The organism is Streptomyces sp. NPDC002209 (assembly GCF_042890265.1).
GTDB lineage: Bacteria > Actinomycetota > Actinomycetes > Streptomycetales > Streptomycetaceae > Streptomyces.
In genome coordinates, this window is the sequence record NZ_JBIARX010000010.1 from 114681 (window position 1) to 171795 (window position 57115).

Below are 57115 nucleotides of genomic sequence, written 5' to 3' on the forward strand. Positions count from 1 at the left end.
AACAGCTGATCATGATCGATGCGCTGAAGCGCGCGTCGGCTCGCTCCATCACCGTGATCATCCCGTCCTACGGGTACGCCCGCCAGGACAAGAAGCACAAGGGCCGCGAGCCGATCTCGGCCCGCCTGGTCGCCGATCTGCTGAAGACGGCGGGTGCGGACCGCATCCTGACGGTCGACCTGCACACGGACCAGATCCAGGGCTTCTTCGACGGCCCGGTGGACCACCTTTCGGCGCTGCCGGTCCTGGCGGACTACGTGGGCGCGAAGGTGGACCGCACCAAGCTGACGATCGTGTCCCCGGACGCCGGCCGCGTGCGCGTCGCCGACCGCTGGTGCGACCGTCTGGACGCGCCGCTGGCGATCGTGCACAAGCGCCGTGACAAGGACGTCGCGAACCAGGTGACGGTCCACGAGGTCGTCGGTGAGGTCCGGGGCCGTGTCTGCGTCCTGGTCGACGACATGATCGACACGGGTGGCACGATCTGCGCCGCTGCCGATGCGCTGTTCGCGCACGGTGCGGAGGACGTGATCGTGACGGCCACGCACGGCATCCTGTCGGGGCCGGCCGCGGACCGTCTGAAGAACTCGAAGGTCAGCGAGTTCATCTTCACGAACACCCTGCCGGACCCGTCCGACCTGGAGCTCGACAAGATCACGGTGCTGTCGATCGCGCCGATGGTCGCGCGTGCGGTGCGCGAGGTCTTCGAGGACGGTTCGGTCACGAGCCTGTTCGAAGAGCAGCAGTAAAGATCCTTTTGGGTGCGGCCTCCGCGCCGGGTAGACTCTACGAGTTGCTCGGCGAGGGAGGCCGCACCTTTTTGGGTGTCGGCGCTCCGTTATCGACGCGCTCTTCGTAGCAGGCCGTTCAGGCCGGGTGACTGTGTCCATTTCCATCACCCCACGAGGAGTGAGCATGTCCGAGGTCAAGCTTTCCGCTGCCACCCGCACCAACTTCGGCAAGGGCGCTGCCCGTCAGGCCCGTCGCGACGGTCTGGTTCCCGGTGTCATCTACGGTCACGGCACCGACCCGAAGCACGTTGACGTCGAGGGCCACGGCCTGATGATGGCGCTGAAGACCCCGAACGTCCTGCTCTCCCTGGACATCAAGGGCGACGGCACCGAGCTGGTCATCCCGAAGGCCGTTCAGCGTCACCCGGTCAAGCGCACGCTGACCCACGTCGACTTCCTGATCGTCAAGAAGGGCGAGAAGGTCACCGTCGAGGTCGCCGTCGTCACCGAGGGCGACCTGGCCGCCGGCAACAACATGCTGGAGACCCTCCTGACCACCATTTCGGTCGAGGCCGAGGCCACCCACATCCCGACCGAGGTCACCGTCTCGATCGAGGGCCTCGAGGCCGGCGCCACCATTCACGCGTCCGACCTGGTCCTGCCGGCCGGCACCACGCTGGCCGTCGACGGCGAGACCGCCGTTCTGCAGGTCGTGGCCCCGCAGGCCGAGGAGCCGGCCGCCGAGGCCGCCACCGAGGGCGCAGAGGCCTGAGCCTCGCTTTCCCACCTCAGCACTTGCTGAACGACCGCCGTCCGGCTCCACTGGGAGCGGGACGGCGGTCGTCCTCGTTAAGGAGCATGGATGTCGGACGACGCGGCGCCGTGGCTGATCGTCGGCCTCGGTAATCCCGGGGCGGAGTACGCGGGCAACCGCCACAACATCGGGTTCATGGTGGTGGATCTGCTGGCGGAGCGGATGCGCGGGAAGTTCAAGGCGCACAAGGCGCGGGCGCAGGTGGTGGAGGGCCGGATGGGTCCGCCGGGGCCGGCGAACCGGCGGGTGGTGCTGGCCAAGCCCATGTCGTTCATGAACCTGTCGGGCGGGCCGGTGACGGCGCTGCGCGATTTCTACAAGGTGCCGCTGGACCGGATCGTGGCGGTCCATGACGAGCTCGACATCGATTACCCGACGCTGCGGCTGAAGCTGGGCGGCGGGGACAACGGGCACAACGGTCTGAAGTCGATGACGAAGTCGATGGGGGCGGACTACCACCGGGTGCGGTGCGGTATCGGCCGTCCGCCGGGCCGTATGCAGGTGGCGGACTTCGTGCTGAAGGACTTCTCGTCGACGGAGCGCAAGGAGCTGGACTGGTTCGTGGACCGGGCCGCGGACTCCGTGGAGTGCCTGATCGCGGAGGGCCTGGAGCGGGCCCAGTCCGCGTACAACTCCTGACGGCTGCTACATCTCGTCGATCTGCGTCAGGTCGATTGCGATGTCGTACGGCTGCGAGACCTTGAGCTCCCGGTGGTAAATGCCCTGACACACGTACGCCCTGGTGTGCGGGTCGAGGTCGTAGACATAGACGACCGGGTGGTCGTCCTCGCCCTCCATCTTCACCAGCCAGAAGTGCGGGATACCGGCTGCGGCATACTTCTGCGGCTTGCTCTCGGTGTCCCGCGCTTCGGAGTCGGGGGACACGACTTCGACGGCCAGCAGGACATCAGCCACCTGGTAGCGGGTCTGCCTGCGCCCGGTCACGGCTTCGGCGTGCACGACAAGAACGTCCGGCTCGGGAGCGTTGCGCTTGTCGATCACCACGGTCATTTCCCGCTTGACCCGGAGCGTCTTGGGCGCCGTGTCCCTCAGACCGTTCGTCAGCAGATGAAGTACGTCCGTGTGGAAATTGCGCTGCGGGCTCACGAAGACCAGGCTCCCGTCGATCAGCTCCGTGTGTGGCGGGAGGTCCGGCAGCGTGAAGAGGTCGTCCACGGTGTATCCGTCCGCCGGTGGGCGGGGCCAGGTGTGCTCGGCGGTCATGGCTGCTCCCATGGACGGCATTCTGATCCGGGGAACCAACCGTAGCGCCCGGTATCCGTGTCCGTCATCACAAAGGGTGACGGACACGGATACCCGGCGGCGTCAGCCGGTGTTGCGCAGGCCTGCCGCCACGCCGTTGACCGTGAGGAGCAGGGCTCGGGCGAGCAGCGGGTCGGGGTCTTCGCCGCGGGCGGCGGCCGCGCGCTGGCGGGCCAGCAGGGAGACCTGGAGGTAGGAGATCGGGTCCAGGTAGGCGTCGCGGACGGCGAAGGTCTGCTGGAGGACCGGGTTGGAGTCGAGGAGCTTCTGGCCGCCGGTGATGCGCAGGACCTCGCGGACGGTGAGCTCGTGTTCGGCTTCGATGCGGGCGAAGACGTGCTTGAGGTCGTCGGGGACGAGGGTGTCGACGTAGTGGCGGGCGATCCGCAGGTCCGTCTTGGCCAGCGTCATCTCGACGTTGGAGAGGAAGTTGCGGAAGAAGTGCCAGCGCTCGCCCATCTCGGCGAGGGCGGCTTCGCCGCCCGCTTCGCGCAGGGCCTTGAGGCCGGAGCCGACGCCGTACCAGCCGGGGACGATCTGGCGGGACTGGGTCCAGCCGAAGACCCAGGGGATGGCGCGCAGGCCGTCGAGGCCGGCGCCGGAGTCGGGGCGGCGTGAGGGCCGGGAGCCGAGGTGGAGGTCGGCGAGCTGGTCGACGGGGGTGGCGGCGAAGAAGTACGACGGCAGGTCCGGGTCCTCGACGAGCTCGCGGTACGCGGTGTGTGCGGCGTCGGAGACGGTGTCCATGGCCGCGTCCCAGCGGGCGAGGTCGTCCTCGGACTGGCGGGGGGCGGTGTGCAGGGCGGAGGCCTGCAGGGTCGCCGCGACGGTCAGTTCGAGGTTCTCGCGGGCGAGGGACGGTACGAGGTACTTGTCGGAGATGACCTCGCCCTGCTCGGTGACCTTGATCTCGCCTTCGAGGGTGCCCCAGGGCTGCGCGAGGATCGCGTCGTGGGAGGGGCCGCCGCCGCGGCCGACGGTGCCGCCGCGGCCGTGGAAGAGGCGCAGGCGCACTCCGTAGCGGTGGGCGACGTCGCGCAGGCGGCGCTGGGCGCGGTGGATCTCCCACTGGCTGGTGGTGATGCCGCCGAACTTGCTGGAGTCGGAGTAGCCGAGCATGACCTCCTGGACGTCGCCGCGCAGGGAGACGAGGCGCCGGTAGGAGGGGTCGGCGAGCATGGCGTCGAGGATGACGTCGGCGGCCTTGAGCTCGTCGGTGGTCTCCAGGAGCGGGACGATGCCGATCTTGGCCCAGCCGGCGTGGAGGTCGATGAGTCCGGCTTCGCGGGCGAGGACCGCGGCGGCGAAGACGTCGTCGGCGCCCTGGCACATCGAGATGATGTAGGACTCGATGACCTCGGGGCCGAACTTCTCGAAGGCGTCCTTGATGGCGGAGAAGACGCCGAGGGTCTTCTGGCCGGCGGCGTCGAGCGGTGCCGGGGTGGGTGCGAGCGGCCGGCGGGAGCGCAGCTCCTTGGCGAGGAGCTTGCCCCGGTAGTCGCGGGGCATGTCGGCGTAGCGCCACGATTCCTCGCCGAGGCGGTCGAAGAGCTGGCCGAGCGCGTGGTGGTGGGCGTCGGCGTGTTCGCGGACGTCCATGGTGGCGAGCTGGAGGCCGAAGGCGGCCAGTGTGCGGATGGTGCGGTCCATGCGGCCGTCGGCGAAGAGGGCGCCGCGGTGTTCGCGCAGGGAGGTCTGGATGAGGGTGAGGTCGGTGAGGAGCTCGGCGGTGCCGAGGTAGTCGCGGCCTTCCTCGTGGGGGGTGCCCTTGGCGAGGCGCTCGCGGGTGTTGACGAGCTTCTGGCGGATGCAGGTGGCCTTGAGGCGGTACGGCTCCTCGGCGTTCAGCCGCTTGTAGCGCGGGCTGATCTCGGGGAGGCGTTCGAGGTCGGCCTGGAGGGAGGAGAGGAGCTCCTCGGTGGCGCCGGTGTAGCGGATGGAGTTCGACAGCAGTCCGCGCAGGAAGTCGACGAGTTCGAGGGCGTCGGTGATGCCGTGCTCGTGCTGGAGGATCAGTACGTCGCGGGTGACGTCGGGGGTGACGTTGGGGTTGCCGTCGCGGTCGCCGCCGATCCAGGTGCCGAAGGTGAGCGGGCGGGTGCCTGCGGGCAGCTCGACGCCGACGCGCTGGAGCTCTGCGGCGAGGTCCTCGAGCACGTCCCCGACGGCGCCGGCGTGCAGCTCGTCGAGGTAGTAGATGGCGTTGCGGGCCTCGTCGGCGGGTTCGGGGCGCACGACGCGGAGCTCGTCGGTCTGCCAGACGAGGTCGATGAACTCGGCGAGGCGCAGGTCGTGGCGGCGGCGGTCGCCGGTGCCGGAGACGGGCTCTTCGAGGAGGGCGGCGATGCGGCGCAGCTTGTTGAGGACGCTGCGGCGGGCCGCTTCGGTGGGGTGTGCGGTGAAGACGGGTCGGACGTTGAGGTTCCGGACCGTCTCGCGCAGGTGTTCGGGGTCGGCGTCCTTGAGCATGTCGGCGGTGCGGGCGAGCAGCCCGCCTTCGGCGGCTCGGTGGGCGCGCAGTTCCTTGCCGCGGTGTACCTGTTCGGTGACGTTGGCCAGGTGGAAGTAGGTGGAGAAGGCCCGTACGAGCTTGGCGGCGGTCTCCAGGTCGGTGTCGCCGAGCAGTGCGGCGGCGGCTTCGCCGTCGGTGCGCGTCAGGGCGCGCACTCGTTCGACGAGGTCGAGGAGGTCTTGGCCTTCCTGGCGGACGAGGGTCTCGCCGAGGAGGTCGCCGAGGCGGCGGATGTCCGCCCGCAGCTCTGCGTTGGCGGCGACGGCGGTGGCCTGGGCCTTGGCCGGGGTGGAGGAGGCCTGGTCAGCACTGCTCACAGGTGCGGCTCCTTGCAGTGTTCGAGCGCTACTGGGAGGTGGGCTCCGGGGTGCGCGGGGGCGTGCGTCCCGGATTTCCTCCCCCAGCCACGGCTGGGAGGGGCCCCGGGGGTGTCCCCCACCTGATGCGCAGCTCGGCTGCCCGTGCGGACCGCGCTGTCCGACGACACCAGGATAGGTGTCATCGGCTCGCGCCCCGCTAAACGTCTCATCAGGCGGCGCGCGGGCCGTGGCGGGCGCCGTTTCGAGCGCCGCGGGCCGGGCCGTGCTCCCCTTGCCCCCGGCTGTGGCTTTGCCATACTTACGATGCCGTAGGTTACGCGTCCGTAGCCTGGGCGGGCGCCAGGCGCCTGCCGATTCCTCACCCCCAGGGGACCTTCATGACCACCAGTCCCGAGCTGATCGAGGACGCCTCGGCGGCCTCCGATTCCGATTCCCCTTCCCCAGCGCCCTCTGCGACCCTCGGAGGCGAGAGCAAGCGGTCCGTCGAGCAGATCGCCCTCCTGCTGTTCATCGTCGTTCCCTTCCTGGCGCTGCTGGCGGCGATTCCGCTGGTCTGGGGCTGGGGGGTGAGCTGGCTGGACCTGGGCCTGATGGTGTTCATGTACTTCCTGGCCTGCCATGGGATCACCATCGGCTTCCACCGGTATTTCACGCACGGTTCCTTCAAGGCGAAGCGGCCGCTGCGGATCGTGCTGGCGGTGATGGGTTCGATGGCGGTGGAGGGGCCGCTGGTGCGCTGGGTGGCCGACCACCGCAAGCACCACAAGTTCTCCGACCACGAGGGCGACCCGCATTCGCCGTGGCGGTTCGGGGAGACCGTCCCGGCGCTGATGAAGGGGCTGTGGTGGGCGCACATCGGGTGGCTCTTCGACGAGGAGCAGACCAACCAGCAGAAGTACGCGCCCGACCTGGTCAAGGACCCGGCGATCCGGCGGATCTCGCGTGACTTCGTCCTGTGGACGGTCGTCTCGCTGGCGATCCCGCCGCTGGTCGGCGGTCTGGTGACGATGTCGTGGTGGGGTGCGTTCACGGCGTTCTTCTGGGGCTCCCTCGTGCGCGTGGCGCTGCTGCACCACGTGACGTGGTCGATCAATTCGATCTGCCACGCGGTGGGCAAGCGCCCGTTCAAGTCGCGGGACCGCTCCGGCAACGTGTGGTGGCTGGCGGTGCTCTCGTGCGGGGAGTCCTGGCACAACCTGCACCACGCGGACCCGACCTCGGCCCGGCACGGCGTGCTGCGCGGCCAGGTCGACTCCAGTGCCCGGCTGATCCGCTGGTTCGAGCTGGCGGGCTGGGCGACGGACGTGCGCTGGCCGTCCCGGGACCGCATCGACGCCCGGCGCAGGGAAAACGCGTCGAACGCGGCATGATGGGGGACGTGGCGATCGACGGCAGCAGTTCCAGCAGCGACAAGCCCCGGCGCGGCCGCCGGGTCCGGATGACGGGCGCCGAACGGCGTCAGCAACTGCTGGACATCGGCCGCGCCTTGTTCGCCGAGAAGGGCTTCGAGGGCACGTCGGTGGAGGAGATCGCGGCGAAGGCCGGGGTGTCCAAGCCGGTGGTGTACGAGCACTTCGGGGGCAAGGAGGGCCTGTACGCGGTCGTCGTGGACCGGGAGATGCGCCAGCTGCTGGACGGGGTGACGGGCGCGCTGACGGCCGGGCATCCGCGGGAGCTGCTGGAACAGGCCGCGTTCGCGCTGCTGGACTACATCGAGTCGTACACGGACGGCTTCCGGATCCTGGTCCGGGACTCCCCGGTCGCCCAGTCGACGGGTACGTTCGCCTCGCTGATCAGCGATATCGCCACGCAGGTCGAGGACATCCTGGGGCTGGAGTTCAAGGCGCGCGGGTTCGACCCGAAGCTGGCCCCGCTGTACGCGCAGGCGCTGGTCGGGATGGTCGCGCTGACCGGGCAGTGGTGGCTGGACGTGCGCCGGCCGAAGAAGGCGGAGGTCGCGGCCCACCTGGTCAACCTGGCCTGGCACGGGCTGGACGGGCTGGAGTCGAAGCCGCGGCTGGTGGGCCACCGCAAGAGCTGAGCCCGCGGCGGCGGTGCGACGACGCGACGGCGCCCCGTCACCGGAGATCCGGTGACGGGGCGCCGTCGCGTGGCGCAGCACTGCCAGTGAGGCAGTCGGGCAGTCGGGCAGTCAGGCGAGGGGTTCCAGGAACTCGATCCGGTTGCCGACGGGGTCCTCGGAGTAGAAGCGGCGGTGCCCCGGCAGGTTGCCGTCCCAGACGACCTCGGCCCCCCGTTCCTCCAGTCTGCGCGCGTACGCCTCGATCCCGGTCACCCGCAGCCCCGGGTGCGCTTTGCGGGCGGGCCGGAAGTCCTCCTCGACGCCCAGGTGCAGCTGCACCGGCCCGGCGGCGAACCAGCAGCCGCCGCGGGCGGCGAGGACGGGCGGTTTGGGGACCTCGGTCATGCCGAGGACGTGGGTGTAGTACGCGCGGAGCCGGTCCTCCGAGCCGGGCGGCGCGGCGAGTTGGACGTGGTCGACTGCGGTCAGCACGGTCAGAGCTCCTTGCGGGCGACGGTGAAGATGCGGCGGAACGGGAAGACCGTGCCGCGCGGGCCGGGCGGGTAGGCCTCGCGCAGCAGGTCGCGGTACTCGGCGAGGAAGGCGTCCACGGCGTCCCGGTCGCCGCCGAGGGCGGTCAGGACGGGCCGCAGGGCGGTTCCCTTGACCCAGTCGAGCACCGGGTCGGGGCCGGACAGCAGCTGGTGGTACGTCGTCTCCCAGGTGTCGACGGCGCAGCCCAGCTCGGTGAACCGGGCCAGGTACTCGGCGGGTTCGAGGAGGTGGACGTAGCGGGCGCCGTGGCCGGCGAGCCGGCCCCGCCAACGCGGGGTGTCGCACAACTCGGCGAGCAGGGCGTGGCTGGGTGCGCTGAAGTTGCCGGGGATCTGGAAGGCGAAGGTGCCGCCGGGGCGCAGTCCGTTGATCCAGGCGGCGAAGGAGCCGGGGTGGCTCGGGACCCACTGGAGGGCGGCGTTGGAGACGATCAGGTCGTACGGCTCCTCGGGGAGCCAGCTCGCGAGGTCGCCGTGGTGGAAGTCGAGGCTGCCGCCGCCGATGGTCTTGCCCGCGTACTCGTCGGTGGCGCGCCGGAGCATTTCGGGGGAGAGGTCGAAGCCGGTGATGCGGGCCTCGGGCCAGCGTTCGGCGAGCAGCGCGGTGACGTTGCCGGGGCCGCAGCCGAGGTCGGCGATCCGGGCGGGGCGGGTGGGGAGTCCGGGTATCCGGTTCAGGAGGTCGAGGAAGGGGCGGGTTCGGTGTCCGGCGTGCCGGAGGTACTGCTGGGGGTCCCAGGTGGGCGCGGCGTGGGTGGTGGCTGTGGGGATCCTTGCCGACGCGGTATCGGAATGCATGTTCGAGCCTCCCTGCTGGCGGGGCGGGCGGAAGCGGAAGCTGTTCCGGCCCCCTCCATGCCCATCGTCGCCCAAAATATATCTTGACGTCAAGATTCCTGATCTCAAGATATCCATGCCCGAGATCCTCGATTTGAAGAGACTTCACGTCGACAGACCCCTTACACTGATCGGCATGGAGGACGAGGTCGACCGATTGGTCGCGGCATGGCGGCGGGAACGCCCTGACCTCGACGTGGAACCGCTCGAAGTGCTGAGCCGCGTCAGCAGGCTCGCCCGACACCTCGACCGCGCCCGCAGGCTCGCCTTCTCCGAGCACGGCCTGGAGCCTTGGGAGTTCGACGTCCTGACGTCGCTGCGGCGCGCCGGCGCGCCCTACCAGCTCTCCCCCGGCCAGCTGCTGACCCAGACGCTGGTCACCTCCGGCACCATGACCAACCGCATCGACCGGCTCGCCAAGAAGGGCCTCGTCGAGCGGCTGCCCGACCCCAACGACCGGCGGGGGGTGCTGGTCCGCCTCACGCCGGAGGGCCGCGACCGCGCCGACCAGGCCCTGGCCGGCCTGCTGGCCCAGGAGCGGGCGATCCTCGCCCAGCTCTCCCAGGCCCAGCGCGGCGACCTCGCGGCGCTGCTACGCCAGTTGACCGCTCCGTTCGACAACATCCCCGGCTAGGTCCGCCGGCCGCACCCCGGCCCGCCGGGCCAGTGCCACCGCCGCGAGCGTGGAGTGCACCCCGAGCTTGCCCAGCACGTTCTGCATGTGGGTGCGGACGGTGTGCGGGGACAGGAACAGCCGCGCCGCCACGTCCTTGCGGCCCAGCCCCGCCACCATGCAGCGCAGCACCTCGTGCTCCCGCGGCGTGAGGGACTCGACGAGCCGTTCGCTGTCGGTACGGTGCTTGCGCGCAGCGGTCAGCTCGCGGAGTACTCCGGTGAGCAGCGCGGGCGGCAGGTGGGTCTCCTCGCGCAGGACCCCGCGGATGACGGCGAGCAGCCGCGAGAGCGAGCAGTCCTTCGCCACCCAGCCGGAAGCCCCTGCCTGCAGGGCGAGCGCGGCCCGGCGCGGGTCGTCGCGCTCGGCGAGCACGACGGTGCGGACCCCGGGGTGGGACACCCGTACCCCGGCGACCAGCGCGATCCCGTCCGCGCCGGGCGGTGGCCCTGAGCCCTGCTCGCGCTGGGCGGGCACGCCCCCGGCGGCGGCGCCGAGATCGGCGTCGACCAGCAGGACGTCGAAGCGGCGGCCCTCGGCCACCGCCCGTTCGAGGCAGCGCAGCGCGGCGGGACCGCTGCCGGCCGCGGACACGTCCACGTCGGGCTCGGCCGCGAGCGCGGCTGCGAGCGATTCGGCGAAGATGCGGTGATCGTCGACCACGAGAACCCGGATGCGAACCACAAAACCCCCAAGGGTCGGGGAACGGACGACTGCGGGTACGGCGCCCGGACCGGGTGATCCGCAGCTGCCGCGGCCGCCGCCGAGACATCTCTGCACTACCCCGGACCGGACGCCGTACCCGGCGTGTCTCGACCCCTGAATCAACACCGGCCCCCACCGGTGTCACGCATCAGCGTAGAACGGGTCACGGCTCGCGGTTGGCCGAATAGCAGAAGTTTTCCGAGCGATTTTCGGGCTGGGCAGTGAGGAACGCGGTGCGAGGTGGCTTGAATTCGACGGTGTGGAAGGTCCGGAAGGCGGTTTCCGGCGGGCGCGTGCCACGGGCAGTTGCACGGAGGGCATTTCACCCGGCGTGTGCACGCCGGGCGCCCGCGCACCGCGCCCGCCCACGGCGCTGCCCCGCCCGCACGCGCTCCCTGCGCACGCCGCCGCACGCACCGCGCCCCCCGCACCATCGGGTGCGGGGGGGGCGCGGTGAGCGGGTGCGGCAAGGAGTCAGGAACGGTGCTTGCGCGTGAAGTTCCAGGCGTCCGTGATGATGCCGGTGAGGTCCGAGCGGGCCGGGGTCCAGCCGAGCTTCTCGTGGGCGGCGCGCGCGGAGGCGACGAGCACCGCCGGGTCGCCGGCCCTGCGCGGGGCGACCACCTCGGGGATCTCCGCGCCCGTGACCTTGCGGACCGTCTCGACGACCTCGCGGACCGAGAAGCCGTTGCCGTTGCCGAGGTTGCAGATCAGGTGCTCGCCCGCGGTGGCGGCCTCCAGGGCGGCCAGGTGGGCCTCCGCCAGGTCGGCCACGTGGATGTAGTCGCGGACGCAGGTGCCGTCCGGGGTCGGGTAGTCCTCGCCGAACACCGAGATCGACTCCCGCTCGCCCAGGGCCACCTGGAGCACCAGCGGGATCAGGTGGGTCTCGGGGTCGTGCCGCTCGCCGAACTCGCCGTACGCGCCCGCCACGTTGAAGTAGCGCAGCGAGACCGCCGCGACGCCGTGCGCCGCGCACTCCCCCGCGATCATGTGGTCGACGGCCAGCTTCGAGGCGCCGTACGGATTGGTGGGCTTGGTGACCGATTCCTCGGTGAGCAGGCCCTCGGTGGGCTCGCCGTAGGTGGCGGCCGTGGAGGAGAACACCAGCTTGCGCACCCCGGCGCCGCGCATCGCGGCGAGCAGGGCGAGCGTGCCGCCGACGTTGTTCTCCCAGTACTTGCCCGGATTGACGACGGACTCGCCGACCTGCGAGGACGCCGCGAAGTGCAGCACCGCGTCGTAGGAGGCGTCCAGGTAGCGGTCGGCGTCCTGGATCCGGCCCTCGATGAAGGCCGCGCCCGCCGGGACGCCCTCGCGGAAGCCGGTGGAGAGGTCGTCGAGGACCGTGACCTCGTGCCCGGCCTCCAGAAGGTGCGCCGCGACGACACTGCCGACGTATCCGGCGCCGCCGGTGACCATGTACTTAGATGACGCCGTCTTGCTCACTCGCCTACTGCCTCTCGCAGGGGGATGCACGCCGGATGCGTGCACATGCCGGTCACTGGCTTACCGGATTACGGGCCTCCGGGGAAATCGGCGGCCACCGGCACCGGCCCCGCCCGGTCCAGCAGACCGGTCCGGGCGGCCAGCGCCGCCGCCTCCAGCCGGGACCCGACGCCCAGTTTCATCAGCACCCGCTGGACGTGCGTACGGGCGGTGCTCGGCGCGATCTCCATGCCCGCGGCGATGAGCCGGGTGTCCTCGCCCTCGGCGACCCGGACCAGCACCTCCACCTCGCGCGGGGTCAGCAGCCGCAGCAGCCGGCTGCCCTCGTCGTCGGGCTGGGCGGCCGGGTTGAGCAGCTCCGCGAAGGCTCCCTGGAGCAGCTGCGGGGAGATCGCGACCTCCCCGGCCCGCGCCTTGGCCAGCGCCCGCTCCACGCCTTCGATCCGCTCGTCGTGGCGGACGTACCCCGAGGCGCCGGCGGCGAAGGCGGCCGCGATCCCGCGCGGGCTCGGCACCGGGCCGAGCACGACGACGGCGATCTGCGGCCGCTCCCGCTTGATGCGCACCACCGGCTCGAAGACCCCCGGCTCTGCGGGCGTGGCGGTGCCCAGCAGGCACACCTCCGGCGCCCGGCTGATGACCAGTTCGGCGGCGCCCGCGGCCGGGGCGGCCGCGGCCAGCACCCGGTGCCCGCGCAGCTTGAGAGCCGAGGCCAGCGCCTCGGCCAGCAGCCGGTGCTCGTCGAGCACCATGACCCGTACGCCCATCGCGCACCCACCCCCGACCCTTCTGCCCCGGCAAGCTACACGCTTGTTCGACGGTGCGCGGCGGATACCGCGCAGAAGCCCCCGGAAGGCGGACCTTCCGGGGGCTTCTGCACGCTGCGGTGAACGGCCGGGATCGGCCGGGGATCAGCTGGCGCTGAAGGAGACGAACAGGTACTCGGGGTCGCCCTTGTCGGAGTACGGCTTCCTGGCCGTGGTCCGGGAGATGAAGAGCTTGCCGTTGTGGTAGCGGTACTCGGAGAAGTCGGGCGAGAAGCCGGTCTCGGCGGTCCGGCTGGCCTTCTCGGCCGGGTTCTCCATGAGGACGGTCTCCTTCATGGTCGTACCGTCGATGCTGACGATCTGGCCGCCCTTGTCGTACGGGGGCTCCTTGTACGCGATGATGTGCGACCCGTCCATGCGGAGCGGGAACATGGTGTACCGCTCGCCCGCGTCGGCGCGGTCGGTGGTCTGCTTGCCGGTCTCCAGGTCGAAGGAGAGCAGCTCGTTGGTGCGGCCGGACGACGACTGGCCCTGGTGCTCGATCGAGGGCAGGTAGAGCTTGCCGTTGCCGACGACGAAGCCGGAGCACTTCTCGACCTCGGTGCCGCCGCACTTGCCGCCGAAGGTGCCGGAGGCGAGCGAGATGCGGGCCTTCAGCTCGCCCTTGGGGTCGACGACGAAGAGGTCGCTGACGCCGGAGGCGTTCTTGGCGGTCTTGCCGACGTCGGCGGCGACGATGAGGGGCTTCGTGGAGACGATGGACGCCCACTCGATGCCCGGGGAGAGCTTGTACGAGGCGGTCTGCGCGCCGGTGGCCGGATCCAGGGTCTGGGCGTACAGGGTCTGGCTGTCGCCGCGGCCGCACTTGCGGATCACGCCGAGGGCCTCGCCGCCGGCGTAGCCGCTGTCGTAGCAGCCCTCGCCGTCGACCTTGGGCGTCCACAGGGACTTGCCGTCGGCGAGGTTCCAGGCGGCGCCGCCGCTGGTGCCGCCGGCGGCGACGGTCTGGCCGCTGAGGGTGACCTCGTAGTAGGAGGCGGGCTTGTCACCGGTGGTGGCGCCCTTGGCGTTGCCGGACCACAGGAGCTTGCCGGCGTTCAGGTCGATGACGCCGACCTCGGTGCACGCCGGGTACTTGACCTCGGGCGTGGGCTGCGCGGGCCGGAAGAGGATCGCCGTCTTGTTGTCGCTGATGTGCTTGGTCGCGCCGCAGAGCTCGCCCGGGAGGGGGATCTCCCACTTCTTGGCGCCGTCGACGGTGTTGTAGCCGACGACCTTCGATACGTCGGACTTGACGTAGGTGGAGTCGGTGAGCCAGGAGCCCGCGACGGTGACGACGTCTTCCGGGGTCGGGTTCGGCTGGTTGAACAGCGGCTTCGACTTGACGTTGGCGGGCACCTTCTCCGAACCGGGGGTGCCGGCCGCGGGCTTGCCGCTGGGGCTGCCGTCCGCGGTGGGCTGCTTGTCGTCACCGCCGCCGTCGCCGGAGACGTACCAGAAGCCGCCCGCGACGATCAGGACGATGGCCAGCAGGGCCGCGCCGACGATCATCAGCTGGGTGCGCTTCTCGTTGCCGCCGCCCGGGCCCGCGGGCCGGGCGGCCTGCATCGGGGCCGTGGGCGCGCCGAACTGCGGCGGGGCGCCGGCACCGGGGGCCGGCTGCTGCTGCGGGTATCCGTAGCCCTGCTGCGGATAGCCGTACGCCGGCTGCCCCTGCGGGGGCACGGCCGGCGCGGCCGGCACGGTCGGCGGCACGGCCGGCGCTGCGGGCGGCTGCTGCGGGGCCACCGGCGCTGCGGGCGCCGCCGGCGGCGCGCCGAAGCTTCCGGGCTGCGGGGGCTGCGGGGCCTGCGGCGCTCCGAAGCCCTGGGGCGGGGGATCCTGCGGCGCTCCGAAGCCGCCGGCGGGCGGCTGGTTGGGGGGCGGCGGGGTACTCATCGCTTGCTACTGCCTCTCGGTGGGCGGCTCGGTGGACTCGTTCACTTGCCGAAGACCATCAGGAGCTTCTCGTCCGTGCCCTTGGCGAGAAGGCGGGTTTGGGAGATGAAGAGCCGGCCGTCCACGTAGTCGACCTTCGGGGTGTAGAAGGTGCTCTCGATGGGCGCGGAGGATCCCGACGGGTTGCGCAGCAGCGCGGTGGGCGTGCCGCCGGCTGCCGGGATCGAGACGACCTCGCCGCCCTGGTCGGAGGTGGCCTTGCGGTAGGCGAGCAGCTGGCCGTTCGCGGCCCCGACCGGGGTGAGGGTGCGGCCGTCGCCCGCGGGGGTGCGCCACTTGACCTTGCCGGTGCCCAGGTCGAAGGCGACGATCTCGTTGGCCTTGCCGGATCCGGCGACGGTCGGCATGTAGAGGGTGTTCGCGTCCACGGCGGTGGTGGAGCAGACCTCGACGGAGCGGAAGAGGCCGCCGTCGCACTCGGTGGCGAAGCTGCCCTCGCCGCTGACGGTGGCGCTCTGCTTGCCGTCGGGTCCGATGACCACGATGGCACGTTCCTTCTTGTCCTGGTTGCCGATGTCGAGGACGACGGGATCCAGCGAGTAGATGGCGGCGACCTTGTACTTCGCGGGCAGTTTGAAGGTCCAGCTCTTCTTGCCGGTGACCGGGTCGGCGGCCGACACCTCGCTGGAGAGGTCGTCGTCGTAGCAGGTGGAGACGGCGATCATCTTGCCGTTGTTGACGACGTACGAGTCGGGCTTGCAGCCCTCGGCGGTGGCGCTGCCGAAGAGCTTGTCGCCGGTGCTGACCTTGAAGGCGCTGGCGGTGCCGCTGCGGCTGACGGCGACGGTGTCGCCGGTGATGCCCAGGCTGGGGCTGGTCATGATGTCGAAGAGGCCCTCCTTGGGGACCTCCTTCGTCCAGCCTTCCTTGCCCGCCTTGAGGTCGACCTGCTTCATCTGGTTGCAGGTGGCGCTGTCCCCGTCGCCGTCCTTGAACATGACGACGGTCTTGGCCTCGGCGGTGGTCTGCCGGGTGACGGAGCAGATGGGAGTGGGGAACGCGAGCGTCCACTTCTCCTTGCCGTCGGTGACCCCGTAGGCGGTGAGGTTCTTCCAGACGCTCTTGACGACGGTGTCGCCGACGATCCACTGGCCGGCGGACTCCACGCCCATGCCGGGGCCGTCGATCTTGGCGGTCCTGAGCCAGAGCGTCTTGTCCTCGCCCTGCTTGCGCCCGGCGTTGAGGTCCTCGCCCGCCGTGGACCCGTTGCCGCTGCCGTCACCCTTGTCCACGCCGGCGGAGGGCTTGGCGTCGGCCGGGGCGGAGCTCTGCGCGACGGGCTTCTTCGGGTCCTCGTCGCTGCCGCCCGCGAAGGCGAAGTAGCCGCCGGTGCCGAGGACGAGGACGCCGGCGACGGCTGCGGCGATGACCACGGCCGTCTTCTTCTTCGGCGCCGCGCCCCCGGCCTGCTGCATCGGGGCGGTCGGCGCGCCGGGCGGCGGGAGGTAGCCCTGCTGCGGCATCGGCGGCGGCTGCACCGGGTGCATCGGCTGCGTCGGCGGCTGCTGGGCGTACGGGTTCTCGCCCTGCTGCGGGTAGCCGTAACCGGGCTGCGGCGGGCCGGGCAGGTGGCCGTAACCGGAAGGTGTGGGCGGCTGGTTCGGCGGCTGGGGCGGCTCGGTCATCAGCGCGTACCTTCGGCGTCGGGTGGCGTAGGGGGATCACCTTTCTATCACTGACAGCGCTCATACATCGGGCCGGTCCAGCCCCTGTTCCCAAGGGAGGACCGGCCCGTGACAACGCCGTTATCAGGCCAGTTGGCGCCTGCCGACGGCCCGGTCCGGCGAGAGCGCCTAGGCGTCCTCGGCCAGCTCGAGCCAGCGCATCTCCAACTCGTCCCGGTCCGAGATGAGTTCGCGCAGCTCCGCGTCGAGCTTCGCGACCTTGTCGAAATCGGTGGCGTTCTCGGCGATCTGGGCGTGCAGGTTCGTCTCGCGGTCCGACATCTTGTTGAGCTGGCGCTCGATCTTCTGGAGCTCCTTCTTCGCGGCGCGGGAGTCTCCGGAGGCCGTCGACTTGGCGGCGGCCGGGGCGGGCGCCGGGGCGGCCGCCTCGATCATCTTCTGCCGGCGCTCCAGGTATTCGTCGAGGCCGCGCGGCAGCATCCGCAGGCTGGCGTCGCCCAGCAGCGCCATCACCGTGTCGGTGGTGCGCTCGATGAAGAACCGGTCGTGTGAGATCACGATCATCGAGCCCGGCCAGCCGTCGAGGAGGTCCTCGAGCTGGGTGAGGGTCTCGATGTCGAGGTCGTTGGTGGGCTCGTCGAGGAAGAGCACGTTGGGCTCGTCCATCAGCAGCCGCAGGATCTGCAGCCGGCGCCGCTCACCACCGGAGAGGTCGCCGACGGGCGTCCACTGCTTCTCCTTGGTGAAACCGAACTGCTCGCACAGCTGACCGGCCGTCATCTCGCGGCCCTTGCCGAGGTCGACGCGGTCGCGTACGCGCTGCACCGCCTCCAGCACCCGCAGGGACGGGTCGAGTTCGCCGACCTCCTGGGAGAGGTACGCCAGCTTGACCGTCTTGCCGACGGTGACGCTGCCGGCGGCCGGCTGGACGTCGCCCTGGGTGCGGGCCGCCTCCGCGAGGGCGCGCAGCAGGGAGGTCTTGCCGGCGCCGTTGACGCCGACGAGGCCGACGCGGTCGCCGGGGCCGAGGTGCCAGGTGAGGTGCTTGAGCAGGGTCTTCGGCCCGGCCTGGACGGTGACGTTCTCCAGGTCGAAGACGGTCTTGCCGAGGCGGGCGTTGGCGAACTTCATCAGCTCGGACTTGTCGCGCGGCGGCGGCACGTCGGCGATGAGCTCGTTGGCGGCCTCGATGCGGTAGCGCGGCTTGGAGGTGCGGGCGGGGGCGCCGCGGCGCAGCCAGGCCAGCTCCTTGCGCATCAGGTTCTGCCGCTTGGACTCCTCCGTGGCGGCGATGCGGTCGCGCTCGGCGCGGGCGAAGACGTAGTCGCTGTAGCCGCCCTCGTACTCGAACACCGAGCCGCGCTGCACGTCCCACATGCGGGTGCAGACCTGGTCGAGGAACCAGCGGTCGTGGGTGACGCAGACGAGTGCGGAGCGGCGTTCCTGGAGGTGCTTGGCCAGCCAGGAGATGCCCTCGACGTCGAGGTGGTTGGTGGGCTCGTCGAGGACGAGCAGGTCCTGGTCGGCGATGAGCAGCTTGGCGAGCGCGATGCGGCGGCGCTCACCGCCGGAGAGCGGGCCGATGACGGTGTCGAGGCCCTGGCCGAAGCCGGGGAGGTCGAGGCCGCCGAAGAGTCCGGTCAGCACGTCGCGGATCTTGGCGTTGCCGGCCCACTCGTGGTCGGCCATGTCCCGGATGATCTCGTGGCGGATGGTCGCCGCGGGGTCGAGGGAGTCGTGCTGGGTGAGCACGCCCATGCGCAGGCCGCCGCTCTGGGTGACCCGGCCGGTGTCGGGCTCCTCGAGCTTGGCGAGCATGCGGATGAGGGTGGTCTTGCCGTCGCCGTTGCGGCCCACGACACCGATCCGGTCCCCCTCGGACACGCCGAGGGAGATGCCGTCGAGCAGGGTACGGGTGCCGTACACCTTGCTGACTGCCTCGACATTGACCAGATTGACGGCCATCAGGAGCGCTCCAGGTGGGGGTCCCCCCGGACGGGTCCCGGGGGAGGGTGTGGATCAGCCCCCCAGCCTAACGGTCCGGGCCGCCCCGGAACGTTCCACCAGGAGCCAGCCGCCCAGCGCCATGGCGATCGCGGCGGGCGCGGTGACCGGAAGGGCGATCAGGGTGGCGCTGTGGCCTTCGAGGAGGCCGCCGAGCCCGGTCGTGGACAGGCCGAGGATGCCGAGCAGGCACAGGGTGGTGCCGAGGGCGGCCAGCGGCCCGCTGCCGGGCTCGGCGGCGGTGCGCGCCGGGGCTTCGAACCTGCGGAAGAGGGCGACCAGTACGGCGGTCAGCCCGGCGGCGGCGAGCAGCCTCAGCGGGACCTGGGCCCACCAGGCGGCGGAGGCGGGCGCGGGGAGCGGGATGCCGAGCGCGAGCTGGAGCGCGTACACGGCGAGCATGGCGGTGAGGTGCCAGAGGAACGCGGTCATGGCGATGCCGTTGGCGGCGACGACCGTGCGCCAGACGCGGGGGCGGGCGAGCCGGGCGGTGGCGGGGGCCGCGAGCAGCTGCACGGCGCCGACGAGCCACATCCCGTGCGCCAGGAGGGCGAGGGTGGGCGGGGCCATGTTGGAGACCTTCTCGCCGGGCATCCCGACCATGGACAGCGGGTACGGGCCGTACGCGACGAGCAGCACGGCGCCGGTGAGCCCGGCGGCGGCGAGCAGGCCGGGGCGGGTGATCCGGCCGTCGGCGCGCAGGAAGCCGAGCTGGTGGACGGCGAGCCAGACGAAGGCGAAGTTCAGGAACTCGACGTACGGGACGGCGAGCGCGAAGCGGAGCACGTCGACGGCGGCCGCGGACCCGGCGAGGAGGGCGAACGCCCCCCAGCCCCACCGCCGGTGGAGCGCCAGCAGGGCCGGGGTGAAGGCGACCATGGCGAGGTAGATGCCGATGAACCACAGCGGCTGGGTGACCAGCCGCAGCGCGGCCCCGGTCAGCCGGCCGTCCCCGCCGCCGGCGAGCTGCACGGCCAGCGCCCCGGCGGTCCAGACGAGGACGAAGACGAGGGTGGGGCGCAGCAGCCGCTGGAGCCGGGCGCGCAGGAAGGCGGCGTAGACGGGCCGTCCTTCGGCCTTCCTGGCGAGGGACCGGTAGGACAGGGCGTGCGAGAACCCGCCGACGAAGAAGAACACCGGCATGATCTGCAGCCCCCAGGTGAGCACCTGGAGCGCGGGGACGAGGGCGAGCAGGTTCCCTATGCCGTCGCTGCTGACGGCGGCCATCAGCCAGTGCCCGAGGAGCACGGTCCCGAGCGAGGCGACCCGCAGCAGGTCGACGTACCGGTCGCGGTCGGCGGGGGTCGCATCGGCCATGGCCCGTGCGGTGGTGGCTGTCATGGAGCCACGGTCGCCCGCGCGGGCCGTCTTCCGACAGGGTGCGGGTACTCAACTCCGGTATGAGTACCCGGCGCGGCACGGCTGCGGGCCCTGCGGGTCAGGACGGCAGGACCGTGGCTCCGGGGGCCGGGCTGGACGCCACGCGCGTGGCCCGGCACGTGCCGGACGCGGACAGGGCCGCCGCCACCTTCTCGGCGGACTCCGCGTCACGGCACAGGAAGGCCGTCGTGGGCCCCGAGCCCGAGACGAGCGCGGCGAGCGCACCGCCGTCGGTGCCCGCCGCCAGCGTCCCGGCCAGCTGCGGGCGCAGCGAGAGGGCGGCGGGCTGGAGGTCGTTGGCCAGCGTGGCCGCCAGTGCGTCGGCGTCGCCCGAGGCCAGGGCCGCCAGGAGCGCCGGGGAGGCATGGGGCTCCGGGATGTGCGTCCCCTCCGCGAGGCGGTCGAACTCGCGGAACACGGCCGGGGTGGACAGGCCGCCGTCGGCCACCGCGAACACCCAGTGGAAGGTGCCCGCCTCGAGCGGGGTGAGCAGCTCACCGCGGCCGGTGCCGAGCGCGGCTCCGCCGACCAGGCTGAAGGGGACGTCGCTGCCGAGCTCGGCGCAGATGTCGAGGAGCTGCTCGCGCGGGGTGTTCAGACCCCACAGGGCGTCGCAGGCCAGCAGGGCCGCCGCGCCGTCCGCGCTGCCGCCCGCCATGCCGCCCGCGACCGGGATGTTCTTCGCGATGTGGAGGTGGACGGCGGGTTCGATCCCGGCCCGGGCCGCGAGGATCTCGGCGGCGCGCGCCGCGAGGTTGGTGCGGTCCAGCGGGACCTGGTCGGCGTCGGGTCCGGTGCAGGTGACGGTCAGGGCATCGGCCGGGGCGGCCGTGACCTCGTCGAACAGCGACACCGCGAGGAAGACGTTGGCCAGGTCGTGGAAGCCGTCCGGCCGCGCCGCGCCCACGGCCAGCCGGACGTTGACCTTCGCGGGGACCCGTACGGTCACGGCCCTGCGGCTCTCGAGGTGGTTCACAGCGCGGGCCTTTCCTGCGCGGGCTTGTGCTCGGCGATCGCCGCGAACTCCTCCACCGTCAGCGACTCGCCGCGCGCCTGCGGGGAGACGCCGGCGGCGACCAGCGCCGCCTCGGCGCCCGCCGCCGAGCCGGCCCAGCCGGCCAGTGCGGCGCGCAGCGTCTTGCGGCGCTGTGCGAAGGCCGCGTCCACGACGGCGAAGACCTCCGCCTTCGTGGCGGTCGTCTTGATCGGCTCGGCCCGCCGCACCAGCGAGACCAGGCCCGAGTCCACGTTCGGCGCGGGCCAGAAGACCTTGCGGCCGATGGACCCGGCGCGCTTGACGTGCGCGTACCAGTTCGCCTTGACGGAGGGCACCCCGTACACCTTGTTGCCCGGCTCGGCGGCCAGCCGGTCGGCGACTTCCGCCTGCACCATCACCAGGGTGCGCTCGATGGTCGGGAAGCGGTCCAGCATGGTCAGCAGCACCGGCACGGCCACGTTGTACGGGAGGTTCGCGACGAGCGCGGTCGGCGGCGGGCCCGGCAGCTCCTCGACCAGCATCGCGTCGGAGTGCACCAGCGCGAAACGGTCCTTGCGCGCGGGCATCCGCGCCTCGATGGTGGCGGGCAGCGCCGCGGCCAGGATGTCGTCGATCTCGACGGCGGTGACCCGGTCGGCGGCCTCCAGCAGCGCGAGCGTCAGCGACCCCAGCCCCGGCCCGACCTCGACGACCACGTCGTCGGGGCGCACCTCGGCGGTGCGCACGATCCGGCGCACCGTGTTGGCGTCGATGACGAAGTTCTGCCCCTTCTGCTTCGTCGGCCGTACGCCGAGTACGGCGGCCAGTTCCCGGATGTCTGCCGGTCCGAGAAGGGCGTCGGGGGACGTGCTGGTCGAGGGCTCGGGCTGCTGCTCTGCGGTGCTCACCGGTAAAGCGTCTCAGATGACGGCGGCCCGCCGTACCTCCCCCGCACCCGGGCCGGCCGTGCGCCGCATCAGCCGCGGTAGAGGCGCCGGCCGCAGTGGGGCCAGGGGGCCGCGCCCCGCTGTACGTAGAGCTTCTTCGCCCGGTACGTCTGCTCCGGGCCCGGGGCGTCCTGCGGGCGGCCGGAGCCGCCGAGGCTCTGCCAGGTGCGGACGTCGAACTGGTACAGGCCGCCGTACGTGCCCGAGGCGTCGGTGGCGGCGGGGCGGCCGCCGGACTCGCACCGGGCCAGTGCCCCCCAGTCGAGGCCGTCCGCCCCGGCGACGGAGGCCGGCAGCGGTTTCGTGCCGACCTTGACCAGCTGGGTGACGGGCTCGCGGACGATCTCCTCGGCGATCTTGCGGGGCTTCTGCCGGACCCCGTTGACGGTGCGCAGGGCGTACGTGACCCGGCGCGCTCCGGGGCGGCCCGCCCGCTCGACGACCTCGGTGCCGGCGAACAGGGCGTCGTCCTCGGTCTGCTCGGTCTCGTACGGGATGCGCTCCTCGCGGACCTCGCGGGTGCCGGTGATGCGGAGCACCGTGACGGTCTGGCCGTCGCGCGGGAAGGAGGCGGGCGGGACGGAGGTGGTGTCCTGGCCCTGGAGGGTGATCCCGGCCTGGCCGAGGGCTTCCTGGACGGTGGCGGCGTTGGTGCGGATGGTGCTTTCGCGGCCGTCCGCCATGAAGGTGACGCTGCGTTCGGTGCGGACGGCCAGGGCGAGGCCGGCGCGGGGCACGGGGGCGGTGCGCGCGGCGGAGAGGTAGGCGCCCTCGACGCGGATGCCGAACTGGCGCAGCGCGCCCTCCACGGTGCCGGCGGTGGTCCACGCCTGGCGGGTCTGTCCGTCGAGGGTCAGGCGCAGGGGGCGGCCGTAGCGGACGACGATCTCGTCGCCGTCGTCGAGGGCTTCGGTGCGGGCGGGGGCGACGAGGTCGTGGGGGCCGACGCCGACCCCTTCGGCGGCGAGGAGCCCGTCGACGTCGTCGGCGAAGGTGTGCAGCGTCCTGGGCTCGCCGTCCACGGTGAGTCGTACCGACTTGTCGGCGGCGACGAAGGCCGTGGTGCCGCCGGCGAGGAAGGCGACGACGAGCGCCTGCGGGACGATCCGCCGCCAGCTGTCCCGCCCCGCGGCCGTCCCGGCGGGGGCGGGGCGGCGCCGCCGGCCGGTGCCGGCGGGGACGGTGTGGACACCGGCCTCGGCGCTCCTGCGGCGCCGGGCGGCCCGCCCGTCTCCGGTGCGCGGGGCGGGTACCACGGCCGGCTCCGGGTCCGGGGCGGCTTGGTCCCCGTACACCCCGGTGAAAGGACTCTCGCTCACGACGCTCGCTCCACTGGTCCGGCCCCATCGGTTCGGGCACGGCACCCTAGCGGACGCCGGTCACTCACCAAAGCCGTGCGGCTACCCGGCGTGTCGGATGGCGCTGCGGGCCCGGTGGTCCTCAGTAGTCGAAGGCGCGCGCCGTGTTCGCCGCCAGGGCGGTGGCCATCGCGTCCTCGTCGATCCCCCGCACCGCGGCCATCGCCCGTACGGTCAGCGGAATGAGGTACGGCGCGTTGGGCCGTCCGCGGTACGGCGCCGGGGTGAGGTAGGGGGCGTCCGTCTCGACGAGCACCAGCTCCTGCGGGGCCACGGCGAGGGCCTCGCGCAGCGGCCGGGCGTTCTTGAACGTCACGGTCCCGGCGAACGACATGTAGTACCCGGCGGCGGCGCACGCGCGGGCCATCTCGGCGTCCCCGGAGTAGCAGTGGAAGACGGTGCGCTCGGGCGCACCCTCCTCGCGCAGGATGCGCAGCACGTCCGCGTGGGCCTCGCGGTCGTGGATGACCAGGGCCTTGCCCTGCCGCTTCGCGATCTCGATGTGCGCGCGGAAGGAGCGCTCCTGCGCGGCCATGCCCTCGGGTCCGGTGCGGAAGTGGTCCAGCCCGGTCTCGCCGACGGCCTTCACGTGCGCGAGCTTCGCGAGCTCTTCGATCTCGGCCAGCGCCTCGTCGAGCGCGGCCTCGCCGCCCCCGGCCCGCGCGCCCTGCCGCGACCAACCGTCGGGGTCGCCGTGGACGATGCGGGGCGCTTCGTTCGGGTGAAGGGCGACGGCCGCGTGGACGTTCTCGTACGCGGCGGCGGTCTCGGCCGCCCAGCGGGATCCCTTCACGTCGCAGCCGACCTGGACGACGGTGGTCACGCCGACCGAGGCGGCCTTGGCGAGGCCCTCCTCGACGGTGCCGCCCTGCATGTCCAGATGGGTGTGGGAGTCCGCGACCGCCACCCGCAGGGGTTCGGGCAGCGGCGGCGGGGTGTCCTTCGAGGCGTCCTTGGCGGCAGTGCTCATACGGCCGATCTTATGACCGGCGGAAGATCCTCATCAGGCGGGAGAGCCAGCCCCCGCGCTCCTCGGCCGCGTCCACCGGGACGGGCCCCGGGGCGTCGTGCAGCGGGGTCCTGCGCTGCTTCGGGGTCCGCGGGACGTTGGCGCCGGCCGGCACCGGGCCGGCGATCCCGGGCGAGATGCGGTGGTGGTAGATCTTGTCGATCGTGCCGAGCACCGACGACACCTGGCCTTCCCGCATGATCCGCACCACGTGCCCGCCGCAGTTGTGGCAGGTCGGGTTCGACAGCGGGGAGGGGACCCGCTCGCCCTGGACGGTGTAGATGATGAAGGGCTGGCCGTTGCCGTCGACGTGGTGCTCGATCTCGTAGCCCTGCTCCCAGGCGTACCCGCACTTCATGCACGCGAACGAGTAGGCCTCGTGCACGGTGTGCACTGCGGCCCTCGGCACGGAGACGGGTGCTGCGGGGGCGGGGACGGGTACCGAGGTGTCTGCGATCTCACTCATGCCAGCTCCTCTTGTTCCACTGGTGCCATTGCCAGTGGACGCCTCTTCGGGCGGGAGCGCATCAGGCCCTGTCTACTGTTGGACGGCCTTTGGCCGACTCATGTCCCAAAGCGCCCGGTGCGCGGTCTGAGCTTTGCTTTTCAGGTTAGCTCTTTACCGTCTTACAGCACCTTTTGAGCCGCATTCTTTGCCGCGACCACGGCGTCGAAGACCTCCCGCTTGGGTACTCCGGCCTCGGCCGCGACCGCCGCGATGGCCTCCTTGCGCCGCTCCCCGGCCTCCTCGCGCACCCGTACCCTGCGCACCAGTTCCTCGGCGTCCACGTCTCCGGGCCCGGCCGCCGGGGCGCCCTCCACGACGACCGTGATCTCCCCGCGCACGCCCTCCGCGGCCCAGGCCGCCAGCTCGCCGAGCCCGCCGCGCTTGACCTCCTCGTACGTCTTGGTCAGCTCGCGGCACACGGCGGCCCGCCGGCCGGCGCCGAAGACCTCGGCCATCGCGGCGAGGGTGTCGTCGAGCCGGTGCGGGGCCTCGAAGTAGACGAGCGTGCGGCGCTCGCCCTCGACCTCGCGGAGCCGGCCGAGGCGCTCGCCCGCCTTGCGCGGCAGGAACCCCTCGAAGCAGAAGCGGTCCACCGGCAGTCCCGAAAGGGCGAGCGCGGTGAGCACCGCGGACGGCCCGGGCACGGCGGTGACCTTGATGTCCTTCTCCACGGCGGCGGCGACCAGCCGGTAGCCGGGGTCGGAGACGGACGGCATGCCGGCGTCGGTCACCAGCAGCACCCGCTTGCCGTCCTCCAGCGCCTCGACCAGCTCCGGGGTACGCGCCGACTCGTTGCCCTCGAAGTACGACACGACCCGCCCGGTGGTGTGCACGCCGAGCCCCTGGGTCAGCCGGCGCAGCCGCCGGGTGTCCTCGGCGGCGACCACGTCGGCCCGCTCGAGCTCGGCCGCGAGCCGGGGCGGGGCGTCGGCGAGATCACCGATCGGGGTGCCGGCGAGCACGAGCACGCCTGCGGTGGAGGAGGTCGAAGAGGCGGTTCCGGAGCCGGGGAGCTGGTCAGTCGTCACCGGTCCATCCTCTCAGCCGTCCCGCCCGGCACATGCCGGCCGTCCCACCCGGCACACGCTCCGAGGGTCCCCGGCGCTGGGGTTCGCACAGGTGCGTTCCCTACGATGACCCGGTGACCAGTACCGCGACGCCGCCGCCCAGCCCCGCGGGGGCTCCGCCCGCCCTTCCGGCGGGGCGCGAAGAACAGCCGTCCACCTGGCTGCGCCGCCTGCGCAGCTTCGGCTACGCGCCGCCCGCCGGCGCGCGGCGCCCGGACGTCCGGGCCCGCCTGGTGCCCCCGTACGCCCGGCCCTCCGAGCAGTTGTGGACGGCGCTCGGGATCCCGCTCTGCGCGGTGGACGCCTGGCAGCGCGTGCTGGCGTGGGCGGGGCCGGTGCTGGTGGCGCTGGTGGCCGGGGTGCTGCGCTTCGCGCACCTGGGCAGCCCGAAGGCGGTGATATTCGACGAGACGTACTACGCCAAGGACGCCTGGGCCACGATCCGGCAGGGCTACGAGGCGAGCTGGCCGAAGGACATCGACAAGTCGATCCTCGCCAATCCCGACGGGGTCGCCCTCCCGCTGGACCCCGGCTACGTCGTGCACCCGCCGGTCGGCAAGTGGGTCATCGGGCTCGGCGAGTGGATGTTCGGCTTCACGCCGTTCGGCTGGCGGTTCATGACGGCCGTGCTCGGCACCCTGTCGGTGCTGATGCTGTGCCGGATCGGGCGCCGCCTGTTCCGCTCGACCTTCCTGGGCTGCCTGGCGGGCGCGCTGCTCGCGGTGGACGGCCTGCACCTGGTGATGAGCCGGACCGCACTGCTCGACCTGGTGCTGATGTTCTTCGTGCTGGCCGCGTTCGGGGCGCTGCTCGTCGACCGGGACCGGACCCGGGCCAGACTCGCGGACGCGCTCCCGGTGGACGAGGAGGGGCGCACCCTCCCGGACGTCGCCGTCGCCGAGACGCTGCGCCTGGGCTGGCGCCCGTACCGGATCCTGGCGGGCGTGTGTCTGGGGCTGGCCTTCGGCACGAAGTGGAACGGCCTGATCGTGCTGGCCTTCTTCGGTGTGCTGACCGTGCTGTGGGACGCGGCCGCGCGCCGCACCGCGGGCGCGGGCGCCCCGTACGCGGCGATGCTGCGCCGCGATGCGCTGCCGGGCTTCCTGTCGACGGTGCCGGTGGCCATCGCGGTGTACCTGGCGTCGTGGACGGGCTGGATCCTCTCCCCCGACAACGGCAAGGGCGGTTACTTCCGCGACTGGGCGGCCAAGAACGACCAGGGCAGCTCACTGTCGTTCCTGCCGGAGTGGCTGCGCAGCCTGTGGCATTACGAGACCGAGGTCTACAAGTTCCACGTCGGCCTGACCTCGGGTCACACGTACGAGTCGAACCCGTGGAGCTGGCTGGTCCTGGGCCGTCCCGTCTCCTATTTCTACGAGTCCCCCGACCCGGGTGCGGACGGCTGCCCGGCGACGGAGGCGGGCAAGTGCGCGCGCGAGGTGCTGGCCCTGGGCACCCCGATGCTGTGGTGGGCGGGCTGCTTCGCGCTGCTGTACGTGCTGTGGCGGTGGTTCTTCCGGCGCGACTGGCGGGCGGGCGCGATCGCGTGCGCGCTGGCCGCGGGCCTGCTGCCCTGGTTCAACTACCAGGAGCGGACCATCTTCTTCTTCTACGCGGTGGTCTTCGTCCCGTACCTGTGCCTGGCGGTGGCGATGATGATCGGCGCCCTGCTGGGCCCGTCGGGCTCGACGGAGCGCAGACGCGCGCTGGGCGCGATCGCGGCGGGCGTGCTGGTCCTCCTCATCGTCTGGAACTTCATCTATTTCTGGCCCATCTACACGGGCCAGCCCCTCCCGATGGACTCCTGGCGCGGCCGCATGTGGCTGGACAGCTGGGTCTAGCAGGAGCGACGACGGGCCCGGCGGGCGCCGCCCGCCGCCGCTCGCGGGCGTGGCGGGCGGCGGCCATGCTGGAAGGAGGACGCCCTCGGCTTCAGCAACCGGTCGTCCTCGGAGCGGGCCGGGCCCAGGGCACCGGAGAGGTGGCGCGTCATGCGCATGCGACGACTTCTCGGCCTCGCCCTCGCCACGGCGGCGCTGGCCGGCGCGAGTGCCCTCGGCGCCGCGACGGCCCAGGCCGCGGCAGCCCCGACCATCACGTCCGCGGAGTGCACGGACCAGGGCGGAACGGTCAAGAACATCCCCTACGGCGGCGGAGAGGTGTGCGTCCTCCCCGACTCGACCCAGGTGAGGATCGGCTGATCCGGCCGGGCCGGCCTCCGGCCGCGTTGTTCCGTTCTGGTAACAAGCCGTACGCGTTCTGTTTGCACAGCGTAAGGTCCGCACCAGAGGTTCTTTGAACACGTTCAGGGAATACACGGGGATCTGGGGAGGACGTACGTGAACGGGGCGGCGAAAGGGGCCATCATCGGCGGGGTGTTCCTCGCGATGGTCGGCGGGGCCGGGTACGGGGTGTACGCGCTGGTCGGGGACGGCGGCGGGGACGACAAGGGCAAGGGCGGCGACACCGCCGCGGCGGCGGCGAAGGGCAGTGGGCCCGTCACCGACAAGGAGGCCGCCCAGACCGCGAAGGCCTTCTTCGCCGCCTGGGCGGCCGGGGACGCGCGCGCGGCCGCGGAGCTGACGAACAACGTGCAGGCCGCGCAGACCGCCGTGGCCGACTACCGGGCGAAGGCCTACGTGTCCAAGGCCGTGATCACTCCGGGGACGCAGACGGGTACGACCATCCCGTTCAGCGTCGCCGCGGAGGTCACGTACGAGGGCGCCGCAAAGCCGCTCGCGTACGAGTCCAAGCTGACCGTGGTGCGCGGCGTGACCAGCGGGAAGCCGCTCGTCGACTGGCAGGCCTCGGTGATCCACCCCCAGCTGCAGAAGGACGAGAAGCTGCGCGCGGGCGCCCCGCCGTCCCCGCCGGTCAAGGCCGTGGACCGCAATGGCGAGGAGCTCAGCGCGGAGAAGTACCCCTCGCTGCGGCCGGTCCTCGACCAGCTGCGCCAGACGTACGGCGGCAAGGTGGGCGGCAAGTCCGGGGCCGAGCTGTGGATCGAGCCGGCCGCCCAGGACGCGCCGAAGCGGACCCTGATGACGCTGGTGGAGGGCGAGCCGAGCACGCTGAAGACGTACCTGGACGCCAAGGTGCAGGCGGCCGCCGAGAAGGCCGTCGCCAAGTACCCGGAGTCCTCGGTGGTCGCCGTCCAGACGGGCGACGGACACATCCTGGCCGTGGCCAACAACCGCAAGGACGGGTTCAACGCGGCGATGGAGGGGCGGCGGGCGCCCGGCTCGACGATGAAGATCGTGACGGCGGCGATGCTGATCGACCGGGGCAAGGCGGCCGCCGACCAGCCCGCGGAGTGCACCAAGGACGCCGCCTGGGGCGGCCGCACCTTCCACAACCTGAACAACTTCGAACTGCCGGGCGCGAACTTCGCGACCAGCTTCGCCAAGTCCTGCAACACCGCCTTCATCAAGCAGATCGACGACGTCGACGACGACCCGGCGCTGGCGAAGGAGGCCAGGGAGGTCTTCGGCCTCGGGCTGGACAACTGGAAGACGGGCATCCGCTCGACCGACGGCCAGGTGCCGGAGGCGAAGGGCGCGGAGGCGGCCGCCGAGTACATCGGGCAGGGCCGGATCACGATGAACCCGCTGAACGTCGCCTCCTTCACCGCCACCGCGCGCAGCGGGACCTTCCACCAGCCGCTGCTCGTCTCGCCGGAGCTCGACGGGCGGCCCATCGCGCAGGCCTCGCGGCGGATGAAGCCGTCGGTGCAGCAGCAGCTGGTGCGGATGATGAAGCTGACGGCGACCAGCGGCACGGCCCAGCAGGCGATGAGCTCGGTGGGCGGCTCCGACAAGGGAGCCAAGACCGGCTCCGCGGAGGTCGACGGCGCCGGCAGCCCGGACAGCTGGTTCACGGGCTTCAGCGGGGACGTGGCCGCGGCGGCGATGGTCGAGGCCGGCGGCCACGGCGGCGACGCGGCGGGCCCGATCGTGGCGGCGGTCCTGAACGCCTCCTGACCCCCCACCGCTGCGGGGGCCGCGCCGGAAAGGGCGTCGCGGGGGTGGTGCGCGGGGCGTTAGCGTGCCCGCATGACGACCAGCACCCACCCCCGCTTCGCGGAAGCCCTGGCCGAGCTGGGGCTCGACGTGACCGTACGCACGTTCCCGGACGGCACCCGCACCGCCGCCGACGCGGCAGCCGCGATCGGCTGTGAGCTCGGCCAGATCGCGAAGTCGCTGATCTTCGCCGCGGACGGGGTGCCCGTGGTGGTCCTGATGGACGGGGCCTCGCGGGTGGACGTGGAGGCGGTGCGCCGGGAGCTCGGCGCGCAGAAGGTCACCCGGGCGGACGCGGCGCTGGTCCGGGAGACCACGGGCTACGCGATCGGCGGCGTCCCGCCCTTCGGGCACCGGATCCGCACCCGGGTCCTGGCGGACCGCTCGCTGCTGGCCCACGAGGTGGTCTGGGCGGCGGCGGGAACGCCGCACTCGGTGTTCCCGATGACCCCGCAGGACCTGATCGCCCACGCGGGCGCCACCCTGAGCGACGTCCGCGAACGCTGACCCGCGGCGGCGCCCGGACAGGGCCGCGGCCGACGGGTCAGAGTGCGGACCGGACGGCCCTGACCAGGGCCTGGGCCCGGGGGTCGGCGGTGACCGACTTGGCGTGGGCGTTCGTCACGTAGCCGAAGCCGATCCCCGTCTCCGGGTCCGCGAAGCCCAGTGAGCCGCCCCGCCCCGGGTGACCGAACGACGCCGGGGACAACAGCGGCGAGGCCGGGCTGTGCAGCATGTAGCCGGGGCCGAAGCGGGTGTTGACCACCAGCACCCGGTCCGGCCCGGACGAGAGCTCCGTACCCGCCAGCCGGGCCGTCTGCGGGGTGAACAGCCGCGTGCCGTCCTGCGTGTCGCCCAGCAGGGCCGCGTACAGGCCGGCCAGGCCGCGCGCCGTGCCGATGCCCGCCGACGCCGGGAGTTCCGCCGCCCGGAAAGCCGGGTCGTTCTCGTCCGGCAGCGGGGTGATCGCCGCGAACGCCCGCCGGGTCAGCGAGGACGGGTCCGCCCAGGCCTCCGAAACGTTTCGCCGGGGGCGCGTGCGAAGACCGCCCGCCGTCTGCGGCGGGTCCACCGGGCCCACCCGGCCGACGCGCGCCGCCTCCGCCTCCGGCAGGCCGATCCAGAACTCCAGCCCCCGCGGGCCCGTGACCTCCTGCGCCAGCCACTGCCCGAGCGACGCCCCGGTCACCCGCAGCACCAGCTCCGACAGCAGCCAGCTGTACGTCTGCGCGTGGTAGCCGTGCGCGGAGCCCGGCTCCCAGAAGGCCTGCTGCTCGGCGACCGCACGCGCCCCGGAGAGCCCGTCCTCCGCCTCGGCGGGGGTCAGCGGAACGTCGAGCGCCGGCACTCCGGCCCGGTGCGCGAGCAGGTCCCGGACCAGCGCCCGCTCCTTGCCGCCCGCCTTGAACTCCGGCCAGTACGCCGCCACCGGCGCATCCAGGTCCAGCAGCCCGCGCTGGTGCAGCAGCAGCGGTACGACGGCGGCCACGCCCTTGGTGGCCGAGCGCACCACCTGCGCGGTCCCGGCCGCCCACGCCTCGCCGCCTCCGCCGTCACCGCCGTCGACGTCGCCGCCGTCGACGTCCCTCGGGCCCGCCCACAGGTCCACGACCTTCCGGCCGTCCCGGTACACGGCCACCGCCGCGCCCCGGTCCCCGAGCACCTCGAAATTGCGCACGAAGGCCTCGCGGACGGCCTCGAAGCCCTCCGCCACCTCACCCTGGATGTTCACGAGCGGTCCAACAATCACCTGGTCGGACTTATGCCACCGACACCGAGCGCGGGTCGAAGCCGAACGGGAGCTCCAGCCGGTGGGCCCGCATCAGCTCCTCGTCGCACAGCAGGTCCTGCGTGCGCCCGTCGGCCGCGATGACGCCCTCGCTGAGGATCACCGCGCGCGGGCACAGCTCCAGCGCGTACGGCAGGTCGTGGGTCACCATCAGCACCGTCACGTCCAGCGAGCGCAGGATGTCCGCGAGCTCGCGCCGCGACGCCGGGTCGAGGTTGGACGAGGGCTCGTCCAGGACCAGGATCTCCGGCCGCATGGCCAGCACGGTCGCCACCGCGACCCGGCGGCGCTGCCCGAAGGACAGGTGGTGCGGGGGCCGGTCCGCGAAGGCCTCCATGCCGACCTGCTCGAGCGCCTCGCGGACCCGCGTCTCCAGTTCCGCCCCCCGCATCCCGGCGGCCGCCGGCCCGAAGGCCACGTCCTCCCGCACGGTCGGCATGAACAGCTGGTCGTCCGGGTCCTGGAAGACGATGCCGACCCGGCGCCGGATCTCGGCGAAGTTCCGCTTCTCGACCGGGAGCCCGGCCACCGCCACCGTGCCGACCCCGCCGCCGAGGATGCCGTTCAGGTGCAGCACCAGCGTGGTCTTGCCGGCGCCGTTCGGGCCGAGCAGGGCCACCCGCTCGCCCCGTCCGACGCTCAGGTCCACCCCGAAGAGGGCCTGGTGCCCGTCCGGGTAGGCGTACGCGAGGCCGGAGACCTCAAGGGAAGGCACATCGGTCACAGCAGTCACAGGAGTCACAGGACCCATCCGATCAGACAGACGGCGAGCGCCGCCGCCGGGAGTACGGCCGCGTACGCCCACTGGGCGCGGGTGGCCACGACTTCGTCGATCACCGGCATCGAGCCGGCGTAGCCGCGGCTGACCATCGCGAGGTGGACCCGCTCACCGCGTTCGTAGGAGCGGATGAACAGGGCCCCGGCGGTCTTGGCCAGCACCCCCCAGTGCCGGATGCCGCGGGCCTCGAACCCGCGCGAGCGCCGGGCGATCGACATCCGCCGCAGCTCGTCGGTGATCACGTCGCCGTAGCGGATCATGAACGAGGCGATCTGCACCAGCAGCGGCGGCAGCTTCAGCTGCTGGAGCCCGAGCAGCAGCGCCCGCAGTTCGGTGGTGGAGGCGAGCAGGACGGACGCGGCCACCCCGATGGTGCCCTTGGCCAGCACGTTCCAGGCGCCCCACAGTCCGGAGACGCTGAGCGACACGCCGAGTCCGCCGACGCCGACGCTGACCCGCTCGCCCTGCGCCACGAACGGCATGAGCAGGGCGAAGGCCACGAACGGGATCTCGATCAGCAGCCGCCTCAGCAGGAAGCCCGCCGGGATCCGGGCCGCGGCCGCGACACCCGCGATGAGAACCGCGTACAACCCGAAGGCCCACACCGCCTCGCGCGGGGTGGACACGACGACCACGACGAAGGCGAGGGCCGCGGCCAGCTTGCAGTGCGGCGGCAGCCCGTGGACCGGCGAGTGCCCGTGCCGGTAGAGCTTGTGGGCGTGTCCCGCGCCCACCTCAGAGCGCCGGGGTCGAGGCGGCCCCGGCCGCCGTCGGGTCCTGCGCGCGGCGGCGGCGCACGGTCCAGAAGATCCCGGTGCCGACGGCCACGGTCGCGCCGACGCCGATGACACCGGCGAGGCCGCCGGAGAGGCGGGCGTCGTCGACGTCCTTGACGCTGTAGTCGGCGAGCGGGGAGTCGGCGGCGGCGTGCTCCTTCACGTTCCGGTCGATGCCCTTGTCGGCGGCGACCTTCTCGAGGCCGTCGGGGCTGGCGGAGGCGTAGAAGGAGACGAAGCCGGCCAGTACGAGGGCGGTGACCAGGCCGGTGATCCACACGGGCTTCGTCGACCGGCCGGCCGCGGGCACCGCGGCCGCGGCCGCGGCCGGAGCGTCGACCAGCTCGCCGCCGACGCGCAGCTTCAGCGGCGCGGTCAGGGCGCGCGCGCCGTGCACCAGGTCCGGCCGCACGGCCAGTACGGCCCCCACGGTCGCGGCGGTGATGACGGCCTCGCCGATGCCGATCAGCACGTGCACGCCGACCATGGCGGTGAACACCTTGCCGAGCGGGACGTCGGTGGTCCCGCCGAGGGCGTACAGGAGGGTGAACATGACGGCCGCGCCGGGCACCGAGAGCAGTGCTCCGGCGAAGGCGGCGACGGTGACCGAGCGGCGGGTGTCCGGCAGGAGCTTGAGCAGCCCGCGGAAGACGGCGTAGGCCACGACCACCGTCACGACGCCCATGGTCATGACGTTGACGCCGAGGGCGGTCAGCCCGCCGTCGGCGAACAGGACGCCCTGCATGAGCAGCACCACGGACACGCACAGCACACCCGTGTAGGGGCCGACGAGGATCGCGGCGAGCGCCCCGCCCAGCAGGTGCCCGCTGGTGCCGGCGGCGACCGGGAAGTTCAGCATCTGGACGGCGAAGACGAACGCGGCGACGAGTCCGGCGAGCGGCGCCGCCCGCTCTCCCCCGGAGCCTTGGGCCTGGGAGGTGCCCCCGAGCTCTCGGCGGGCACCTCGGAGGCTGACGGCCACCGCGCCTGCGGCAGCGACACCTGCGGCGATGGAGACGGGGGCGTCGATGAAGCCGTCGGGCACATGCATGGGGCTGCTCCGCTTCCTGCGGTCTTTGAGCTGGCAAAGTCTTTAACCGTTCAAGAATAGTGCCCAATTGCAAACCCTTGGCAAGAGCGTCCGCATGACAAATACGGCCGCGCAGATTCGTGGGAATGTGCGAGGCTGGGGGCAATACGGACTCATATGTTCCGATTAGAGGAGTCTTGTCGTGTCAGCCACCGCCGAGAATCCCCCCACGGCTCCGGCCGCCACGGCCACCGCCGTCGCCACCGCCGCCGTCGCCACCGCCGGCGTCGAGGAGCGCGTCACGGCCCGCGTGATCAGCGACGACCCGCTCTTCCGGAAGATCCCCGTCGCCCTGCGCTTCGCCCCCGCCGAGCCGCTCGCCGTACGGATCGTCTTCCCCTCGGGGCTCTCCCCCGAGGGCACCGACAACGAGTGGGTCTTCCCCCGGGCCCTCCTCGAGGCGGGCCTCCAGGCCCCGACCGGCACCGGCGACGTGCGCGTCTGGCCCTGCGGCCGTGTCCAGGCGGTCGTCGAGTTCCACTCCCCCGAGGGCGTCGCGGTGATCCAGTTCGACATCGCCGCGCTGCGCCGCTTCCTGCGCCGCACGAACGCCCCCGTCACCCGGCAGGCGTAACGGGACGAGACGAAACGGGCCCGGCCCCGCACCTGGTGATCAGGTGCGGGGCCGGGCCGACGGGTACTGCGGGGCGGGTCAGGCGTTGACCAGCTCGCGGTCCTTGTCCGGTCCTTCCGGCTTCGGGGAGCCGTCCGCACCCTCGAGGTGCTTGCGCAGGCTCTCGCCCTCCACGTCGACGTTCGGCAGCAGCCGGTCCAGCCAGCCCGGCAGCCACCAGGCCTTGTGGCCGAGCAGTGCGAGCACCGCCGGGACGATCGTCATGCGGACGACGAAGGCGTCGAAGAGGACGGCGATGGCCAGACCGAAGCCGATCATCTTGATCATCTGCTCGCTGGCGCCGATGAAGCCCGCGAACACCGCGATCATGATGACGGCGGCCGCCACGACCACCCGGGCGCTGTACTGGAAGCCGGTCACCACGGCCTGGCCCGGGCGCTCGCCGTGGACGTACGCCTCACGCATCCGGGTGACGAGGAAGACCTCGTAGTCCATGGCCAGGCCGAACACGACACCCACCATGAAGATCGGCATCATGCTCATGATCGGGCCGGTCTGCTCCACCCCGAAGACCGAGCCGAGCCAGCCCCACTGGAAGACCGCGACGACCGCGCCGAGGGCGGCGACCACCGAGAGCAGGAAGCCGAGGGCCGCCTTCAGCGGGACCAGGATGGAGCGGAAGACCAGCATCAGCAGCAGGAAGGCGAGGCCGACCACGAGCGCCAGGTAGGGCAGCAGCGCGTCGTTCATCTTCTGCGAGAAGTCGATGTTCATCGCGGTCGCGCCGGTGACGAGGACGTCGTCGCCGCTGCCGTCCCGGATCGTGTGGACCAGGTCCTCGGTCTCCACCGAGGACGGGCGGTCCTTCGGGATCACGGTGATCACCGAGGCGTCGCCGGCCTCGTTCGGGGCCGGCGGCATGACCGCGGCCACGCCCTCCAGGCCCTTGATCCGGGCCTCCGTCGCGTCGGCGAGCTTCTTGTCGCCGTCGACGACCACCATCAGCGGGCCGTTGAAGCCCGGGCCGAAGCCCTCCGACAGCAGGTCGTACGCCTTGCGCTGGGTGGTGGAGACCGGCTGGGCGCCGTCGTCCGGCAGGCCCATCTCCAGCTTGCTCGCCGGGATCGCGATGGCGCCGAGGCCGATCACGGCGACGAGCAGAACCATGACCGGGCGACGCAGCACGAAGCGGGCCCAGCGGGTGCCGCCGTTGGCCTTGGGCTCGGCGCCGGCGGGCTTGCCCTTGCCGAACAGCTTGCTCTTCTCGCCCGCCGGCAGGACCTTCTTGCCCGCGAAGCCGAGGATGGCCGGGACCAGCGTCAGCGCGACGAGGACGGCGATGACCACGGTGCCCGCGGCCGCGAAGCCCATCTTGGTCAGCATCGGGATGTTGACGACGGCCAGGCCCACGAGGGCGATGACCACGGTGAGACCGGCGAAGACGACGGCGGAGCCGGCGGTTCCGGCGGCCCGGCCCGCGGCCTCGTCCCGCTCCCTGCCCTGGGCGAGCTCCACGCGGTAGCGGGAGACGATGAAGAGCGCGTAGTCGATGCCGACCGCGAGGCCGATCATCATCGCGAGCGTGGAGGTGGTGGAGCCGAGGTCCAGCACGTTGGCGAGCGCGGTGATGGAGGAGACGCCGATGCCCACGCCGATCAGCGCGGTCAGCAGCGGCAGCCCGGCCGCGATCAGCGAGCCGAAGGTGATGACCAGCACGATCGCCGCGATCATGATGCCGATGATCTCGCCGGAGCCGGTCTCGGGGGCCGTCATCAGGGCGTCGCCGCCGATCTCGACGGTGAGCCCGGCGCTCTGGGCCGCGGTGCCGGAGTCCTTGAGCGCGTCGCGCGTCTCGTCCTTCAGCTCCATGCCGCTGACGGTGTACTTGACGCTGACGTACGCGGTGGAGCCGTCCTGGCTCACCGCCTGGGCCTGGTACGGGTCGGTGACCGAGGCGACCTCGGCCTTGCCGGGGCCGTCCTTCAGACCGGAGACGATCTTCTCGACCTCGGTCTTGTACTTCGGGTCGTTGACCGAGGCGCCCGCGGGCGCCTTGACGACGATACGGGCGGTGGCGCCGTCGGCGGCCATGCCCGGGAACTTCTCGTCCAGCACGTCGAAGGCCTTCTGGGCCTCCGTGCCGGGTATGGAGAACGATCCGGAGGTGGGTGCGGACGCCGTCGCCGCGCCGAAGCCGGCGGCGAACAGCAGTGCCACCCAGACGAGGGCGACGAGGCCGCGGCGCCGGAAGGCGCCCCTGCCGAGTCGGTAGAGGAAGGTAGCCACGGAGGCGGTTCTCCCGTTCAGGTCGTGGGATGGATCCGGGATGGATCAGGGCGTGGAAAGCCGGCCCGACGACGAGAGCGGCGTGTCAGGAGCAGCAGGAAGGAGTGCGGGCGGACTCAGACGCCGAGGGCGGGGAAGACCACGGAGTCGATGAAGTCGGCGAGGAACGCCTGGTCCACCGACCGGTCCTCCATCAGCGGCAACGCGATGAAGGCGCCGATCAGCATGTGCGGCACGAAACGGATGGCGGGGCAGTCCGGGGCGACCTCGCCCCGGTCCACGGCCCGCCGCAGGATCTCGTCGAGGCCGGAGATCTCCGGCTCCATGAGCAGCCTGCGCAACGCCTGGTGGAGTTCGGGACTCGTGTGGACGGCGTGGGCGAGCCCCCGCAGGAGCGCGGTGTCCTTCGCCATCTGCGCGTTGTCGGAGAGCTCCACCATGCGGTGGAAGTCGCCGCGCAGCGTTCCCGTGTCGATCTCCCGGAGGGAGGTCGGCTGGGTGCAGCGCAGCGCCCTGGCGACCAGCTCGGGCTTGCTCCCCCACTGGCGGTAGAGGGTGGCCTTGCTGGACTTCGTACGGGCGGCGACCGCATCCATGGTCAGCGCCTCGTAGCCGACCTCGCGCAGGAGGTCGAGGACCGCCTCGTGGAGTTCGGCTTCCCGCTCGGGGGTGATCCGGCTGCGCCGCGACGAGACTTCTTCGGACATCTCCGGCACCTCCCTTCCGAACGAAACTGTTTCGTACACCGATGACGATACCCCGGTCGCGAACGAAACGAAACCGTTCCGTTTCGCTGAAGGGGGTGGCGTGGATCACCTGTACGAGTTGCCAGGGCCCCTCGGCGCGGAAAGCATTGTGGGGTGAGTCACGACGGCGCGTACCTCCGCTTCCCGCACCTCCACGACGATCTGCTGTGCTTCGCCACCGAGGACGACCTCTGGGTCGCCCCGCTGGTCCCCGAAGGCGGAACCCCGGGCCGGGCCTGGCGGATCACCGTCGACCGGACCAGAGTCGGCCACCCCCGCTTCTCCCCCGACGGACGGCACATCGCCTTCACCACCTGGCGCAGCCTGGACCCCGAGGTCCACCTCGCCCCGGTGGACGGCGGCCCGGCCCGCCGGCTGAGCTACTGGGGCGCCACCGACACCCGCGTCTGCGGCTGGACCCCGCCCGACAAGGACGGCCACAGCGACATCCTCGCCGTGTCCTCGCACGGCCAGCCCTTCTCGTACTACGCCTGGGCCTACAGCCTGCCGACCGACGGCTCGCCCGGCGGCAGGCTGCCCTGGGGCCCGGTCTCCGACATCGCCGTCCACGAAGAGCCGGGCGGAGAGCGGCGCACCCTGCTGCTGACCGGCAAGCCCCCGCACGAGCCCGCCGCCTGGAAGCGCTACCGCGGCGGCGCCACCGGCCGGCTCTGGCTGCACGGCAAGCAGCTGCTGGAGGACGTCGAGGGCCACCTCGACGCCCCGATGTTCGTGGACGGCCGGATCGCCTTCCTCTCCGACCACGAGGGCATCGGCAACCTGTACTCCTGCCTGCCCGACGGCACCGACCTGCGCCGGCACACCGACCACGAGGAGTTCTACGCCCGGCACGCCTCCAGCGACGGCTCCCGGGTCGTCTACCAGTGCGCCGGGGACCTCTGGCTCGTCGACTCGCTGTCCGCCGACGCCGCCCCGCGCCGGCTCGACGTCCGCCTCGGCGGGCCCCGCGCGGGCCGCCGTACGTACCAGGTCCCGGCCGCCAGCCACGTCGACTCGCTCTCCGTCGACGCCACCGGCCGGGCCAGCGCGGTCGTCGTCCGCGGCAGCCTGTACTGGCTCACCCACCGCGACGGGCCCGCCCGGACCATCGCCGACACCCCGGGCGTACGGGTGCGGCTGCCGGAGATGCTCGGCAGCAGCGGGCAGGTCGCGTACGTGACGGACGCGGAGGGCGAGGACGCGATCGAGATCGCCTACCTCCCGCGCGCCTCCGGGGACCGGGAGCCGCGCCGGCTGGCCTCCGGCGCACTGGGCCGCGTACTGGAACTGCTCTCCGATCCGGACGGGGAGCGGCTCGCCATCGCCTCCAACGACGGCCGGCTGCTGCTCATCGACGCGAGCGAGGAGTCCAACGGGGAGGCCACGGAACTGATCCGGTCCATCAACGGGCCCGTCACCGACCTGGCGTTCTCGCCCGACGGGGCCTGGCTGACCTGGTCGCACCCGGGCATCGGGCGCTCGCTGCGCCAGATCAAGATGGCCCGGATCTCCGGGCCCGGTCCGCGCTCGATCGTGGACGTCACCAACGGCCGCTTCGAGGACGACCACCCGGTCTTCACCCGCGACGGCCGCTACCTGGCCTTCCTGTCCTGGCGGGGTTTCGACCCGGTGTACGACGTCCACACCGGCGACCTGTCGTTCCCGCTGGGCTGCCGCCCGTACCTGGTGCCGCTGTCCTCGGCGACCCCCTCGCCGTTCGCGTTCACCCCCGACGGCCGTCCGGCGGCGGGCGGGCTCGACCCGGGCGAGGGCGAGGCCGCCGAGGCGGCCGAGGGCGACGGCGCGGTCATGGTCGAGGTGGAGGGGCTGGAGAGCCGCGTCACCCCGTTCCCGGTGACGGCGTCGAAGTACTCGGCCCTGTACCCGGTGCACGGCGGCGGGCTGGTGTGGCTGCGCTGGCCGATCTCGGGCGCGCTCGGCGAGACCTTCGCCAACCCGACCGACACCAGCGGCAAGCCCACCCTGGAGCACTTCGAGATCACCAAGGCGCGCAAGACCGAACTGGCCTCCGGGCTGGACTGGTTCGCGGTCAGCGGCGACGGCACCCGGCTCGTCGTCAACGACGACGGCGACCTGCGTGCGGTCCCCTCGACCGAGTCCGGCGACAGCGACTCCACCGTCTACCTGGACCTGCGGCGCATCCTGCACGAGGTGGACCCGGCCGCCGAGTGGCGCCAGGCCTTCGAGGAGGCCGGGCGGCTGATCCGCGCGTACTTCTGGGAGCCGGACATGTGCAACATCGACTGGGACGGGGTGCTGCGCCAGTACCGCCCCCTGGTCGAACGGGTCGCCTCCCCCGACGAGTTCGCGGACCTGCTGCGCGAGGTGCTCGGCGAGCTCGGCACCTCGCACGCGTACGTGTCCCCCGCGCGCCGCAACGAAGGCCCGCCGCACTACCAGCGGCCCATCGGCCTGCTCGGCGCCAACCTCGTGCACCGCGAGGAGGGCTGGGTGCTCGCGCGGATCCTGCCGGGCGAGTCCTCCGACTCCAAGGCCCGCTCCCCGCTCGCCGGCACCGGCATCCGGGAGGGCGCCGTGCTCACCCACGTCGACGGCCGGCCGGTGGACCCGGTGACCGGGCCCTATCCGCTGCTCTCGGCAGCCGGGGGCACCACGGTCGAGCTGACCTTCAAGCCCGCAGAAGGCGAGGGCCGGGCCCGGCGGGTGGCGGTCGTGCCGCTGATCGACGAGCGGCCGCTGCGCTACCAGGACTGGGTGTCGAAGCGGCGCGCGGTGGTCCGCGAGGTCAGCGGCGGCAAGTGCGGCTACCTGCACATCCCCGACATGGGCGGCTCGGGCTGGGCGCAGTTCAACCGGGACCTGCGGATGGAGATGTCACGGCCCGCGCTGATCGTGGACGTACGGGGCAACGCGGGCGGGCACATCAGCGAGCTGGTGGTGGAGAAGCTGACCCGCTCGATCCTCGGCTGGGACCTGACGCGGGGCGCCCAGCCGGTGTCGTACGCCTCCAACGCGCCCCGGGGTCCGATCGTTGCGCTGGCCGACGAGGCGACCTCCTCGGACGGCGACATGATCACGGCGGCCTTCAAACTGCTCGGTCTCGGCCCGGTGGTCGGCCAGCGCACCTGGGGCGGGGTGGTCGGCATGACCGGCCGGCACACCCTGGGCGACGGCACGGTCATCACGGTGCCGATGAACGCCGCCTGGTTCCCGGAGTACGGGTGGTCGGTGGAGAACCACGGCGTGGAGCCGGACCTCGCCATCCTGCGCACCCCGCTCGACTGGGCGGAGGGGCGGCACGCCCAGCTGGACGATGCCGTGTACCTGGCGCTGGAGCTGCTGGAGCAGGAGCCGGCGGCGGTGCCGCCCGGCTACGCGGACGTACCGGACCTGCGGCGTCCGAAGCTGCCGCCGAGGCCGTAGGAACCAGGGGGACATGGGCGTGCAGAAGGGGCGCGGTCCGTGGAACACACGGGTCGCGCCCCTTCCGGAGTACGGGCGTCCGGGCGTCAGAAGTCCCAGTTGTCGTCGAGCTCGTCGTGGACCTTTTCCTTCTTCTTCCTGGCCGGCTCGGAGGCTTGCGCAGTGCGCTCGGACGACTCGCCCTTCGCGCTCCGCCCGGCCTCCTTGGCCTTGTCCTTGAGCTCTTGCGCCTTGTCCTGGAACTGGTCCTTGATGCCCATGCTGTTCACTCCTGGAGGGGTGTAGGGGACTGGGCCTCGACCAGATTTGCACGACCGGACAAAGCTCGCATTTCGATCAATGGCGCCCGGTGCCCTGTGTGCGCTCCTTCTCGTCGGCGGCCCCTCCGGCCCCCACAAGTCCCCTGGAGACACTCGTCAGCCTGGGTTCGAAGCGCTTCATCTCCCGCTGCCCGACGGTCGCGATGATCCCGGGCAGGTAGCCGCGCACACCCTGCATCCCGCGCAGCCACCACTGCGCGTACACGTGCGGCGAGCGCCGCTCGATGCCGGCCACGATCCGGTCCACGGCCGGGCCCAGCGGGTACGTGCGGTTCGACGGCCAGGGCAGCCGCTGACGCAGTTCCCGCATGACCTCGTCCTGGTCGGCTCCGCGCACCATGTCGGTGTCGGTCCAGGAGAGGTAGCCGACGCCCACCTTGACGCCCTTGTAGCCGACTTCGGCGCGCAGGCAGTGCGCGAAGGCCTCAACGCCGGACTTGGAGGCGCAGTACGCCGTCATCATCGGCGCCGGCGTGATCGCGGCGAGCGAGGCGATCTGCAGGAAGTAGCCGCGGCTCTCGGTGAGTACGGGGAGGAAGGCGCGGGCGGTGACGGCCCCGCCGATCAGGTTGACCTCGATCACCCGGCGCCAGGCGTCGGGGTCGGAGTCGGCGAACGGCCCGCCGGCGGCGACGCCCGCGTTGGCGACGACGACGTCGACCTTGCCGAAGCGCTCCTTGACCTCCTGCGCGACCCGGGCCATGGCCTCGTGGTCGGTGACGTCGGCGTGCCAGTGGTCGCTGTCGGTGTGCAGCCGTTCGGAGACCTCCTTGAGGGCCTCCGGCTCCAGGCCCACCAGCGCCACCTTCGCACCGCGGGCGGACAGCTTGCGGGCGAGCAGCTCGCCGACCCCGCGGGCGGCGCCGGTGACGACGGCGACCTGGCCTTCCAGACTCCTGCGCGCACTCACTGCGTGACCTCCTTCAAGAAGTGCGCGCTCAGCTCGCGCACGGCGTTCGTGACGGCCTCGGGGGCCTCGATCGGGGTCATGTGCCCCATGCCGGTCAGCTCGGTCAGCCCCACGCAGTGCGGCAGCGCGGCGGCGAGCCCCCGGGCGTGCACGATCGGGGTGAGCCGGTCGTCCTTGCCGCCGATGACGGCGGTGGGCACGGTGAGCGCCGCCAGGTCCGCCTCGAGGTCCAGCCCCGCCAGCACCTCGGACCAGGCGTACCGGACCCCGGTGGGGCAGGCGTGCACGATACGGGCGCAGGCCTCGACCCGGTCGGGCGCCGACCCGGGGCCCATGGTGGCGTACTTCAGCACCCGCTTGGCGACCGGCGTGACGGGCCCGAGCGGGGCGCGCGCGCCGAGTACCGCGCCGGTGATACGGGTCCGCACGCGCCCGGGGCGCAGCGGCACGACCAGCGCCTCCGCGACCAGCCGGGCGCTGCCGGTGCTGCACAGCAGGGCGGCCGCGGCGTGCTCGGCGAACTCCGGCCGTCCGGCGGCGACCATGATCGTCATCCCGCCCATGGAGTGTCCGGCGACGACCGCCCGCTCGCCGGGGACCAGGGTGGCCGCCATGACGGCGACCAGGTCGTCGGCGAGGGCGGTGGTGTCGTAGCGGGAGGCGGCGGGGCTGCGCCCGTGGCCGCGCTGGTCGTACGCGATGACCCGGTGGTCCCTGGAGAGTTCGCGTATCTGCGCGGCCCAGAAGGCGGTCGAGCAGGTCCAGCCGTGCGCCAGCACCACGGCCGGCGCGCCCTCGTCCCCGTGCTCCTCGACGTGCAGCCGTGACCCGTCGGCGGAGACCGCGACCAGTTCCCGCCGGGCGGCGGGGGGTGCGTACGGTCCGGAGGTGACGTGCGCCGGCCGGCTCATGCCGCACCCTCCTCGGCGGTGGCCTGCGCCGTAAGGGCAGGGACCGGCTCGCGCTCGGCCTCCCGGAGGCGGACGACCTCGTACTCGGAGAGGTCCACGCTGCGCGTCTCCTTCCGGAACTCGCCGGTGGTGCCCGGCCAGACCGTCGTGTTGCGCCCCTGCGCGTCCAGGTACCAGCTGGTGCAGCCGCCGGTGTTCCACACCGTCCGCTGCATACGGGCCTGGACCTGCCGGTTCCACTGGTTCACGGCGGAGGGCCGGGCCGCGAGCGCGACCTGCCCGCCCAGCACGTTCAGCTGGCGCAGGTAGTCCGCCATGTAGTTCAGCTGCGACTCGATCATCAGGATCATCGAGCTGTTCCCGAGCCCGGTGTTCGGCCCGATGATCGTCATCCAGTTCGGGAAGCCGGCCGCCGTCGCCCCGCGCAGCGACTGCATCCCGTCCTTCCAGTGGTCCGCGAGCGTCCGCCCCTCCGCGCCCACCACCCGGTCGGCGATCGGCATGTCCGTGACGTGGAAGCCGGTGCCGAAGACGATCGCGTCGGCCTCGGTCTCGGTCCCGTCGGCCGCGATCAGCGTGTTGCCGCGGATCTCCTTCAGTCCCGAGGCGACCAGGTCCACGTTCGGCCGGGCGAGCGCCGGGTAGTACTCGCTGGACAGCAGGATCCGCTTGCAGCCGATCCGGTACGAGGGCGTCAGCTTGGCCAGCAGCGCCGGGTCCTTGATCGAGCGCGCCATGTTGGCCTTGGCCAGCGACTCGATGAGGCCGAGCTGGTTCGGCCGCTTGGTGAACGCGCTGACCTGGAGCTCCCGGATCCCCCACAGCAGCCCGCGGCGGGCCGCCCGGGTGAACGGCAGCTGGCGGTGCAGCCAGCGCTCCACGCCGCTGATGGCCCGGTCGGTGCGCGGCATCACCCACGGCGGGGTCCGCTGGAACAGCGTGAGCCGTTCCACGTCCGGTGCGATGGCCGGCACGATCTGGATGGCCGAGGCACCGGTGCCGATCATGGCGACCCGCTTGCCGCGCAGGTCGTAGTCGTGGTCCCAGCGGGCGGAGTGGAAGACCTTGCCGGGGAACTCGGCGAGCCCGGGGACCTCCGGCATCTTCGGGTCGGACAGCGGCCCGGTGGCGGAGACGACGACATCGGCGGTGAGCTCCCCGGCCGAGGTCTCGATCTCCCACCTCAGCTCGTCGGCGTCCCAGCGCATCATCCGGACCTCGGAGTTCAGCCGGATGTGCGGGCGCAGCCCGAAGGTGTCGGCGACGTGCTCCAGGTACGCCCGGATGGCCGGCTGCCCGGAGAAGGTCCGCGGCCAGTCGGGGTTGGGGGCGAACGAGAACGAGTACAGATGGGAGGGGACGTCGCACGCACATCCGGGATAGCTGTTGTCGCGCCAGGTCCCGCCGACGGAGTCGGCCCGTTCCAGTACGACGAAGTCCGTGATCCCCTCGCGCCGCAGCCGTACGGCCGCTCCCAGCCCGCCGAACCCGGATCCGATCACCGCCACGCGTACGTGTTCGCGCCCGCCCACGCCACCCATGCCACCCATGCCCGCCGCCTTCCGCTTCCGCAGTCCCAGCCCAGCCCAGCCCAGTCACAACCACAGCGCCACACTGCCAGCAATCACTGGCACAATCGGGAGAGTAGAGCAGCCCCGTACTCATGGGTAGAGGTCGCGCCCGGAAAGTTACTGGCGGTACGCCATAGGCTTCGCCTGTGGAACAGACGGAAGCAGGGACGACAGTGCGTGAATACCGTACGGAGGAACTGGCCGAGGCGGCCGGCATCCCCGTCCGCACCCTGCGCTTCTACCGCGAGCGCAAGCTCCTCCCGCCGCCGCGCCGCGAGGGCCGGATCGCCTGGTACGACGACCACCACCTGGCCCGGCTGCGCACCATCGCCGCCCTGCTGGAGCGCGGCCACACCCTCGGCGGCATCGCCGAGCTGACCGCCGCCTTCGAGAACGGCCGCGACGTCAGCCAGCTCGGCGAGCTGCTCGGCATCGGCTGGTCGCAGGAGACCCCGGTACGCCTGACGCCGGAGGCCCTCGCCGACTACTTCGAGGGCGAGGTCACCCCGGAGAACCTGGCGGCCTCCCTCGACCTCGGCTACCTCGCCACCGACGGCGACGCGATCGTCCACGTCAGCCGCCGCCTGCTGGACGTCTCCTCGGCACTGGTCCGCGAAGGGGTCCCGCTCTCCGCGGTCCTGGAGACCGGCCGCCGGGTCCGCGAGCACGCGGACGCCATGGCGGCCCTGTTCACCGAGCTGATCTCCGCGCACCTCACGGAGGAGGCCCTGCCGCGGCTGCGCCCGCTCGCCAAGAGCGTGGTCGAGGCGGAACTCACCATGGCGATGGACCGCCTGCTGGCTTCGGGGGCTCAGGACCCCAGCTCGTAGACCACGGTCACCGGCGCGTGGTCGGACCAGCGCTCCGGATGCGTCTCGGCCCGCTCGACGAAGGCCTTCACCGCCCGGGCGGCCAGCCCCGGGGTCGCGACCTGGAGGTCGATGCGCCACCCGGCGTCGTTGTCGAAGGCCCGCCCGCGGTAGGACCACCAGGAGTACGGCCCCTCGGTGTCGGGGTGCAGGCTCCGTACGACGTCCACGTACCCGGCGGTGTCGTAGACCTCCCCGAGCCACTCGCGCTCCTCGGGCAGGAAGCCGGCGTTCTTCCGGTTGGTCTTCCAGTTCTTGAGGTCGGCCTCCTGGTGGCAGATGTTCCAGTCGCCGCACACGACGACCTCCCGCCCCTCCGCGGCGGCCCGCACCTTCAGGGCGGCCAGATAGGGGAGGAACTCCCCCATGAACCGGTACTTCTCGTCCTGCTTCTCGGTCCCGGCCTCGCCGGAGGGCAGGTACAGGCTGGCGACGGTCACACCCGGAAGATCCACCTCCAGGTAGCGCCCGCTCGCGTCGAACTCGTCGCTCCCGAATCCCACCTGCACCCGCTCGGGCTCGCGGCGCGTGTACAGCGCGACCCCGGCCCGCCCCTTGGCGGCGGCCGGCGCGAACACGGTGTGCCAGCCCTCGGGCGTGCGGACCTCGTCCGGGATCTGCCCCTCCTCGGCCCGCACCTCCTGGAGGCAGACCACATCGGCATCCGACCCGGCCAGCCACGGGGAGAACCCCTTCTTGGCGGCGGCGCGGATCCCATTCACATTCACGGAGGTCACAGTGAGCATCCCAGCACCATAACGGGACCGTTCCGTACGATGTCCGGATGTCTCACGGGATACAGCTCCGCGCCCTGCCGTACGACCACCCGGACGCGGTCAAACTCAACGACCAGGTCCAGCTCGAGTACCAGGCGCGCTACGGCGGTGAGGGGGACGTCACACCCCTCGACCCGGCGATGTTCGCCCCGCCGAGCGGCCTGTACCTGCTGGCGTACGACGCCTCGGGCACGCCGATGGCCAGCGGCGGCTGGCGCAGCCAGGACGAGAACGACGAGGGCTACGCGGACGGCGACGCCGAGCTCAAGCGCATGTACGTCGTCCCCGAGGCCCGCGGCCTGGGCCTGGCCCGCCGCATCCTGGCCGAACTGGAGGCCGACGCCCGCGCGGCGGGCCGCACCCGCATGGTCCTGGAAACGGGCGACCAGCAGCCGGAGGCGATAGCCCTCTACCTCTCGTCGGGCTACACCCCCTCCGCGAAGTTCGGCCACTACCGCCACTACGACTCGAGCCGCTGCATGGCCAAACCGCTCCTCCCCTGACGCGCCCCTCTCCTCCTCGACGCGCCCTACCGCGGGAGCCACTCCGCCCGGTCCGTCCCCCACCGGGACGGCCCCCGCCCCCACTCCCCGAACGGCAGCGGCGAGCGCGCGTACCGCAGCACCCCGTACCCCGAGTCCACCTCCCGCAGCCACGGCTCCGCCGCGTACGCCTGCCCCGAGGGACCGGCGGGGGCGTCCGCCGGAACCTCCCGTACGAGCCACGACGCCGTCCCCGCCAGCGAGAACCGCAAGGACCGCCCACCCCCCGCGGCCAGCGCCCTCAGCACGCCCGCCGCCGCCAGGTACCCGGTCCCGTGATCCAGCGCCTGCGCCGGCAGCGCCCCCGGCGCCCCCGAGGCCCCGGCCGCTCCGTCCCCGTACGCCGCGGCCACCCCGTACCCCGCCTGCACCAGCGAGTCGAACCCCCGCCGCCCCGCCCACGGCCCCCGCCACCCCCACGCGCACAGCTGCGCCACCACCAGCCCCGGCCGCCGCTCGAGCAGCTCGTCCGCGCCGAGCCCGTACCGCTCCAGCGCCCCCGGCCGGTACCCGGTCACCACCACGTCGGCCCCGGCCAGCAGCCCCTCGAAGACGGCCCGCTCCCCCGCGTCCGCCAGGTCCAGCAGCGCCGACCGCTTCCCGAACCCGGTGTCCGCGTACGCGTCGTCCGACTCCGGCAGCCGCGGCGAGTCGATCCGCAGCACGTCCGCCCCCAGCAGCCCGAGCGTCCGCGTCGCGACCGGCCCCGCGATGACCCGGGTCAGGTCCAGCACCCGCACCCCGGCCGCGGGCAGCGAGGGGAGCGCCCCCGGCCCGAGCGCCCGCCCGGCGCTCCCCGCGCCCCCGGAGTCGCGCACCTCCACCAGCGGCTGCGGATCCCCGTACCCGCCCGCAACGGCGACCGCCAGCCCGCCCTCCCCGTACACCAGCTCCTGCACCTCGGCGGCCCCGCGCCCCGCCACCGCGTCCCGCAGCGCCTCGGGCGTCGCGGACGGCAGTCCCAACGCCCGCACCAGGGCGGCCCGGTGATGCGGATAGTTGGCGTGCGTCCGCACCCACCCGTCCGCCGCCCGCCAGAACCCCGACAGCGGCGCGAAGTTCACCGGCTCGCGCCCCTCGACCCGCAGGTGCCGCTCGCTGACGAACGCGGTGGCCACGGCCCCCTCGTCCACCACCAGCGGCGCCACGTCGTCCGCCGAGCCCCCGGCCCGTACGGCGGCCAGCTCCGCGGCGGCCAGCGCGCACACGCCGACGGTGGCCCGCGCCAGCTCCCGTACCGGCAGCGGCCCTTCCCCCAGCGCGCTCACCCCCTGGTAGCCGACCCGCCCCACCAGCTCGTCCGCCCCGCCGAGTGCGCCCCAGGCCTGCCGCGTCCCACCGTCGAAGATCGTCATGGGTCCATTCTGCGAACGATCCGCGAAAGCAGAAGATCCCGCCCGATCGTTGCGATCGGACGGGATCTCCCGTCAGGCGGTGCGGACCCGGGTCAGGAAGTGAAGAACCCGTTCAGGTCGGCGATCACGTCGGCGGAACCGGTGTTGTTGTAGAAGGTCACCCGACCGTCCACGACCGGGACCACGACCAGGTTGGAAACGGTCTGTCCGGCCAGGAAGTTGAGGTTCGACACGTTGGGACGCGCGACCCCGTGCGGCTGGACGATGAGGTGACCGTCCTGGGTGGGGTTGGTGACGGTGACGTTCAGCACCACCGCGGTCACCCCGGTCAGCGGCACGCCCTCGACCCCGGAGACCTTGAGGCTGACGACGCCGCCCTGGCCGACCGCCCCGGCGCGGGCGCCGGTGCCGGTACGGGTGTCGAGCAGCCGCACCGGGGAACCGGCCGAGAACGTCGACCCGTTCGCCGAGTAGTAGCCCGTGACGTCGGCGATCAGGTCCACCGAGCCCGAGTTGTTGCGCAGGTCGACCTTGCCGTTGACGACCGGAACGGTCACCAGGTTGGGGACGACCTGCCCGGCGGTGAAGTTGAGGTTCGACACCCCCGGCGCCGCCTGCCCGTTCGGGTAGACGGTCACGTGCCCGGCCTCGGTCGGGTTGACGGCGGTCACGTTCATGACCACCGCGGTCACCCCGCTCGCCGGAACACCCTTCACACCGGCCACCTGCAGGGTCACGACCCCGCCGGGACCGACCCGGGCCTTGTTGGCCCCGGTGCCGTCACGCGTGTCCAGGAACCGCGACGGAGTGATCGGCGTGAATGCCGAGCCGGTCGCGGCCTTGTCGGTGAAGTACCCGGTCACGTCCGCGATCAGGTCCACCGAACCGGCGTTGTTGCGCAGGTCCACCTTGCCGTTCACGACGGGGACCGTCACCAGGTTGGGAACGATCTGCCCGGCCGAGAAGTTGAGGTTCGACACCGCGGGCTTCGGCTGCCCGTTCGGGTACACCATCACGTGCCCGGCCTCGGTCGGGTTGACGGCGGTCACGTTCATGACCACCGCGGTCACCCCGGTCGCCGGGACGCCCTTCACACCGGCCACCTGGAGGGTGACCACACCACCCGGCCCGACCCGCGCCTTCGTCGCCCCGGTGCCGTCACGCGTGTCCAGGAACCGCGAGGGCGTGATCGGCACGAACCGGCTCTTCGCCGCGGCCGCGGCCGCCGTCACCGTGTACGCCTTCGGCAGGTAGCCCGGAGAGGGCACTCCGGGAGTGGACACGTAGCCGTCGCGCACCACGTCGTAGGTTCCCGGCTCCAGTCCGTTGGTGTCGACCAGCACATCGAGGGCGGTGCCGTCGGCGTTCACGGAGAGCACCTTCATGACCGGCCTCGGATCGCCCCCGATGTCACTGCGCACCAGATGGATCTTGCTGTCCAGGGTCAGCCCCGTACCGCGGACGACGGCGTGGGTCTGCGTCCCGGCGGCGCCGGTCGCGGGGCTGATCGACGTGGGCAGAGCCCCCGGCTGCGGGTAGACGCACTCGGAGTCGCACAGTCCCTGCATGCTGAACTCCACGGGCGTGGCACTGCGAGCGGCACTCAGCAGGAGAACGGCCTGGCCGGCCTCGGCGTTCCCGAGGGTCAGGCACCGGGCACCGAACACGCCCCACGACTGGGTGCACTGGTACTCGGAGCCCGTACTCGTCCACTGAGCGGCGCCGTGCAGGTTCAGCGACGGGTTCTCGCTGGTGGTCGTGCTGGTGGTACCGGCGACCTTGAACGCCTGATTGGGCTTCACGTCGACCACGGCGCAGTAGCCCGCCGAGGACTCGGAGAGCACCCCGCTCCGCGCCGGGAAACCGTTGACCGAGACGGGGTTGGCGGTGCACTCCGGCGCCCAGCCGGCCGCCGTGCCCACCCTCCAGGTGTCCACGTCGGCGTGGATCGGCTTGTCCTTGTAGCCGGAGGCCAGCACGACCGCGAGGTACGAGGTCGAACCGGTGACCCGGCAGGAGACGCCCCACTGGCGGCAGACGTACTTGCCGTCGGCGTCGACCGCCATCATCAGGGTGGAGGGCTCGTAGCGTGCGTCCCCGAGCGACCGGGAACTCAGCCAGAACTTGTCCGTGGCCGCTCCGGTGACCCGGACGCAGCGTGCGTCGAGCGCGGAGGTCAGGTCGAGCGGGGTCGACTTGCCGCCGACGGTGGTCGAGGAGGGCGTGAGGCACTTCGCGGTCGCCGAGACGTCCCGGCGCACCAGCTTGTACGTGTCCGGCTGCCAGCCGGACAGGATCAGCATCGCCGTGTACGGGACACCGGCCGCGAGGCTGCACATGGTCGTGGACGAACCGGCCGTGGAACAGACCGTGGTACCGGCGGGGTCGACCACCTGGACCGAGGCGTTCACCTTGTTGTTCAGGTTGGCGTAGTCGAGCATCTCCGCGGTGGAGTGCCGGTCCGCCGCGACGGCCAGGCAGCGCATCGGGTCGGCCGGGGTCTGCGAGACCTCGGCGCCCCAGGTGCCGTCGAAGCCCGTCTGCTGCCAGGTGGTGCAGCCGGCGGTCTCCCCGGTCCGGTGGACGACCAGCCCGTACGCCTGGGACGGCGTGCCGCTGAGCACCGCGCGGAACGGAGCGGTACCGGTCAGCTTGCAGACGGCGTAGGCGCGGGCATCGTCCTCGCACTGCTTGGCGCCGGAGGCGTCGTAGACCACGACGGTGGCGTTCGTGCCCTCGGCGGGCGGCCGGTTGAGCAGGTAGACGCCCTTGCCGGTGGCGGTCGGCAGCGTCAGGCACAGCTTCTGCCCGACTGGGCCGAACGTGCCCGTGGCCGGACCGGCGACCAGCCCGTTGTCGTGGGTCGCGGTGCAGCCCCGGGCCTCCTTGGTGGAGAGGAAGGCCATCCCGAAGGCGCCGGCGTCGGCGCTGCGCGGGTCGGCCACCCAGCTGTGGTCACCGGGGGCCAGGTCGCAGGCACCCTGCGCGCAGCCGGCCATCGGTGCGCCGTCGGCCGCGAACAGCCCGCCGTAGGGGGCGGAACCGGAGGAGACCGGCTCGAAGGCGTACGCGCCGCCCTGCGACACCCGCAGGGTGCGGCAGCGGGCCGTGGAGCTCAGGTCCGGGGAGACCCCGAACGCCTGCGGTTCCACCACGGCGCAGCCCTCGGGCCTGGAGAGCCGGGCCACCGTGAGGTCGTAGGTCTCGGCCGCCCCGGAGAACTGCAGCACCGACATCCGGTAGGGCGCGGTGCCCGTGAGCTTGCAGTCGAGGGCCTCGCCCTCGTGGTCCCGGGAGGAGCAGATCTGCGTGCCGGTGGCGTCGTAGACGCTCTGGGTGACCCGGTAGGTGGAGGCGTAGCCGCGCAGTACGTCGTTCGCGGCCAGGTCCAGCGTGTAGCAGTCGCCCGCCGAGCCGGCGGCCGGTGCACCGTGGAACACGGTCGGCGCACCGAGCTTGCGGTCGGCGGCGCCCACCGCCTTGCAGGAGGTGGAGGAGAGCAGCGGGACGTACGACACCGAGATGTCGTTCTGCGAACCGCTGTTGCTCCAGACCTGCAGGGTGTACGCGCCCGCCTTGCCGGTGGCGCAGCGCTGGGCCCCGTACCCGAAGCTGCTGCCGAAGGCGGGCTCGCAGGTCACCGCGGCGCCGTCCGGCCCCACGAGCTTGGAGTAGACCGACCCCTGGGCCGAGACGGCCTGGAGCAGTACCAGGTCCTTCTGCTGCGGCAGGGTGAGCGCGAACGACGCGGTCTTGTTCGGCTCCACCGTGCAGTTGACGGTCGTGTGCGGCGCGAGCGCCGCCGGGCAGTCCCCGGCGACATCGCTCTGGCGCAGCGCCCGCACGGCGGCCTCGTGGTCGGCCTTCGGGTCGGCCTTCGGCGGCGCCTTGGGCCCGGCCGGGGCCGGCGCGGCCGGCTCGGACTGCGGTGAGGCGGCGGCCGCGGGCGGCGCGGCGGCCGCGAACGCGGATCCGGTCTGGCCGGTGAACGTGGTCAGTGCGGCGAGCAGCAGGGCGCCGGAGGCAATCGCTCCGCGGCCTCTCCCCCGTCTTTCCCGCACTCTTCTGCCGATCGGCAGCAAACTCATGAACCCCCCAGGTCGAACGGCCCGACCCGGATGACCATCACACGGGTTGCGGGCAGCCGGAGTTTAACCACCGCCCACACAGGGATCCCAAGGGGATTAACGGTCCCGGGAGGCACGCGCTGGTGGTCAGTCCAGCCGTTTGGGCATCACGATCCGGCTCGCCCGCTCTCCCGGCCCCGAGATCAGGCACCACGTCCCCCTGTCCAGGATGCCGTCGCTGTCGGGGCTGGCGTTCACCGTGTCCGGGAAGGTCACCTCGGCCGCCAACAGGTCGAAGTCCAGTGGCAGTTCCAGGGCGCATTCGGCGCCGTTGCGAGGGTCCACGATGAAGCCCTCGCGGCCCGGCACGTACCGGTTGCCGTGGGCGAGCAGCAGCTCGACCACGGGCAGCAGGCTGCGCCAGGGCTCTGCGCTTCCCGGATTCCCGGGGGCGATCTCGATCATCGTGTGGACCCCTCGTTCCCGGCCGTCACGGTCCGGCACCACGGGCGACCGTCGACGTGACCAAACGCCGAGATCCCGCCCGGTCTTCCGACCGGACGGGATCTCGTGACGATCCCCGAGAGCTACTCGAGAACTGTCGTCTGTGGACCTGTGGGGATTTGAACCCCAGACCCCCTCGATGCGAACGAGGTGCGCTACCAGACTGCGCCACAGGCCCTTGCGACGTGTGAAACATTAGCATCCCCGCGCGGGTGCTCCAAAACCGATACCGGGAGCGCCCGTGCAGGTCCGGTCATTCGTTCGCGGCGCGGGGGCGGTCGTCGCTCTCGTACTGGTCGAACAGCGGTGTGCGGCCGCGGCCCTGGCCGCGCGGGCGGGCGTTCGGCTGCGGCTTCTGGTCCGGCTTCGGCTCGGCCTTCGGGGCCGGCGACGGCTGGGCGCGCAGGCGGGGGTCCGTCGGCTCGGCCGTGCTGGAGCGGGTCGCGCTCCAGGCGTCCGGGGTCGCCGGGCCGGTGGCGCGCGGGGCGACCGGGGCCGTCACGTACGTCGGCAGCGGGACCGGGACCGGCTCCCAGCTGTCACCGCGGGCGGGGCCGCGTTCGCGCTCGCGCTGCTGGTCCACCCACTCGGCGTGGTCGGTCTGCTCGACGAGCGCGCGCCGTCCGGCCTCCTGCGGGGAGACGGGTGGCGCAGGGTCCGGTTCGGATCCCGCCGCGGCCTCCGGCTCACGGCGGCGCGGGCGGTTCTCGCGCAGCTGCCGGGCGGCGGCCTCGGCGCGCCGCCGGTCCATGGTGAACTCGTAGCGGCGCCGCTCCTGGACCCGCAGGTGCACGATGTACGCGCTCAGCAGCAGGGCCGGCACGGCGGGTGCCCACAGGTAGCCCAGGCCGCCGACCGCCGCGACGATCGCGCCCAGCGTGAAGATCAGGAAGAGGAGGGCGGTGGTGCGCCGGCGGCGCGCGAGCACCTGCAGGCGCTGCTCGCGCCGGTGCCGCTCCGCCACGGCCGACCTCGGCTCCGCCCTGGTCGGGGGCACGGCGACGGCCCGGGCGTCGGCGTCCACGGAATTCACCGTTTCCGTCGCGGCGTCCGGGTCCGCGCGGTGCGGGGGCTCGGCCTCCTGGTCGCCGCGTTCACGCAGCCCCTTGGCGTAACGGCGCTCCATTCCCGCCCGGCCGGAAAGCAGCCGAATGGCAGTGGAGAAGCGTTCCGTCGGACGGGCTTCGTTCAGCTCGTCCTGCCTCCGGAGCCACATGGGCACCAAGTAGGCGGCCCAGGCCCCGACAATGACTGCGTAGATGAGGCCGCTGCTGCTCACACCTCACACCGTAGAGGGGCGCGGCCGGGCGGATCCGCCAATTGGACCGGTGTGTCGCACGAACTGGCTGATATCACGGACTTTTTTTGTGATTCTTCGGATCAGGTTATGGGCGAATCGGTTTCTCACCCCGATAATTCGAACATTCATTCGTTTACGCGACGCGGGCCGGTCGTTGCGCGCTACGCCGACGAGGTGCCCTGCCTGCGTCCGCGGTGCCAGCGGCGCAACAGTCCCTCGGGGACCTCCTCCGCCGTCAGCGCGTACACGAGGTGGTCGCGCCAGGCGCCGTCGATGTGGAGGTAGCGCGGCCGCAGCCCCTCCTCGCGGAAGCCCAGCTTCTCCACCACCCGCCGGCTCGGCCCGTTCTCCGGGCGGATGCACACCTCGATGCGGTGCAGCCCGACCTTCGCGAAGCAGTGGTCCACGGCGAGCGCGACGGCCGTCGGCATCACGCCCCGGCCCGCCACCTCGCGGTCGACCCAGTAGCCCACGTGGCCCGCGCACATCGAGCCCCAGGTGATCCCGGCGACCGTCAGCTGGCCGACGAGACGGCCCTGGTACTCGATGACGAACGGCAGCATCCGCCCCGCGTTCGCCTCGGCCCGCAGATGGCGCACCATCTGCCGGTACGTCGGCCGGTGGATCACCGGCCCCCACGGCGCGGGCGGCGGAATCGTCGCCTCCCACGGCCGGAGCCAGTCGCGGTTGCGCCGGTTGACCTCGCGCCAGGCGGCCTGGTCCCGCAGCTTTATCGGCCGGAGCGTGACGTCGCCGTCGGTCAGCACCACCGGCCAGGAGGGTCCGTTCAGCTCGGGCTCCCGGAGGATCTGCCCGGGGGCACGGGGTGGTCGCCGCCGCGGATCTGGTCCACGGCGTGCGACAGGATCCGCGTGAGGACCGCGAGGCCGTCGCGGACGCCCCCGGTGGAGCCGGGCAGGTTCACGATCAGGGTGTGGCCCGCCACGCCCGCCAGGCCCCGGGACAGCGCCGCGGTCGGCACGGTCGCCAGGCCCTCGGCCCGGATGGCCTGCGGGATGCCCGGGATCTCGTAGTCCAGCACCCGCGCCGTGGCGTCCGGGGTGCGGTCGGTCGGCGAGATGCCGGTGCCGCCGGTGGTGAGGATGACGTCGTACCCGGCGGCCACGCCCTCGCGCAGCGCCTGCTCGACGGGATCCCCGTCGGGGACGACCCGCGGGCCGTCCACCGTGAAGCCGAGCTTCTCGAGGCCCTCGGCCAGCAGCGGCCCGCCCCGGTCGGCGTACACGCCCGCCGAGGCGCGGTTCGATGCGGTGACCACGAGCCCGCGCAGGGTGCGCCCGGGCTCCCGGGGCGCGCCCGCGGCGTCCGGTCCGGCCGCCGGGGTCCCGCCCGCCGCCGGCGCCGCCGGTACGTGGACGTGGCTGAAGGCGTCGCCGCCGCGCGGGGCGTTCACGCGCGCGTCCAGTCGCCGGACTTGCCGCCGGTCTTCTCCTCCACCCGGACGTCCGTGATGACGGCGCCCTTGTCGACGGCCTTCACCATGTCGATGACGGTGAGCCCGGCGACCGCCACGGCGGTCAGCGCCTCCATCTCGACGCCCGTGCGGTCGGTGGTCTTGACGGTGGCGAGGATCTCGACGGCGTCGTCGGCGACCGAGAGGTCCACCTTCACGCCCGAGACGGCCAGCGGGTGGCAGAGCGGGATCAGGTCGGGGGTCTTCTTCGCACCCATGATCCCGGCGATGCGCGCGGTGGCGAGGGCGTCGCCCTTGGGCACGCCCTCGCCGCGCAGCAGCTCGATCACCCGGGCGGAGACGAGCACGCGCCCGCTGGCCCGCGCCGTCCGCGTCGTGACGTCCTTCTCCGAGACGTCCACCATCCGGGCCGCGCCGGCCTCGTCGATGTGCGTCAGCCTGCTGTGCTCAGGGGGTCCGGGGGTCGCCCCCTGGGAAAACGCTGCCATAGGTTCGTGCCGCTCCCGCTCCGGGCCCCGCAAGGGCCTGTGTGGTGCAACACGCTACCCGCACCGGCCGGACTTCAGCCGAGCAGGACCACTTCCAGCTCGGCCCCCGGCTCCACCGAGGTGACGTCCTCCGGTACGACCATCAGCGAGTCGGCGTGGGCCAGGGCCGCGATCAGGTGGGACCCCGATCCGCCGACCGGGCTGACCGTGCCGCTGACCGCGTCGTACGTGCCGCGCAGGAACTGGCGGCGGCCCGCCGGGGAGCCCAGTGCCTTGTCGGCCTTCAGGACCGCCCGCACGCTGGGCCGGTTGACGTCCGCCAGGCCCATGAGCGCGCGGATCGCGGGGCGCACGAACAGCTCGAAGGAGACGTACGAGGACACCGGGTTGCCGGGCAGGGCCAGCAGGGGGGTGTGGTCCGGGCCGATGGTGCCGAAGCCCTGCGGTTTGCCGGGCTGCATCGCGAGCTTGCGGAAGTCCATCCGCCCGCCGTCGGGCTCGTCCTCGGCCGTGCCCACCGAGGACAGCGCCTCCTTGACCACGTCGTACGCGCCGACGCTGACGCCGCCCGTGGTGACCAGCAGGTCGGCCCGGATCAGCTGGTCCTCGATGGTGGAGCGCAGGGTGTCGGCGTCGTCGGCGACGGCCCCGACCCGGTAGGCGATCGCCCCGGCGTCGCGCGCGGCCGCGGCCAGCGCGAAGCTGTTCGAGTCGTAGATCGTCCCCGCGGCCAGCGACTCACCCGGCTGGACGAGCTCGCTGCCGGTGGACAGCACGACCACGCGCGGGCGCGGCCGCACCCGCACGGTGCCCCGCCCGATGGCCGCGAGCAGCGCGATCTGCGGCGGCCCGAGCACCGTGCCGGCGGCCAGGGCGAGGTCCCCGGCCTGGACGTCGCTGCCGCGCGAGCGGACGTGCGCCCGCGCCTCGGCGGCCCGGTGCACGCGCACCTCGCCGCCCGCGCCCTCGGGGGCCGCGCTGGCCGGGGTCATGCCGGCGGCCGCGCCGCCGCCCGTGCCGCCGTCGGTCCACTCGACCGGTACGACGGCCTCGGCCCCCGGAGGCAGCGGGGCGCCCGTCATGA

Annotated in this window: 50 protein-coding genes and 1 tRNA gene (2 of these 51 only partly in view); 14 read left to right on the plus strand and 37 right to left on the minus strand. The window is 72.4% G+C overall.

The window, feature by feature from the left end:
• The 3 genes from ACFYXK_RS21085 to pth form a co-directional block, all read left to right on the plus strand.
• Positions 1–749, plus strand: partial view of a ribose-phosphate diphosphokinase gene (locus ACFYXK_RS21085; protein WP_030297029.1) — the 3' portion only. The gene continues 229 nt to the left of window position 1, outside the view; only the last 749 of its 978 coding nucleotides appear in the window; its start codon lies off the left edge, out of view; the stop codon is at positions 747–749.
• A 166-nt stretch (positions 750–915) separates the two neighbouring features.
• The gene (locus tag ACFYXK_RS21090) at positions 916–1503 is read left to right on the plus strand and encodes a 50S ribosomal protein L25/general stress protein Ctc (protein ID WP_389412503.1); all 588 of its coding nucleotides are present in this window, start codon (positions 916–918) and stop codon (positions 1501–1503) included.
• A 90-nt stretch (positions 1504–1593) separates the two neighbouring features.
• On the plus strand, positions 1594–2184 hold the full coding sequence (pth, locus tag ACFYXK_RS21095) for an aminoacyl-tRNA hydrolase (RefSeq protein ID WP_383514785.1): 591 nt from the start codon (positions 1594–1596) through the stop codon (positions 2182–2184).
• A 6-nt stretch (positions 2185–2190) separates the two neighbouring features.
• Here the strand turns inward: pth and ACFYXK_RS21100 are convergent, their stop codons facing one another.
• Positions 2191–2781, minus strand: a complete 591-nt coding sequence (locus ACFYXK_RS21100; RefSeq protein WP_389412504.1) for a Uma2 family endonuclease — start codon at positions 2779–2781, stop codon at positions 2191–2193.
• A gap of 90 nt (positions 2782–2871) precedes the next feature.
• Positions 2872–5637, minus strand: a complete 2766-nt coding sequence (ppc, locus tag ACFYXK_RS21105) for a phosphoenolpyruvate carboxylase (RefSeq protein ID WP_383514790.1) — start codon at positions 5635–5637, stop codon at positions 2872–2874.
• Positions 5638–6017: 380 nt separating this feature from the next.
• Between ppc and ACFYXK_RS21110 the strand changes: the two genes are divergently transcribed.
• Together ACFYXK_RS21110 and ACFYXK_RS21115 are read left to right on the plus strand one after the other, a co-directional pair.
• The gene (locus ACFYXK_RS21110) at positions 6018–7010 is read left to right on the plus strand and encodes an acyl-CoA desaturase (protein WP_383514792.1); all 993 of its coding nucleotides are present in this window, start codon (positions 6018–6020) and stop codon (positions 7008–7010) included.
• The gene (locus tag ACFYXK_RS21115; RefSeq protein ID WP_030297040.1) at positions 7007–7681 is read left to right on the plus strand and encodes a TetR/AcrR family transcriptional regulator; all 675 of its coding nucleotides are present in this window, start codon (positions 7007–7009) and stop codon (positions 7679–7681) included. Before ACFYXK_RS21110 ends, ACFYXK_RS21115 begins: the two co-directional genes overlap by 4 nt.
• A gap of 111 nt (positions 7682–7792) precedes the next feature.
• Here ACFYXK_RS21115 and ACFYXK_RS21120 read toward each other — a convergent pair whose 3' ends face one another.
• Together ACFYXK_RS21120 and ACFYXK_RS21125 are read right to left on the minus strand one after the other, a co-directional pair.
• A complete protein-coding gene (locus tag ACFYXK_RS21120; RefSeq protein ID WP_389412505.1) occupies positions 7793–8155 on the minus strand; it encodes a VOC family protein in 363 nt (120 codons plus the stop codon).
• A gap of 2 nt (positions 8156–8157) precedes the next feature.
• Positions 8158–9015, minus strand: a complete 858-nt coding sequence (locus ACFYXK_RS21125; protein WP_389412506.1) for a trans-aconitate 2-methyltransferase — start codon at positions 9013–9015, stop codon at positions 8158–8160.
• 175 nt (positions 9016–9190) lie between these two features.
• On the opposite strand from ACFYXK_RS21125, the gene ACFYXK_RS21130 reads away from it, so the two are divergent.
• Positions 9191–9688, plus strand: a complete 498-nt coding sequence (locus ACFYXK_RS21130) for a MarR family winged helix-turn-helix transcriptional regulator (RefSeq protein WP_030297045.1) — start codon at positions 9191–9193, stop codon at positions 9686–9688.
• Here ACFYXK_RS21130 and ACFYXK_RS21135 read toward each other — a convergent pair.
• The 13 genes from ACFYXK_RS21135 to rsmI all read right to left on the minus strand — a co-directional run bounded on the left by ACFYXK_RS21135 (position 9647) and on the right by rsmI (position 25481).
• On the minus strand, positions 9647–10411 hold the full coding sequence (locus ACFYXK_RS21135; protein WP_389412507.1) for a LuxR C-terminal-related transcriptional regulator: 765 nt from the start codon (positions 10409–10411) through the stop codon (positions 9647–9649). The genes ACFYXK_RS21130 and ACFYXK_RS21135 overlap by 42 nt on opposite strands.
• A gap of 495 nt (positions 10412–10906) precedes the next feature.
• Entirely contained in the window at positions 10907–11854 is a 948-nt protein-coding gene (gene galE, locus ACFYXK_RS21140; RefSeq protein ID WP_266628606.1) for a UDP-glucose 4-epimerase GalE, read from the minus strand.
• Between the two features lie 95 nt (positions 11855–11949).
• Positions 11950–12648 carry a response regulator transcription factor gene (locus tag ACFYXK_RS21145; protein WP_266666338.1) on the minus strand — a complete coding sequence of 233 codons (699 nt, stop codon included), beginning with the start codon at positions 12646–12648 and terminating at the stop codon, positions 11950–11952.
• A gap of 144 nt (positions 12649–12792) precedes the next feature.
• A complete protein-coding gene (locus tag ACFYXK_RS21150) occupies positions 12793–14586 on the minus strand; it encodes a PQQ-binding-like beta-propeller repeat protein (RefSeq protein WP_389412508.1) in 1794 nt (597 codons plus the stop codon).
• 41 nt (positions 14587–14627) lie between these two features.
• Positions 14628–16271: a PQQ-binding-like beta-propeller repeat protein gene (locus ACFYXK_RS21155; RefSeq protein WP_389412509.1), complete on the minus strand. Its 1644-nt coding sequence runs from the start codon at positions 16269–16271 to the stop codon at positions 14628–14630.
• A 168-nt stretch (positions 16272–16439) separates the two neighbouring features.
• Positions 16440–18236 (minus strand): ABC-F family ATP-binding cassette domain-containing protein, encoded by a 1797-nt coding sequence (locus ACFYXK_RS21160; RefSeq protein WP_389412510.1) that lies wholly within the window; start codon positions 18234–18236, stop codon positions 16440–16442.
• A gap of 54 nt (positions 18237–18290) precedes the next feature.
• Positions 18291–19616, minus strand: a complete 1326-nt coding sequence (locus tag ACFYXK_RS21165) for an acyltransferase (protein WP_389412511.1) — start codon at positions 19614–19616, stop codon at positions 18291–18293.
• A gap of 97 nt (positions 19617–19713) precedes the next feature.
• Positions 19714–20631, minus strand: a complete 918-nt coding sequence (locus tag ACFYXK_RS21170; protein ID WP_389412512.1) for a 4-(cytidine 5'-diphospho)-2-C-methyl-D-erythritol kinase — start codon at positions 20629–20631, stop codon at positions 19714–19716.
• Positions 20628–21539 (minus strand): 16S rRNA (adenine(1518)-N(6)/adenine(1519)-N(6))-dimethyltransferase RsmA, encoded by a 912-nt coding sequence (gene rsmA / locus ACFYXK_RS21175; RefSeq protein ID WP_389412513.1) that lies wholly within the window; start codon positions 21537–21539, stop codon positions 20628–20630. The genes ACFYXK_RS21170 and rsmA overlap by 4 nt, the downstream gene beginning before the upstream one ends.
• A gap of 68 nt (positions 21540–21607) precedes the next feature.
• A complete protein-coding gene (locus ACFYXK_RS21180; RefSeq protein WP_389412514.1) occupies positions 21608–22897 on the minus strand; it encodes a ubiquitin-like domain-containing protein in 1290 nt (429 codons plus the stop codon).
• Positions 22898–23018: 121 nt separating this feature from the next.
• Positions 23019–23906: a TatD family hydrolase gene (locus ACFYXK_RS21185; RefSeq protein WP_389412515.1), complete on the minus strand. Its 888-nt coding sequence runs from the start codon at positions 23904–23906 to the stop codon at positions 23019–23021.
• A 10-nt stretch (positions 23907–23916) separates the two neighbouring features.
• A complete protein-coding gene (locus tag ACFYXK_RS21190; RefSeq protein ID WP_389412516.1) occupies positions 23917–24411 on the minus strand; it encodes a hypothetical protein in 495 nt (164 codons plus the stop codon).
• A gap of 161 nt (positions 24412–24572) precedes the next feature.
• On the minus strand, positions 24573–25481 hold the full coding sequence (gene rsmI / locus ACFYXK_RS21195) for a 16S rRNA (cytidine(1402)-2'-O)-methyltransferase (protein WP_389412517.1): 909 nt from the start codon (positions 25479–25481) through the stop codon (positions 24573–24575).
• 113 nt (positions 25482–25594) lie between these two features.
• Between rsmI and ACFYXK_RS21200 the strand changes: the two genes are divergently transcribed.
• The 4 genes from ACFYXK_RS21200 (at position 25595) to ACFYXK_RS21215 (ending at position 30046) form a co-directional block, all read left to right on the plus strand.
• Positions 25595–27361 carry a dolichyl-phosphate-mannose--protein mannosyltransferase gene (locus ACFYXK_RS21200; protein WP_389412518.1) on the plus strand — a complete coding sequence of 589 codons (1767 nt, stop codon included), beginning with the start codon at positions 25595–25597 and terminating at the stop codon, positions 27359–27361.
• A 150-nt stretch (positions 27362–27511) separates the two neighbouring features.
• Positions 27512–27721 (plus strand): hypothetical protein, encoded by a 210-nt coding sequence (locus ACFYXK_RS21205; protein ID WP_389412519.1) that lies wholly within the window; start codon positions 27512–27514, stop codon positions 27719–27721.
• Between the two features lie 138 nt (positions 27722–27859).
• The gene (locus ACFYXK_RS21210; RefSeq protein ID WP_389412520.1) at positions 27860–29500 is read left to right on the plus strand and encodes a penicillin-binding transpeptidase domain-containing protein; all 1641 of its coding nucleotides are present in this window, start codon (positions 27860–27862) and stop codon (positions 29498–29500) included.
• Positions 29501–29572: 72 nt separating this feature from the next.
• Positions 29573–30046, plus strand: coding sequence for a YbaK/EbsC family protein (locus ACFYXK_RS21215; protein ID WP_389412521.1), 474 nt, complete (start codon positions 29573–29575; stop codon positions 30044–30046).
• Positions 30047–30083: 37 nt separating this feature from the next.
• Here the strand turns inward: ACFYXK_RS21215 and ACFYXK_RS21220 are convergent, their stop codons facing one another.
• Genes ACFYXK_RS21220 through ACFYXK_RS21235 form a run of 4 tightly spaced genes read right to left on the minus strand, consistent with a single transcriptional unit; the run spans position 30084 to position 33933 of the window.
• Positions 30084–31271, minus strand: coding sequence for a serine hydrolase domain-containing protein (locus tag ACFYXK_RS21220; RefSeq protein WP_389412522.1), 1188 nt, complete (start codon positions 31269–31271; stop codon positions 30084–30086).
• Positions 31272–31299: 28 nt separating this feature from the next.
• Positions 31300–32079 carry an energy-coupling factor ABC transporter ATP-binding protein gene (locus ACFYXK_RS21225; RefSeq protein WP_389412523.1) on the minus strand — a complete coding sequence of 260 codons (780 nt, stop codon included), beginning with the start codon at positions 32077–32079 and terminating at the stop codon, positions 31300–31302.
• Positions 32067–32840 (minus strand): cobalt ECF transporter T component CbiQ, encoded by a 774-nt coding sequence (gene cbiQ / locus ACFYXK_RS21230; protein WP_389412524.1) that lies wholly within the window; start codon positions 32838–32840, stop codon positions 32067–32069. The genes ACFYXK_RS21225 and cbiQ overlap by 13 nt, the downstream gene beginning before the upstream one ends.
• A gap of 1 nt (position 32841) precedes the next feature.
• Positions 32842–33933, minus strand: coding sequence for an energy-coupling factor ABC transporter permease (locus ACFYXK_RS21235; protein WP_389412525.1), 1092 nt, complete (start codon positions 33931–33933; stop codon positions 32842–32844).
• Positions 33934–34114: 181 nt separating this feature from the next.
• Here ACFYXK_RS21235 and ACFYXK_RS21240 point away from each other — a divergent pair, with 181 nt between their 5' ends.
• On the plus strand, positions 34115–34546 hold the full coding sequence (locus ACFYXK_RS21240; protein ID WP_389412526.1) for an SsgA family sporulation/cell division regulator: 432 nt from the start codon (positions 34115–34117) through the stop codon (positions 34544–34546).
• Positions 34547–34624: 78 nt separating this feature from the next.
• Here ACFYXK_RS21240 and ACFYXK_RS21245 read toward each other — a convergent pair whose 3' ends face one another.
• Both ACFYXK_RS21245 and ACFYXK_RS21250 read right to left on the minus strand, forming a co-directional pair.
• A complete protein-coding gene (locus ACFYXK_RS21245) occupies positions 34625–36832 on the minus strand; it encodes an MMPL family transporter (RefSeq protein WP_389412527.1) in 2208 nt (735 codons plus the stop codon).
• 116 nt (positions 36833–36948) lie between these two features.
• The gene (locus tag ACFYXK_RS21250) at positions 36949–37539 is read right to left on the minus strand and encodes a TetR/AcrR family transcriptional regulator (RefSeq protein ID WP_389412528.1); all 591 of its coding nucleotides are present in this window, start codon (positions 37537–37539) and stop codon (positions 36949–36951) included.
• A gap of 153 nt (positions 37540–37692) precedes the next feature.
• On the opposite strand from ACFYXK_RS21250, the gene ACFYXK_RS21255 reads away from it, so the two are divergent.
• Positions 37693–40983 (plus strand): S41 family peptidase, encoded by a 3291-nt coding sequence (locus tag ACFYXK_RS21255; protein ID WP_389412529.1) that lies wholly within the window; start codon positions 37693–37695, stop codon positions 40981–40983.
• 86 nt (positions 40984–41069) lie between these two features.
• On the opposite strand, the gene ACFYXK_RS21260 is transcribed toward ACFYXK_RS21255, so the two are convergent.
• From ACFYXK_RS21260 to ACFYXK_RS21275, 4 genes are all read right to left on the minus strand, one after another.
• On the minus strand, positions 41070–41243 hold the full coding sequence (locus ACFYXK_RS21260) for a hypothetical protein (RefSeq protein ID WP_389412530.1): 174 nt from the start codon (positions 41241–41243) through the stop codon (positions 41070–41072).
• A 76-nt stretch (positions 41244–41319) separates the two neighbouring features.
• A complete protein-coding gene (locus tag ACFYXK_RS21265) occupies positions 41320–42213 on the minus strand; it encodes an SDR family oxidoreductase (RefSeq protein WP_389412531.1) in 894 nt (297 codons plus the stop codon).
• Positions 42210–43124 carry an alpha/beta fold hydrolase gene (locus tag ACFYXK_RS21270; RefSeq protein WP_389412532.1) on the minus strand — a complete coding sequence of 305 codons (915 nt, stop codon included), beginning with the start codon at positions 43122–43124 and terminating at the stop codon, positions 42210–42212. Before ACFYXK_RS21270 ends, ACFYXK_RS21265 begins: the two co-directional genes overlap by 4 nt.
• Positions 43121–44656: a flavin-containing monooxygenase gene (locus ACFYXK_RS21275; RefSeq protein ID WP_389412638.1), complete on the minus strand. Its 1536-nt coding sequence runs from the start codon at positions 44654–44656 to the stop codon at positions 43121–43123. The genes ACFYXK_RS21270 and ACFYXK_RS21275 overlap by 4 nt, the downstream gene beginning before the upstream one ends.
• Positions 44657–44841: 185 nt before the next feature.
• Here ACFYXK_RS21275 and ACFYXK_RS21280 point away from each other — a divergent pair, with 185 nt between their 5' ends.
• Positions 44842–45525, plus strand: a complete 684-nt coding sequence (locus tag ACFYXK_RS21280) for a MerR family transcriptional regulator (protein WP_389412533.1) — start codon at positions 44842–44844, stop codon at positions 45523–45525.
• Here the strand turns inward: ACFYXK_RS21280 and ACFYXK_RS21285 are convergent.
• Complete coding sequence (locus tag ACFYXK_RS21285; protein ID WP_389412534.1) at positions 45507–46310, minus strand: exodeoxyribonuclease III; 804 nt, start codon at positions 46308–46310, stop codon at positions 45507–45509. The two genes, ACFYXK_RS21280 and ACFYXK_RS21285, sit on opposite strands and share 19 nt — an antisense overlap.
• A gap of 38 nt (positions 46311–46348) precedes the next feature.
• Here ACFYXK_RS21285 and ACFYXK_RS21290 point away from each other — a divergent pair, with 38 nt between their 5' ends.
• Positions 46349–46843 (plus strand): GNAT family N-acetyltransferase, encoded by a 495-nt coding sequence (locus tag ACFYXK_RS21290; RefSeq protein ID WP_389412535.1) that lies wholly within the window; start codon positions 46349–46351, stop codon positions 46841–46843.
• Positions 46844–46869: 26 nt separating this feature from the next.
• Here the strand turns inward: ACFYXK_RS21290 and ACFYXK_RS21295 are convergent, their stop codons facing one another.
• The 9 genes from ACFYXK_RS21295 to glp all read right to left on the minus strand — a co-directional run.
• Positions 46870–48237 (minus strand): CoA transferase, encoded by a 1368-nt coding sequence (locus ACFYXK_RS21295; protein ID WP_389412536.1) that lies wholly within the window; start codon positions 48235–48237, stop codon positions 46870–46872.
• A gap of 92 nt (positions 48238–48329) precedes the next feature.
• Complete coding sequence (locus tag ACFYXK_RS21300) at positions 48330–52325, minus strand: hypothetical protein (RefSeq protein WP_389412537.1); 3996 nt, start codon at positions 52323–52325, stop codon at positions 48330–48332.
• A gap of 126 nt (positions 52326–52451) precedes the next feature.
• On the minus strand, positions 52452–52769 hold the full coding sequence (locus ACFYXK_RS21305) for a hypothetical protein (protein WP_389412538.1): 318 nt from the start codon (positions 52767–52769) through the stop codon (positions 52452–52454).
• A 143-nt stretch (positions 52770–52912) separates the two neighbouring features.
• Positions 52913–52986: transfer RNA gene (locus tag ACFYXK_RS21310), tRNA-Ala, on the minus strand.
• A gap of 75 nt (positions 52987–53061) precedes the next feature.
• Positions 53062–54087, minus strand: coding sequence for a hypothetical protein (locus ACFYXK_RS21315; RefSeq protein ID WP_389412539.1), 1026 nt, complete (start codon positions 54085–54087; stop codon positions 53062–53064).
• 182 nt (positions 54088–54269) lie between these two features.
• On the minus strand, positions 54270–54878 hold the full coding sequence (locus ACFYXK_RS21320; RefSeq protein ID WP_383514873.1) for a GNAT family N-acetyltransferase: 609 nt from the start codon (positions 54876–54878) through the stop codon (positions 54270–54272).
• A 17-nt stretch (positions 54879–54895) separates the two neighbouring features.
• On the minus strand, positions 54896–55399 hold the full coding sequence (locus ACFYXK_RS21325) for a molybdenum cofactor biosynthesis protein B (protein ID WP_383515082.1): 504 nt from the start codon (positions 55397–55399) through the stop codon (positions 54896–54898).
• 119 nt (positions 55400–55518) lie between these two features.
• Positions 55519–56031: a cyclic pyranopterin monophosphate synthase MoaC gene (moaC, locus tag ACFYXK_RS21330; protein WP_030302752.1), complete on the minus strand. Its 513-nt coding sequence runs from the start codon at positions 56029–56031 to the stop codon at positions 55519–55521.
• 74 nt (positions 56032–56105) lie between these two features.
• A protein-coding gene (gene glp, locus ACFYXK_RS21335; RefSeq protein WP_389412540.1) for a gephyrin-like molybdotransferase Glp crosses the window boundary here: on the minus strand, positions 56106–57115 show its 3' portion. The gene runs 331 nt beyond the window's last position; 1010 of the gene's 1341 nt are visible here — the last part of the coding sequence; its start codon lies beyond the right edge, outside the window; it ends in the stop codon at positions 56106–56108.

Excerpts from the sequence above, each read along its gene's own strand:
- ACFYXK_RS21090 (WP_389412503.1), top strand. The coding sequence starts at position 916 with ATGTCCGAGGTCAAGCTTTCCGCTGCCACCCGCACCAACTTCGGCAAG.
- pth (WP_383514785.1), top strand. The coding sequence starts at position 1,594 with ATGTCGGACGACGCGGCGCCGTGGCTGATCGTCGGCCTCGGTAATCCC.
- ACFYXK_RS21100 (WP_389412504.1), bottom strand. The coding sequence starts at position 2,781 with ATGGGAGCAGCCATGACCGCCGAGCACACCTGGCCCCGCCCACCGGCG.
- ACFYXK_RS21110 (WP_383514792.1), top strand. The coding sequence starts at position 6,018 with ATGACCACCAGTCCCGAGCTGATCGAGGACGCCTCGGCGGCCTCCGAT.
- ACFYXK_RS21115 (WP_030297040.1), top strand. The coding sequence starts at position 7,007 with ATGATGGGGGACGTGGCGATCGACGGCAGCAGTTCCAGCAGCGACAAG.
- ACFYXK_RS21125 (WP_389412506.1), bottom strand. The coding sequence starts at position 9,015 with ATGCATTCCGATACCGCGTCGGCAAGGATCCCCACAGCCACCACCCAC.
- ACFYXK_RS21130 (WP_030297045.1), top strand. The coding sequence starts at position 9,191 with ATGGAGGACGAGGTCGACCGATTGGTCGCGGCATGGCGGCGGGAACGC.
- galE (WP_266628606.1), bottom strand. The coding sequence starts at position 11,854 with ATGGTCACCGGCGGCGCCGGATACGTCGGCAGTGTCGTCGCGGCGCAC.
- ACFYXK_RS21145 (WP_266666338.1), bottom strand. The coding sequence starts at position 12,648 with ATGGGCGTACGGGTCATGGTGCTCGACGAGCACCGGCTGCTGGCCGAG.
- ACFYXK_RS21150 (WP_389412508.1), bottom strand. The coding sequence starts at position 14,586 with ATGAGTACCCCGCCGCCCCCCAACCAGCCGCCCGCCGGCGGCTTCGGA.
- ACFYXK_RS21155 (WP_389412509.1), bottom strand. The coding sequence starts at position 16,271 with ATGACCGAGCCGCCCCAGCCGCCGAACCAGCCGCCCACACCTTCCGGT.
- ACFYXK_RS21160 (WP_389412510.1), bottom strand. The coding sequence starts at position 18,236 with ATGGCCGTCAATCTGGTCAATGTCGAGGCAGTCAGCAAGGTGTACGGC.
- ACFYXK_RS21165 (WP_389412511.1), bottom strand. The coding sequence starts at position 19,616 with ATGACAGCCACCACCGCACGGGCCATGGCCGATGCGACCCCCGCCGAC.
- ACFYXK_RS21185 (WP_389412515.1), bottom strand. The coding sequence starts at position 23,906 with ATGAGCACTGCCGCCAAGGACGCCTCGAAGGACACCCCGCCGCCGCTG.
- ACFYXK_RS21190 (WP_389412516.1), bottom strand. The coding sequence starts at position 24,411 with ATGAGTGAGATCGCAGACACCTCGGTACCCGTCCCCGCCCCCGCAGCA.
- ACFYXK_RS21205 (WP_389412519.1), top strand. The coding sequence starts at position 27,512 with ATGCGCATGCGACGACTTCTCGGCCTCGCCCTCGCCACGGCGGCGCTG.
- ACFYXK_RS21215 (WP_389412521.1), top strand. The coding sequence starts at position 29,573 with ATGACGACCAGCACCCACCCCCGCTTCGCGGAAGCCCTGGCCGAGCTG.
- ACFYXK_RS21225 (WP_389412523.1), bottom strand. The coding sequence starts at position 32,079 with ATGGGTCCTGTGACTCCTGTGACTGCTGTGACCGATGTGCCTTCCCTT.
- ACFYXK_RS21235 (WP_389412525.1), bottom strand. The coding sequence starts at position 33,933 with ATGCATGTGCCCGACGGCTTCATCGACGCCCCCGTCTCCATCGCCGCA.
- ACFYXK_RS21250 (WP_389412528.1), bottom strand. The coding sequence starts at position 37,539 with ATGTCCGAAGAAGTCTCGTCGCGGCGCAGCCGGATCACCCCCGAGCGG.
- ACFYXK_RS21260 (WP_389412530.1), bottom strand. The coding sequence starts at position 41,243 with ATGGGCATCAAGGACCAGTTCCAGGACAAGGCGCAAGAGCTCAAGGAC.
- ACFYXK_RS21270 (WP_389412532.1), bottom strand. The coding sequence starts at position 43,124 with ATGAGCCGGCCGGCGCACGTCACCTCCGGACCGTACGCACCCCCCGCC.
- ACFYXK_RS21285 (WP_389412534.1), bottom strand. The coding sequence starts at position 46,310 with ATGCTCACTGTGACCTCCGTGAATGTGAATGGGATCCGCGCCGCCGCC.
- ACFYXK_RS21290 (WP_389412535.1), top strand. The coding sequence starts at position 46,349 with ATGTCTCACGGGATACAGCTCCGCGCCCTGCCGTACGACCACCCGGAC.
- ACFYXK_RS21295 (WP_389412536.1), bottom strand. The coding sequence starts at position 48,237 with ATGACGATCTTCGACGGTGGGACGCGGCAGGCCTGGGGCGCACTCGGC.
- ACFYXK_RS21300 (WP_389412537.1), bottom strand. The coding sequence starts at position 52,325 with ATGAGTTTGCTGCCGATCGGCAGAAGAGTGCGGGAAAGACGGGGGAGA.
- ACFYXK_RS21305 (WP_389412538.1), bottom strand. The coding sequence starts at position 52,769 with ATGATCGAGATCGCCCCCGGGAATCCGGGAAGCGCAGAGCCCTGGCGC.
- moaC (WP_030302752.1), bottom strand. The coding sequence starts at position 56,031 with ATGGCAGCGTTTTCCCAGGGGGCGACCCCCGGACCCCCTGAGCACAGC.